Source organism: Idiomarina sp. (assembly GCF_048265525.1).
GTDB lineage: Bacteria > Pseudomonadota > Gammaproteobacteria > Enterobacterales > Alteromonadaceae > Idiomarina.
On sequence record NZ_JBLXBI010000005.1, the window covers coordinates 167,785 to 221,404 of the forward strand.

77 protein-coding genes (2 of these 77 running past the window's edge) are annotated in these 53,620 nt (G+C 45.2%); 13 read left to right on the forward strand and 64 right to left on the reverse strand.

The features are described 5' to 3' along the window. Both gspD and gspC read right to left on the reverse strand, forming a co-directional pair. Positions 1–1,305, reverse strand: partial view of a type II secretion system secretin GspD gene (gene gspD / locus ACN0TF_RS11365; RefSeq protein WP_417442020.1) — the 5' portion only. 834 nt of this gene lie to the left of the window's left edge; 1,305 of the gene's 2,139 nt are visible here — the first part of the coding sequence; it begins with the start codon at positions 1,303–1,305; the stop codon falls past the left edge of the window. 1 nt (position 1,306) lies between these two features. Beyond that, positions 1,307–2,182 carry a type II secretion system protein GspC gene (gene gspC, locus ACN0TF_RS11370; RefSeq protein WP_417442021.1) on the reverse strand — a complete coding sequence of 292 codons (876 nt, stop codon included), beginning with the start codon at positions 2,180–2,182 and terminating at the stop codon, positions 1,307–1,309. A gap of 150 nt (positions 2,183–2,332) precedes the next feature. Between gspC and hslR the strand changes: the two genes are divergently transcribed. Together hslR and hslO are read left to right on the forward strand one after the other, a co-directional pair. Continuing rightward, positions 2,333–2,734, forward strand: a complete 402-nt coding sequence (gene hslR, locus ACN0TF_RS11375; protein WP_417442022.1) for a ribosome-associated heat shock protein Hsp15 — start codon at positions 2,333–2,335, stop codon at positions 2,732–2,734. A gap of 30 nt (positions 2,735–2,764) precedes the next feature. Then, complete coding sequence (gene hslO / locus ACN0TF_RS11380; RefSeq protein WP_417442023.1) at positions 2,765–3,589, forward strand: Hsp33 family molecular chaperone HslO; 825 nt, start codon at positions 2,765–2,767, stop codon at positions 3,587–3,589. 47 nt (positions 3,590–3,636) lie between these two features. Here hslO and der read toward each other — a convergent pair whose 3' ends face one another. From der to ndk, 9 genes are all read right to left on the reverse strand, one after another. Then, the gene (der, locus tag ACN0TF_RS11385) at positions 3,637–5,076 is read right to left on the reverse strand and encodes a ribosome biogenesis GTPase Der (protein ID WP_034822384.1); all 1,440 of its coding nucleotides are present in this window, start codon (positions 5,074–5,076) and stop codon (positions 3,637–3,639) included. Positions 5,077–5,079: 3 nt separating this feature from the next. Then, entirely contained in the window at positions 5,080–6,321 is a 1,242-nt protein-coding gene (gene bamB, locus ACN0TF_RS11390; RefSeq protein ID WP_417442024.1) for an outer membrane protein assembly factor BamB, read from the reverse strand. Continuing rightward, positions 6,321–6,929, reverse strand: a complete 609-nt coding sequence (locus ACN0TF_RS11395) for a tetratricopeptide repeat protein (protein WP_417442025.1) — start codon at positions 6,927–6,929, stop codon at positions 6,321–6,323. Before ACN0TF_RS11395 ends, bamB begins: the two co-directional genes overlap by 1 nt. A gap of 4 nt (positions 6,930–6,933) precedes the next feature. Beyond that, entirely contained in the window at positions 6,934–8,211 is a 1,278-nt protein-coding gene (gene hisS, locus ACN0TF_RS11400) for a histidine--tRNA ligase (protein ID WP_417442026.1), read from the reverse strand. Positions 8,212–8,283: 72 nt separating this feature from the next. Beyond that, on the reverse strand, positions 8,284–9,402 hold the full coding sequence (gene ispG, locus ACN0TF_RS11405; protein ID WP_417442027.1) for a flavodoxin-dependent (E)-4-hydroxy-3-methylbut-2-enyl-diphosphate synthase: 1,119 nt from the start codon (positions 9,400–9,402) through the stop codon (positions 8,284–8,286). A 16-nt stretch (positions 9,403–9,418) separates the two neighbouring features. After that, a complete protein-coding gene (locus ACN0TF_RS11410) occupies positions 9,419–10,528 on the reverse strand; it encodes a RodZ domain-containing protein (RefSeq protein ID WP_417442028.1) in 1,110 nt (369 codons plus the stop codon). A gap of 20 nt (positions 10,529–10,548) precedes the next feature. After that, entirely contained in the window at positions 10,549–11,004 is a 456-nt protein-coding gene (locus ACN0TF_RS11415; protein ID WP_417442029.1) for a tetratricopeptide repeat protein, read from the reverse strand. Positions 11,005–11,037: 33 nt separating this feature from the next. Beyond that, a complete protein-coding gene (locus ACN0TF_RS11420; RefSeq protein WP_417442030.1) occupies positions 11,038–12,174 on the reverse strand; it encodes a bifunctional tRNA (adenosine(37)-C2)-methyltransferase TrmG/ribosomal RNA large subunit methyltransferase RlmN in 1,137 nt (378 codons plus the stop codon). 77 nt (positions 12,175–12,251) lie between these two features. Continuing rightward, positions 12,252–12,683: a nucleoside-diphosphate kinase gene (ndk, locus tag ACN0TF_RS11425; RefSeq protein ID WP_011235266.1), complete on the reverse strand. Its 432-nt coding sequence runs from the start codon at positions 12,681–12,683 to the stop codon at positions 12,252–12,254. Between the two features lie 166 nt (positions 12,684–12,849). Here ndk and msrA point away from each other — a divergent pair, with 166 nt between their 5' ends. Further along, on the forward strand, positions 12,850–13,395 hold the full coding sequence (msrA, locus tag ACN0TF_RS11430; protein WP_417442031.1) for a peptide-methionine (S)-S-oxide reductase MsrA: 546 nt from the start codon (positions 12,850–12,852) through the stop codon (positions 13,393–13,395). Here the strand turns inward: msrA and ACN0TF_RS11435 are convergent. From ACN0TF_RS11435 to trmJ, 3 genes are all read right to left on the reverse strand, one after another. Next, complete coding sequence (locus ACN0TF_RS11435; protein WP_417442032.1) at positions 13,392–14,549, reverse strand: IscS subfamily cysteine desulfurase; 1,158 nt, start codon at positions 14,547–14,549, stop codon at positions 13,392–13,394. The two genes, msrA and ACN0TF_RS11435, sit on opposite strands and share 4 nt — an antisense overlap. Positions 14,550–14,579: 30 nt before the next feature. Beyond that, entirely contained in the window at positions 14,580–15,059 is a 480-nt protein-coding gene (gene iscR, locus ACN0TF_RS11440; RefSeq protein ID WP_417442033.1) for a Fe-S cluster assembly transcriptional regulator IscR, read from the reverse strand. 66 nt (positions 15,060–15,125) lie between these two features. Further along, positions 15,126–15,848: a tRNA (cytosine(32)/uridine(32)-2'-O)-methyltransferase TrmJ gene (gene trmJ, locus ACN0TF_RS11445; RefSeq protein WP_011235270.1), complete on the reverse strand. Its 723-nt coding sequence runs from the start codon at positions 15,846–15,848 to the stop codon at positions 15,126–15,128. Positions 15,849–15,956: 108 nt separating this feature from the next. Between trmJ and suhB the strand changes: the two genes are divergently transcribed. Further along, the gene (gene suhB, locus ACN0TF_RS11450) at positions 15,957–16,733 is read left to right on the forward strand and encodes an inositol-1-monophosphatase (protein ID WP_011235271.1); all 777 of its coding nucleotides are present in this window, start codon (positions 15,957–15,959) and stop codon (positions 16,731–16,733) included. Between the two features lie 73 nt (positions 16,734–16,806). On the opposite strand, the gene ACN0TF_RS11455 is transcribed toward suhB, so the two are convergent. The 4 genes from ACN0TF_RS11455 to ACN0TF_RS11470 all read right to left on the reverse strand — a co-directional run bounded on the left by ACN0TF_RS11455 (position 16,807) and on the right by ACN0TF_RS11470 (position 18,672). Continuing rightward, the gene (locus ACN0TF_RS11455) at positions 16,807–16,977 is read right to left on the reverse strand and encodes a DUF3545 family protein (protein WP_011235272.1); all 171 of its coding nucleotides are present in this window, start codon (positions 16,975–16,977) and stop codon (positions 16,807–16,809) included. A gap of 169 nt (positions 16,978–17,146) precedes the next feature. Beyond that, on the reverse strand, positions 17,147–17,584 hold the full coding sequence (locus ACN0TF_RS11460) for a hypothetical protein (protein WP_417442034.1): 438 nt from the start codon (positions 17,582–17,584) through the stop codon (positions 17,147–17,149). Positions 17,585–17,587: 3 nt separating this feature from the next. Further along, positions 17,588–18,295, reverse strand: coding sequence for a nuclease-related domain-containing protein (locus ACN0TF_RS11465; protein WP_417442035.1), 708 nt, complete (start codon positions 18,293–18,295; stop codon positions 17,588–17,590). A 77-nt stretch (positions 18,296–18,372) separates the two neighbouring features. Further along, positions 18,373–18,672 (reverse strand): Rho termination factor N-terminal domain-containing protein, encoded by a 300-nt coding sequence (locus ACN0TF_RS11470; protein ID WP_417442036.1) that lies wholly within the window; start codon positions 18,670–18,672, stop codon positions 18,373–18,375. Positions 18,673–18,892: 220 nt separating this feature from the next. On the opposite strand from ACN0TF_RS11470, the gene ACN0TF_RS11475 reads away from it, so the two are divergent. Both ACN0TF_RS11475 and ACN0TF_RS11480 read left to right on the forward strand, forming a co-directional pair. Then, a complete protein-coding gene (locus ACN0TF_RS11475) occupies positions 18,893–20,245 on the forward strand; it encodes a serine hydrolase domain-containing protein (RefSeq protein WP_417442037.1) in 1,353 nt (450 codons plus the stop codon). A gap of 59 nt (positions 20,246–20,304) precedes the next feature. After that, complete coding sequence (locus ACN0TF_RS11480; protein ID WP_417442038.1) at positions 20,305–20,556, forward strand: TIGR03643 family protein; 252 nt, start codon at positions 20,305–20,307, stop codon at positions 20,554–20,556. Between the two features lie 11 nt (positions 20,557–20,567). Here ACN0TF_RS11480 and ACN0TF_RS11485 read toward each other — a convergent pair whose 3' ends face one another. The 3 genes from ACN0TF_RS11485 to ACN0TF_RS11495 are packed head-to-tail and all read right to left on the reverse strand — an operon-like array spanning position 20,568 to position 22,505. Beyond that, positions 20,568–21,092, reverse strand: a complete 525-nt coding sequence (locus tag ACN0TF_RS11485) for a cytochrome b (protein WP_417442039.1) — start codon at positions 21,090–21,092, stop codon at positions 20,568–20,570. Beyond that, on the reverse strand, positions 21,085–22,065 hold the full coding sequence (locus ACN0TF_RS11490) for a catalase family peroxidase (protein ID WP_417442040.1): 981 nt from the start codon (positions 22,063–22,065) through the stop codon (positions 21,085–21,087). Before ACN0TF_RS11490 ends, ACN0TF_RS11485 begins: the two co-directional genes overlap by 8 nt. A 41-nt stretch (positions 22,066–22,106) precedes the next feature. Continuing rightward, the gene (locus tag ACN0TF_RS11495; RefSeq protein ID WP_273025348.1) at positions 22,107–22,505 is read right to left on the reverse strand and encodes a thiol-disulfide oxidoreductase DCC family protein; all 399 of its coding nucleotides are present in this window, start codon (positions 22,503–22,505) and stop codon (positions 22,107–22,109) included. Between the two features lie 194 nt (positions 22,506–22,699). On the opposite strand from ACN0TF_RS11495, the gene ACN0TF_RS11500 reads away from it, so the two are divergent. Continuing rightward, positions 22,700–23,575 carry a DNA ligase gene (locus ACN0TF_RS11500; protein WP_417442041.1) on the forward strand — a complete coding sequence of 292 codons (876 nt, stop codon included), beginning with the start codon at positions 22,700–22,702 and terminating at the stop codon, positions 23,573–23,575. A 131-nt stretch (positions 23,576–23,706) separates the two neighbouring features. Beyond that, a complete protein-coding gene (locus ACN0TF_RS11505; protein ID WP_153849639.1) occupies positions 23,707–23,994 on the forward strand; it encodes a HigA family addiction module antitoxin in 288 nt (95 codons plus the stop codon). Positions 23,995–24,018: 24 nt separating this feature from the next. Here ACN0TF_RS11505 and ACN0TF_RS11510 read toward each other — a convergent pair whose 3' ends face one another. Continuing rightward, the gene (locus ACN0TF_RS11510) at positions 24,019–24,594 is read right to left on the reverse strand and encodes a hypothetical protein (protein ID WP_417442042.1); all 576 of its coding nucleotides are present in this window, start codon (positions 24,592–24,594) and stop codon (positions 24,019–24,021) included. A 179-nt stretch (positions 24,595–24,773) separates the two neighbouring features. On the opposite strand from ACN0TF_RS11510, the gene ACN0TF_RS11515 reads away from it, so the two are divergent. Further along, positions 24,774–26,084 carry a methyl-accepting chemotaxis protein gene (locus tag ACN0TF_RS11515; RefSeq protein ID WP_417442043.1) on the forward strand — a complete coding sequence of 437 codons (1,311 nt, stop codon included), beginning with the start codon at positions 24,774–24,776 and terminating at the stop codon, positions 26,082–26,084. 29 nt (positions 26,085–26,113) lie between these two features. On the opposite strand, the gene ACN0TF_RS11520 is transcribed toward ACN0TF_RS11515, so the two are convergent. The 40 genes from ACN0TF_RS11520 to ACN0TF_RS11715 all read right to left on the reverse strand — a co-directional run bounded on the left by ACN0TF_RS11520 (position 26,114) and on the right by ACN0TF_RS11715 (position 49,376). After that, entirely contained in the window at positions 26,114–26,986 is an 873-nt protein-coding gene (locus ACN0TF_RS11520) for a diguanylate cyclase (RefSeq protein ID WP_417442044.1), read from the reverse strand. Positions 26,987–27,096: 110 nt separating this feature from the next. Beyond that, positions 27,097–27,303 (reverse strand): ParD-like family protein, encoded by a 207-nt coding sequence (locus tag ACN0TF_RS11525; RefSeq protein ID WP_417442045.1) that lies wholly within the window; start codon positions 27,301–27,303, stop codon positions 27,097–27,099. Between the two features lie 113 nt (positions 27,304–27,416). Beyond that, positions 27,417–28,283 (reverse strand): PhzF family phenazine biosynthesis protein, encoded by an 867-nt coding sequence (locus ACN0TF_RS11530; protein WP_417442046.1) that lies wholly within the window; start codon positions 28,281–28,283, stop codon positions 27,417–27,419. Then, entirely contained in the window at positions 28,280–29,107 is an 828-nt protein-coding gene (locus ACN0TF_RS11535; RefSeq protein ID WP_417442047.1) for a hypothetical protein, read from the reverse strand. Before ACN0TF_RS11535 ends, ACN0TF_RS11530 begins: the two co-directional genes overlap by 4 nt. 141 nt (positions 29,108–29,248) lie before the next feature. Then, entirely contained in the window at positions 29,249–29,560 is a 312-nt protein-coding gene (locus ACN0TF_RS11540; protein ID WP_417442048.1) for a cupin, read from the reverse strand. A gap of 80 nt (positions 29,561–29,640) precedes the next feature. Beyond that, positions 29,641–30,186, reverse strand: coding sequence for a GNAT family N-acetyltransferase (locus tag ACN0TF_RS11545; RefSeq protein WP_417442049.1), 546 nt, complete (start codon positions 30,184–30,186; stop codon positions 29,641–29,643). A gap of 381 nt (positions 30,187–30,567) precedes the next feature. Beyond that, positions 30,568–30,906 (reverse strand): thioredoxin family protein, encoded by a 339-nt coding sequence (locus ACN0TF_RS11550; RefSeq protein ID WP_417442050.1) that lies wholly within the window; start codon positions 30,904–30,906, stop codon positions 30,568–30,570. A 104-nt stretch (positions 30,907–31,010) separates the two neighbouring features. Further along, complete coding sequence (locus tag ACN0TF_RS11555) at positions 31,011–31,310, reverse strand: hypothetical protein (RefSeq protein WP_417442051.1); 300 nt, start codon at positions 31,308–31,310, stop codon at positions 31,011–31,013. Between the two features lie 57 nt (positions 31,311–31,367). Next, positions 31,368–31,886: a DUF4269 domain-containing protein gene (locus ACN0TF_RS11560; RefSeq protein ID WP_417442052.1), complete on the reverse strand. Its 519-nt coding sequence runs from the start codon at positions 31,884–31,886 to the stop codon at positions 31,368–31,370. After that, positions 31,883–32,272 (reverse strand): hypothetical protein, encoded by a 390-nt coding sequence (locus ACN0TF_RS11565; RefSeq protein WP_417442053.1) that lies wholly within the window; start codon positions 32,270–32,272, stop codon positions 31,883–31,885. The genes ACN0TF_RS11560 and ACN0TF_RS11565 overlap by 4 nt, the downstream gene beginning before the upstream one ends. A 235-nt stretch (positions 32,273–32,507) precedes the next feature. Further along, complete coding sequence (locus tag ACN0TF_RS11570; RefSeq protein ID WP_417442054.1) at positions 32,508–32,942, reverse strand: DUF1851 domain-containing protein; 435 nt, start codon at positions 32,940–32,942, stop codon at positions 32,508–32,510. A gap of 66 nt (positions 32,943–33,008) precedes the next feature. After that, positions 33,009–33,464 carry a GNAT family N-acetyltransferase gene (locus tag ACN0TF_RS11575; protein ID WP_417442055.1) on the reverse strand — a complete coding sequence of 152 codons (456 nt, stop codon included), beginning with the start codon at positions 33,462–33,464 and terminating at the stop codon, positions 33,009–33,011. A gap of 112 nt (positions 33,465–33,576) precedes the next feature. Continuing rightward, positions 33,577–33,801: a hypothetical protein gene (locus ACN0TF_RS11580; protein WP_417442056.1), complete on the reverse strand. Its 225-nt coding sequence runs from the start codon at positions 33,799–33,801 to the stop codon at positions 33,577–33,579. A 428-nt stretch (positions 33,802–34,229) separates the two neighbouring features. Further along, positions 34,230–34,586, reverse strand: a complete 357-nt coding sequence (locus ACN0TF_RS11585) for a hypothetical protein (protein WP_417442057.1) — start codon at positions 34,584–34,586, stop codon at positions 34,230–34,232. Positions 34,587–34,601: 15 nt separating this feature from the next. Then, positions 34,602–34,970: a hypothetical protein gene (locus ACN0TF_RS11590; RefSeq protein ID WP_417442058.1), complete on the reverse strand. Its 369-nt coding sequence runs from the start codon at positions 34,968–34,970 to the stop codon at positions 34,602–34,604. 110 nt (positions 34,971–35,080) lie between these two features. Beyond that, complete coding sequence (locus ACN0TF_RS11595) at positions 35,081–35,413, reverse strand: hypothetical protein (protein ID WP_417442059.1); 333 nt, start codon at positions 35,411–35,413, stop codon at positions 35,081–35,083. A 65-nt stretch (positions 35,414–35,478) separates the two neighbouring features. Further along, positions 35,479–36,030 (reverse strand): DUF3916 domain-containing protein, encoded by a 552-nt coding sequence (locus ACN0TF_RS11600; protein WP_417442060.1) that lies wholly within the window; start codon positions 36,028–36,030, stop codon positions 35,479–35,481. 40 nt (positions 36,031–36,070) lie between these two features. Continuing rightward, positions 36,071–36,694, reverse strand: a complete 624-nt coding sequence (locus ACN0TF_RS11605) for a hypothetical protein (protein WP_417442061.1) — start codon at positions 36,692–36,694, stop codon at positions 36,071–36,073. Positions 36,695–36,861: 167 nt separating this feature from the next. Further along, entirely contained in the window at positions 36,862–37,653 is a 792-nt protein-coding gene (locus tag ACN0TF_RS11610) for a hypothetical protein (protein ID WP_417442062.1), read from the reverse strand. A 79-nt stretch (positions 37,654–37,732) separates the two neighbouring features. Then, positions 37,733–38,221: a DUF695 domain-containing protein gene (locus tag ACN0TF_RS11615; RefSeq protein WP_417442063.1), complete on the reverse strand. Its 489-nt coding sequence runs from the start codon at positions 38,219–38,221 to the stop codon at positions 37,733–37,735. Between the two features lie 73 nt (positions 38,222–38,294). Then, the gene (locus ACN0TF_RS11620; RefSeq protein WP_417442064.1) at positions 38,295–38,720 is read right to left on the reverse strand and encodes a hypothetical protein; all 426 of its coding nucleotides are present in this window, start codon (positions 38,718–38,720) and stop codon (positions 38,295–38,297) included. Between the two features lie 93 nt (positions 38,721–38,813). Further along, on the reverse strand, positions 38,814–39,536 hold the full coding sequence (locus ACN0TF_RS11625) for a DUF4261 domain-containing protein (protein WP_417442065.1): 723 nt from the start codon (positions 39,534–39,536) through the stop codon (positions 38,814–38,816). 46 nt (positions 39,537–39,582) lie between these two features. Next, positions 39,583–40,044, reverse strand: a complete 462-nt coding sequence (locus ACN0TF_RS11630; protein WP_417442066.1) for a hypothetical protein — start codon at positions 40,042–40,044, stop codon at positions 39,583–39,585. 582 nt (positions 40,045–40,626) lie between these two features. Continuing rightward, a complete protein-coding gene (locus tag ACN0TF_RS11635) occupies positions 40,627–41,001 on the reverse strand; it encodes a hypothetical protein (RefSeq protein WP_417442067.1) in 375 nt (124 codons plus the stop codon). A gap of 86 nt (positions 41,002–41,087) precedes the next feature. Beyond that, on the reverse strand, positions 41,088–41,516 hold the full coding sequence (locus ACN0TF_RS11640; protein WP_417442068.1) for a hypothetical protein: 429 nt from the start codon (positions 41,514–41,516) through the stop codon (positions 41,088–41,090). 65 nt (positions 41,517–41,581) lie between these two features. After that, positions 41,582–41,998 (reverse strand): hypothetical protein, encoded by a 417-nt coding sequence (locus tag ACN0TF_RS11645; protein WP_417442069.1) that lies wholly within the window; start codon positions 41,996–41,998, stop codon positions 41,582–41,584. Positions 41,999–42,121: 123 nt separating this feature from the next. Next, positions 42,122–42,637 (reverse strand): hypothetical protein, encoded by a 516-nt coding sequence (locus ACN0TF_RS11650; protein ID WP_417442070.1) that lies wholly within the window; start codon positions 42,635–42,637, stop codon positions 42,122–42,124. A 120-nt stretch (positions 42,638–42,757) separates the two neighbouring features. Then, the gene (locus tag ACN0TF_RS11655; protein ID WP_417442071.1) at positions 42,758–43,153 is read right to left on the reverse strand and encodes a hypothetical protein; all 396 of its coding nucleotides are present in this window, start codon (positions 43,151–43,153) and stop codon (positions 42,758–42,760) included. A 118-nt stretch (positions 43,154–43,271) separates the two neighbouring features. Then, entirely contained in the window at positions 43,272–43,667 is a 396-nt protein-coding gene (locus ACN0TF_RS11660; protein WP_417442072.1) for a hypothetical protein, read from the reverse strand. A gap of 99 nt (positions 43,668–43,766) precedes the next feature. Then, a complete protein-coding gene (locus ACN0TF_RS11665) occupies positions 43,767–44,294 on the reverse strand; it encodes a hypothetical protein (protein WP_417442073.1) in 528 nt (175 codons plus the stop codon). Positions 44,295–44,362: 68 nt separating this feature from the next. Next, positions 44,363–44,587, reverse strand: a complete 225-nt coding sequence (locus ACN0TF_RS11670) for a hypothetical protein (RefSeq protein WP_417442074.1) — start codon at positions 44,585–44,587, stop codon at positions 44,363–44,365. 108 nt (positions 44,588–44,695) lie between these two features. Continuing rightward, positions 44,696–44,986, reverse strand: coding sequence for a hypothetical protein (locus tag ACN0TF_RS11675; protein ID WP_417442075.1), 291 nt, complete (start codon positions 44,984–44,986; stop codon positions 44,696–44,698). A gap of 62 nt (positions 44,987–45,048) precedes the next feature. Beyond that, the gene (locus tag ACN0TF_RS11680) at positions 45,049–45,381 is read right to left on the reverse strand and encodes a hypothetical protein (protein ID WP_417442076.1); all 333 of its coding nucleotides are present in this window, start codon (positions 45,379–45,381) and stop codon (positions 45,049–45,051) included. Positions 45,382–45,473: 92 nt separating this feature from the next. Beyond that, positions 45,474–46,262: a suppressor of fused domain protein gene (locus tag ACN0TF_RS11685; RefSeq protein WP_417442077.1), complete on the reverse strand. Its 789-nt coding sequence runs from the start codon at positions 46,260–46,262 to the stop codon at positions 45,474–45,476. 96 nt (positions 46,263–46,358) lie between these two features. Continuing rightward, a complete protein-coding gene (locus tag ACN0TF_RS11690; protein WP_417442078.1) occupies positions 46,359–46,748 on the reverse strand; it encodes a hypothetical protein in 390 nt (129 codons plus the stop codon). A gap of 119 nt (positions 46,749–46,867) precedes the next feature. Next, positions 46,868–47,170, reverse strand: coding sequence for a DUF2314 domain-containing protein (locus ACN0TF_RS11695; protein WP_417442079.1), 303 nt, complete (start codon positions 47,168–47,170; stop codon positions 46,868–46,870). A gap of 68 nt (positions 47,171–47,238) precedes the next feature. After that, positions 47,239–47,634 (reverse strand): DUF2750 domain-containing protein, encoded by a 396-nt coding sequence (locus ACN0TF_RS11700; RefSeq protein WP_417442080.1) that lies wholly within the window; start codon positions 47,632–47,634, stop codon positions 47,239–47,241. A gap of 73 nt (positions 47,635–47,707) precedes the next feature. Continuing rightward, positions 47,708–48,130, reverse strand: coding sequence for an ankyrin repeat domain-containing protein (locus tag ACN0TF_RS11705; protein WP_417442081.1), 423 nt, complete (start codon positions 48,128–48,130; stop codon positions 47,708–47,710). A 72-nt stretch (positions 48,131–48,202) separates the two neighbouring features. Then, entirely contained in the window at positions 48,203–48,616 is a 414-nt protein-coding gene (locus ACN0TF_RS11710) for a VOC family protein (RefSeq protein WP_417442104.1), read from the reverse strand. Positions 48,617–49,040: 424 nt separating this feature from the next. Further along, entirely contained in the window at positions 49,041–49,376 is a 336-nt protein-coding gene (locus ACN0TF_RS11715) for a hypothetical protein (RefSeq protein WP_417442082.1), read from the reverse strand. Positions 49,377–49,700: 324 nt separating this feature from the next. Here ACN0TF_RS11715 and ACN0TF_RS11720 point away from each other — a divergent pair, with 324 nt between their 5' ends. Further along, complete coding sequence (locus ACN0TF_RS11720) at positions 49,701–50,048, forward strand: VOC family protein (RefSeq protein WP_417442083.1); 348 nt, start codon at positions 49,701–49,703, stop codon at positions 50,046–50,048. On the opposite strand, the gene ACN0TF_RS11725 is transcribed toward ACN0TF_RS11720, so the two are convergent. After that, positions 50,014–51,594 (reverse strand): ATP-binding cassette domain-containing protein, encoded by a 1,581-nt coding sequence (locus tag ACN0TF_RS11725; RefSeq protein ID WP_417442084.1) that lies wholly within the window; start codon positions 51,592–51,594, stop codon positions 50,014–50,016. The genes ACN0TF_RS11720 and ACN0TF_RS11725 overlap by 35 nt on opposite strands. 325 nt (positions 51,595–51,919) lie before the next feature. On the opposite strand from ACN0TF_RS11725, the gene ACN0TF_RS11730 reads away from it, so the two are divergent. From ACN0TF_RS11730 to ACN0TF_RS11740, 3 genes are read left to right on the forward strand one after another with little or no spacing between them, the layout of a single operon-like run. Continuing rightward, the gene (locus tag ACN0TF_RS11730) at positions 51,920–52,135 is read left to right on the forward strand and encodes a DUF4177 domain-containing protein (protein ID WP_317497353.1); all 216 of its coding nucleotides are present in this window, start codon (positions 51,920–51,922) and stop codon (positions 52,133–52,135) included. 8 nt (positions 52,136–52,143) lie between these two features. Next, positions 52,144–52,383, forward strand: coding sequence for a membrane protein insertion efficiency factor YidD (gene yidD / locus ACN0TF_RS11735; protein WP_417442085.1), 240 nt, complete (start codon positions 52,144–52,146; stop codon positions 52,381–52,383). A 10-nt stretch (positions 52,384–52,393) separates the two neighbouring features. After that, positions 52,394–52,777, forward strand: coding sequence for a TM2 domain-containing protein (locus ACN0TF_RS11740; RefSeq protein WP_417442086.1), 384 nt, complete (start codon positions 52,394–52,396; stop codon positions 52,775–52,777). Positions 52,778–52,784: 7 nt separating this feature from the next. On the opposite strand, the gene ACN0TF_RS11745 is transcribed toward ACN0TF_RS11740, so the two are convergent. Further along, positions 52,785–53,620, reverse strand: the 3' portion of a protein-coding gene (locus tag ACN0TF_RS11745; RefSeq protein WP_417442087.1) for a type II toxin-antitoxin system HipA family toxin. The gene runs 490 nt beyond the window's last position; only the last 836 of its 1,326 coding nucleotides appear in the window; the start codon falls outside the window, past its right edge; the stop codon is at positions 52,785–52,787.

The window sequence follows — 53,620 nt, forward strand, 5'->3', positions numbered from 1 at the left end:
CAATGAAACATCTCCAGGTTCATCCGGTTCTGTCGTGGTCACTTCAACCCCGCCATCGGTTACCCGGGTTGTCGTTGTGCCTTCTCTTTCACGTGCCTGATAAGCACCGGCGGCTAAACTCCCAATGGGTACCTGGTTACCGTTATTATATTGAACCATACCGCCGTCTTCGCTGATCCACTGCACTCCGAAGTCGACGTTATCGCCTTCCATAATCTCGACAATAATGGCCTCAACCTGAACCTGGGCACGACGAATGTCTAAGTCCCGAATCACTTTTTCAAGCGACGCCAGCATATCTTTTTGAGCGGTAATAACCACTGAGTTAGTCGGTTCATGCGGGCTGATACTGACCGTTTCATCGCCTCCGGTACGGCGTCGTTGGTTATTGTTGCCAGTGCTTGATTGCTGCTCAACTTCAGCCTGAATGGAACGACTAACATCTTTCAACACGTCCACAACTTCAGGCGCTTTTGCATACTTAAGATAGAAAACCCGGGTATTACCTTCGGTTTTTAAGTCCTGATCCAACTGCTTAATAAGTTTAACGACGCGGGCTCTGGCGCGTGGCTCACCGCTGACAATAACGCTATTACTGCGTTCATCCGCAACAATTCTAGGAATCAATAATGCCGGTACGCCTTCATTATTTTTTTCATATAAAGATTGAGCAATACGAACAATTTCGCTTGCAGATGCATATTCAAGGCTGATCATGTCAACGTCCTGATCGCCTGCCTGATCAACTCGTTCAATAATCTCTACCAGCCGTTGCACAGTTTCTGAACGGCCCGTCATCATAATCACATTAGATGGGTCATAGCTGACCACCATACCGCCGCCACTTTGATCGTTTAACTGACGCAATAACGGCGCAAGCTCACGTACCGATACGTTTTCTACCGGCACAACCCGGGTCACCATAGTATCGCCTGAACCTCTGGTATCTCTGTCGAGCACGGGTAATGAAGATGTTTTTGCGTCTTTATCGCGTATCACCTTAAGCACGCCCGATTCCATCTCAACAACGGCAAACCCGTAAACCTCAAGAACATTCAGGAAAAACTGATAGTACTGTTCTTCATTCATCACATCGTAGCTGCGCACATCAATTTTTCCCCGAACATTCGGGTCAATAATGATGGTTTTACCCAAATTCCGACCGACAACCTGAATGAACTCGTTAATATCAGTATTTTTAAAACTGGCGGCATACTCTTCGCTGCTTAATGGCGAACTCATCAGTGTTAATGCTAAACCAAGAGCTCCCAACCATGCTTTTAAGCCACTCTTTGCCACTGTCATATCAATTATCCTGTTTTACCGGTAGCTCAAACGACAGTTCCATCCTTTCACCGTCGCGCTCAATTTCTATGCTGACCTGTTCTTGTTCCGACAGTTCCTGACTAGCAAGCATTGCCTGCTCCATGTCGGTCAGATCAAAGCCATTAATGGCCACTGCCAAGTCACCGTTCTGGAATCCAGCATCCCGAAATAACTGTGGGTTTTTGCCTGGGTTCAGTTTGTATCCTTTTAACTCGCCATTCGCTTGTACTGGCGAAATATTCACGTAATCGAGTAACGACGATGGGTTATCAGCAACTTGTGCCAGTTGCTGTTCGACAGTTGCCTCATCATCAACGGGGTTGGTATCATCACTATCGACAGGTACCAGCGCACCGCCGTTATCTGAGTCACCTACAATTAGCGACAGTGCAGGCCTATCCTCACCAATGTCTTCCATTTTCAGTGTTTCTAACCGGCCGTTATTATCAAGAATAACGCGATCGGCATGAATCTCTTCGACAGTTACCGATGAACTGCCCAGGCTCTCACCAATAATGTAGGTTTGTTGCTTGCTACCTTGCTGAATAATAGCCGCAGAACGTTCCGGGTTGGAGCTGGCAGAAACGCCTATCAGGCGAACATTTAACGATGTTTTGGGCGCGTTTTGAACGTTTTCAGAACGGTTCCGCCGCTCTGCTGTTCCAAAAAGATTAAGCTCAGTTAAGGTTTCTAAATTCATGGTACTGGTTGCAGCAGAGTCCACCGTCACTTTAGGTAGGACCGCACTGTCGTCGGGCTCCGCCGGATTAATCAGTGACCAGGTAAACCGAGCCAGCAATACCGCAACCAAAAACCATGCGAAAGCCGTTAGCGCTTGCATTAAGCGGCGCCACATTTGAGTATCTTTAAATATTTGTTGGAGTCGGGCAGTCACTTTATTCTTATTCTTGTTACACTGACAAAAGGCGATTCATGCATTCTAGCGCAGGCGACATGAGTCAACAATCGGTTAACACAAAGTTTATAACGAATTCGTTGCGGTTTTATGACAAAAACTCGAAAAGAAAGTCCCATTCGTCTGGATAAATGGCTGTGGGCTGCAAGATTCTACAAAACCAGAGCACTTGCCCGACAAATGATTCAGTCAGGCAAAGTACATTATGATGGGCAGCGTAGCAAGCCTTCTAAGGTTGTTCAGCTTGGTGCTTTTATCACTTTGCGTCAGGGCTTCGATACAAAAGAAGTTGAGGTCATGGAGTTAAGTGAACAACGCCGCGGTGCCAGTGAGGCACAATTACTCTATAGAGAAACTTCTGAGAGCATAGAAAAGCGCGAAAAAAATGCGGAAGCAAGAAAGCTTAATGCGTTGTATAATCCGCACCCGGATGGACGGCCAGATAAGAAACAGCGCCGTCAACTTATCAGAATGAAAGATAGCGGTGAATAAACCGCTTGTTGTCGATAAACAGGAGTGCCCATGGAATACCCAACTGATCAATTGTCACGCTACACCTTTGACGAGCACGATGTGCGAGGTGAGCTCGTTCAGTTGACCAGCAGCTACCAAACCTTGATCCGTGGTCACGACTACCCAGCGCCGGTTCAGGAGTTGCTTGGGCAAATGATGGCGGCTGTATCGCTGTTAACTGCTACTTTAAAATTTGAAGGTCATATTGCGGTGCAACTTCAGGGCGATGGACCACTTAACTTTATTGCGGTAAATGGCAATCATAATCAGGAGCTTCGGGGCATAGCCCGGTTAAGAGCCGAAATTGACAGCACTGATTTGCAGGCAATGATAGGCAAAGGTCAGTTAATTATAACGCTGACTCCAGACACGGGTGAGCGTTACCAGGGCGTTGTCAGTGCCAGTGCTGGTTCAATTGCAGCCATGCTGGAAGACTATTTTGAACAGTCAGAACAGCTACGCACCCGGGTTTGGCTGCACGCCGACGGAGAACATGCAGCCGGAATGCTGTTACAGCGCCTGCCAGCAACCGGCATGGACTTGACCGGGTTCGAGCATCTGGCCACTTTAACCGACACCATTACTGCCAAAGAAATTTTCACACTACCGGCAGAGCAACTGTTGCATCGTCTTTATCACGAGGAACACGTTCGCCTTTACCCGTCACAAGCGGTCAGTTTTGTTTGTGGCTGCTCTCGCGAGCGCACTCTGGAGGCACTGGCTTCAGTAAGCCCGGAAGAAATTCAGGAAATTTTAGCCGAGGAAGGCGAAATTATGATGACCTGTGATTATTGCCTGACCGAGTACCGTTTTACCCCTTCAGACTTTAATTAACAGATACAAAAAAGCCTGCATAATCAGCAGGCTTTTCTCGTTTAAAACTACTTTTTCTTCTTCAGGAACTTCATCAAGCGTCTGCGCTTTCGCTGCTGTGACAAAGTCAGCTGGTTTTTCTTACCTTCATACGGGTTAACCGGTTCACGGAATTCTACTTTTATTGGCGTACCCATAACGCCCAGAGACTTCCGGAAGTAGTTAATTAAATAGCGCTGATAAGCCCCCGGTAAATCTTTTACCTGGTTGCCGTGAATAATAATACGAGGTGGATTATAGCCACCTGCGTGGGCATATTTAAGTTTCACCCGGCGACCACTAACCAGTGGCGGCTGATGTTCTTCCTGCGCCATTTCCATAATTTTAGTCAGCTTGGAGGTACTAATTCGCTGGGTTGCGCTGGCATAAGCCTCTTCAACCGACTCAAATAAATGACCAACACCCGTACCATGCAGTGCGGAGATAAAATGCAAGCGGGCGAAGTCGACGAAACCTAAGCGACGATCCAGCTCGCGCTTTATTTCTTCTTTGTGGTCGTTTTGCAAACCATCCCACTTGTTCACTGCAATAACAATTGAACGACCGGCATTTAATGCAAAGCCAATTAAATTGAGATCCTGATCACTGATGGTTTCGCGTGCATCAACCACAATAAGAACAACGTTTGCGTCCTCAATTGCCTGCAGGGTTTTAACCACCGAGAACTTTTCGATAGCCTCTCCAATACGTCCACGACGACGGACTCCTGCTGTATCAATCAGAACATATTCGCGCTCGTTCCGTTGCATAGGAATATACACGGAGTCGCGGGTGGTGCCCGGCATGTCATAAACGACAACCCGTTCTTCACCCAGTATACGATTGATTAAGGTTGACTTACCGACGTTTGGACGACCGACAATAGCCAGTTTTAGTGGCAGTTTGTCGTAGTCAATTTCATCATGCTCCAGCTCTTCAGACTCAACGTCCTTGGGCACGATAACATCGGGATATTCTTCCGCTATTGGCTTAAAGCAAATTTCGAGTAACTGCTCTACCCCACGACCGTGAGCCGCTGCAATACCGTAAAGCTCACCTAAAGATAACGAATAGAAGTCTGCCATTGCCGAATGGGCATCAATACCGTCAATTTTGTTACAGACCAGGTAAACTTTCTTATTCTGCTTACGCAAATGATCCGCAATGGCCTGATCGCCAACGGTAACACCGTCACGCGCGTCCACCATGAAAAGAACGACATCGGCCTCGTCAACAGCAAGCAGTGACTGCTTTGCCATTTCTTCGTCAATGCCTTCTTCATCACCATGAATACCGCCGGTATCAATAACAATAAATTGATAACCGTCGTAATTTGCCTGACCGTATTTACGATCCCGGGTTAACCCGGGAAAGTCCGCTACCAGTGCGTCGCGAGTCCGCGTTAAACGATTAAAAAGCGTGGATTTCCCCACATTTGGGCGCCCAACCAGCGCGACAACAGGTAACATCTCTTATTCATTTCCTGATTGAGTATCGAGCGCGATGATATCACCGTCTCGAGTTTGTACATACATAATGTTGTTATCAACGACTGGAGCAACATAGACTCCATCGCCGCCAACTTCGTAACGGCCAACAATGTTGCCGGTTTCACTGTCCAGCCAATGCAAGTAGCCTTCAAAGTCACCAACGACAATATTACCGCGATGCCATGCCGGCGCGCTCAACTTACGCCCAAACAGCTCGGTATTACTCCAGCGCTCAATACCACCGCTCTGGTCAAGTGAGTAAACGTGGCTTTTAACATCGGTTAAGAAAATTCGGCCGTTTGTCACCAGCATATTTTCAAACGCTTTGTAATCACGTTTCCAGCGTACTTCACCGCTCATGAGTTCAAGCGCTACCAGTTCGCCGTTAAAAGCGACCATGTATAACGTTGTTCCCTGAGTAGCCGGTTTTGCATCAACGTCGGCTAAACGCTCTAGTTCAGTACTTCCGCTGGGCTTACCAATAGGCTGAGTCCAGGCTTGTTGTCCGCTGTCAGCAATTAACACCATACCTGAGCCGTTGCTGTCGCCAACCACAATACCACCACTGATAATTGCCGGAGCCGATGCACCACGCACAGTCAGCATGGGCGTCTGATATTCATATTCCCATTGCTCTTCACCGGTTTCAGCGTCCAGGCTAATGACTTTTCCGCCACCGGTATGAACAACGACACGACCTTCGCCGACAGCAGGGTCTGACATGACTTCGTTGTTCACTTCGGTATGCCAGACAACATCACCAGTTTCAGCATCCAGAGCAACAACATCACCATTTTCGGTGCCCAGAAAAACACGGTCGTAGCGAGCAACTAAGCCGCCAGATATACGAGCTGGAAAAGGACTTGCAAATAAGCCGCTGAACCAGCCTTCGTCGGTTGCTTCATCAAATGTAATGCGCTGACGTAGGTCAATTCGCCAGACGCGGTCGCCTGAGGTCTTGTCAAAAGCACTGACAAGGCCATTGCGGTCAGCAGCAAAGACCTTGTCGTATGCAACAACTGGGTTTAATCGGGAGAAGTGCTCACCAATACCGCTTCCGACAGAAGCATCCCATAAGACTTTTGGTTGTACTTGCTCAGAAATAGGCTGAAGCACCGCAAATTTAGGCTCTTCATCGTCGTCACCAAAAATAGAGCAACCACTAACAAGAACTGCAGCAGTCAATAACAAACTGCCTTTGGTAAAGCGTTTAATCAATTGCATTATGACTTAACCAGGCTGTTGAGTTTCATTTGCAGTGCCGGAGTCAATGACTCACCAGCCTGCAATGCGCGTTCGTATGCGGCACGAGCTTCTTCAGTATTACCCTGCTCGGCCAGAATATCGCCTTCAAGCTCCGCGGCAAAACCCGCATAGGCTTCAGGCAGAGGTTTCTTAACTAAGCTTAAAGCAGCATCAAGCTGTTCCTGAGCAATTAATACCCGGGCTAACCGGATACTGGCTAAAGCCGACATATTTTCGTCTTGAGCGCTGTCGACAACCGACTGCAACGCAGTAACCGCTGTTGCTAAGTCAGTGCGTTCGACCGCATGTTGAGCCAACTGCAACGCTACCAACTGTGCATAAACATTTTCAGGGTTTTCACTAACAAACTCTTGTGCTTCCAGTACCGCGTTTTCGCTACCTTCAGAGAGCTCAGCCGTTAACTGCTGATAGTTTGACGAAGCACGCTCCTGAGTTTCCAGCGTATGCTGGTCATAGTAACGCCAGCCATAAAACAAACCAAAGCCAATGACCACACCGGCAACAATGCCTTTACCATGCTCTTTCCAGAACTCTTTTAAACGTTCTACTTGCTGTTCTTCATCCACCTGACTACCCTCTCGTCATTGGTTGCAGATACTCAATAAGTGCCTGCCAGCCCAGAGTTTGTTGTTCTTCAGCAGTGCGTAACGGTTTTACGGTTACCTGCTGCTGAGCGATTTCATCTGCACCGATAATGAGTGCCACTTGTGCACCCGACTTATCTGCTTTTTTCATTTGTTTTTTCATAGAACCGCCACCACAGTGGCTTACCAGTCGCAGTTCCGGTAATTCATTTCTCAGCTGTTCGGCAATTCGCGGGGCATTTAGTTCCGCTTCTTCGCCTAACGGCATTAAGTAGGCATCAACCACTCGTCTTGGGGTCAGCTTGCCTTGTTCCTGTAACAATAGCACCAAGCGTTCCATACCCATTGCAAAACCGACTGCAGGCGTAGCCTTACCGCCTAATTGTTCAACCAGACCGTCATAACGACCACCGGCACAAACAGTACCCTGAGCTCCCAATGCTGTGGTAACCCATTCAAACACGGTACGGTTGTAATAATCCAGACCACGAACCAAACGTTCGTTTAAGGTATATGAAATACCAGCCGCTTCCAGGCGAGCGGTTAATTGCTCAAAATGCTCTTTTGACTCAGCGTCCCAGTATTCGGATAGACTTGGCGCGCCTTCCAGAACCTTCTGAGTATTTTCGTCTTTACTGTCCAGAATACGCAACGGATTGCTTTCAAGCCGGCGTTTACTGTCTTCATCCAACTCGTTTACATAGTCAGACAAGTAAGCTTTTAATGCCTCGCGGTAATTCGCCCGCGCTTCATTAGAACCCAGAGAGTTCAGTTGCAGCTCTACCTGATCGGCAAGACCAAACTCACGCCATAATCTGGCCGAAAGCAGAATGACTTCCGCATCAGCATCGGCGCTTTCTAAACCAAAGGTTTCAATACCAAATTGATGGAACTGACGATAACGTCCCTTTTGCGGACGTTCGTAACGGAACATAGGCCCCATGTACCACAATCGCTGAATTTGGTTGTACAACAAACCGTGCTGATTACCCGCGCGCACGCAGCTCGCTGTCCCTTCAGGACGCAAGGTCACGCTTTCGCCATTGCGGTCATCAAAGGTATACATTTCTTTTTCGACAATATCGGTAACTTCACCAATAGAGCGTTTAAACAGTTGTGTGCTTTCCAGCACTGGCATACGGATTTCGCTATACCCGTAGCTTGCAGCAACGCGTCGTATTACTGCTTCAACCTGTTGCCAGGCCGGACTCTGCTCTGGCAACAAATCATTCATGCCACGAATTGCTTGGATTGTATTCGCCACGGAACCTTCTCGTCTGGTTATCGATACAGAAAATAAGCGGGTATTATAGGGACTTTGTCGATGCGGGTAAAATCAACCGTTAATTTCTTTTACGTCAATTTTATTAGCTTCAATGAACTTAACCTGTTCGCGAATTTGAGCTTCCAGCTCATCCACTAAATTTTGGTTATCCAGCCGGAGTTTTTGACGTGCTCCGCCGATGTACAAACCACTTTTGTTTTTTGCGCCAGCAAGACCTACATGCGATACCAGAGCCTCGCCCGGACCATTAACCACACAGCCTATAATTGAAACATCCATTGGAATAGTAATATCTTCCAGACGCTCCTCTAAGGCATTAACGGTGTTAATAACATCGAATTCTTGTCTGGAACAACTAGGGCAGGCAATAAAATTGATGCCCCGTGCACGAATACGCAGTGACTTTAATATATCAAAACCAACTTTAATTTCTTCAACAGGGTCGGCAGCGAGCGAAACCCTTAGCGTGTCACCAATACCCTCGGCCAGCAAAATGCCTAAACCAACTGACGACTTCACCGCACCGCTGCGTTTTCCACCAGCTTCTGTAATACCTAAGTGCAGTGGCTGGTCAATTTCTTTCGCCAATAAACGATAGGATTCAACCGCTAGAAAAACGTCTGACGCTTTAACACTGACTTTAAAATCGTAGAAGTCCAGCTTGTAGAGAATATTGACATGGCGCATTGCAGACTCGACTAACGCCTCGGCTGTCGGTTCCCCGTATTTTTCTTGCAGATCTTTTTCTAACGAACCGCCATTTACCCCAATACGAATTGGAATGTTACGCTCACGTGCTGCATCTACTACAGCTTTTATTCTGTCTTCGTGGCCGATATTACCTGGGTTGATACGTAAGCAGTCAGCACCATATTCGGCAACTTTAAGCGCAATGCGGTAATCAAAATGAATGTCAGTAACCAAGGGTACAGGACTGCGTTGCTTTATTTGCTTAAAAGCTTCGGCTGCGTCCATTGTTGGTACAGACACACGAACAATATCGGCACCAGCCTGAGCCAAGGCTTCTATTTGCGCTACGGTCGCATCAACATCGGTTGTTTCGGTATTTGTCATGGACTGCACAGCAATCGGTGCGCCATCGCCAATAGGCACATTACCTACATACAAGCGGCGTGAAGGACGGCGTTTAATTGGATTTTCGTGCATCATAACCTTAAATTGACCTCTACTGCTCTTCTGACGGTACGGTGAAGCGCGCAACACGACCAGCACGGAACTGGTCCATATTAAAGGCATCACCGTTAAAGCTGACATTAACAGCTTCAGGTTTACACAGTGTTACTGAAAAAGGCGCTTCGCCAGGGACTGGCATACGGTAGCCTGCAGCTTTTACACCAACAGCCTGAGTTTCACCGGAAGCATCATCAATTTTAACCCAGCATTCTTCATTAAACTCTAACACCAGACTGGCTGAAACAGTTTCCGATTGCGGCGACGGCTCAGCAGGCTCGGACTCAGTCGGAGTTTCAACTTCATTGTCTGTCTGCTCGGCAGTTTCAGTTGGCAACTCCTGTGTATCATTTACATCATTAGCTACTGACTCAGTGTTAGCGGCCTGCGATTCGTCGTTATTCTCACTGGTATTCCCGCTGTTATTTTCGTCATTTTCACTAACGGGTTCTTGCACCGATTCGATCGCAACATTCGTATCATCGGTTTCAACTTCCGACTCTAATATGGCTTCATCTTCATTCGGCTCAATTTGTGGCTCTGTCGGCCGATTCGAAATTTCAATATCACCGACGTTATCAGCTTCATCATCAGTATTTACCGGGGAAACTTCTGAACTTTCCTGTGTGCCGGTTTCACCTTCACTAAAACCAAGATCCGGCTCTTGCCACCACCAAATAACCAAAGCAACGACAATAATGATAACTACATAAGTAATTAACATTAAGCGGTTGTCACTTTCCTCATGCTTTTTACGTCTTGAGAAGCTCTGCATCTGGCTGCTTTCAACTTCTTTATAGCCTCTGGCTTTATAAGCCTCAAACAGCTCGGTATCGTCTAAATCAAGCAGTTTGGCGTAGGAGCGTAAATAGCCTTTAATAAAGGTTGCCGTAGAGAAAGTTGAATAATCATCGGCTTCCAGCAATTCAATAATCTGCTTTCGCAAACGCAACTGGTCTGCAACCTCGCGTTGCTCTAAACCTTTAGCTTCACGGGCTTCTCTCAGAATTTCACCAGGACCTTTACTCAGCTTTTGCTCTGTTTCTTGTGCCGCTTCCGATTCTGGCTTTTTATTATCTTGTGTTGATTCGTTTTCAGCAGTCATGATTGTAAGGGGTTTCCCTGTTATGGTTGAGCTGCGTCGTGACTTACCCGTGCCAGACACTCGGCTCTATTGGCCTCAGATCTGGCATAATGTGGATACGCTGGATCCAATGTCACTTTATCAAAATACCTGAGTGCTTTTTTCCAGTCACCAGCCACACACAGTGCAACCGCATAGTTATTGTACAATGCACCGCTCATAGGTTGCCATGATAATGTCTGTTGGTAAAGTGACAAAGCTGAATCAACGTCATTTGTCGCTAAATACCATTGCCCTAAGGCAAGATTGGCATCCAGAGACCGGGGATTGTTCGTCAATGCGGTTTGCAAATGCGGATACGCAAGCTTCAATTTCCCTTGCGCCAAATAAGCAAGTCCAAGCTGCAACCGTACATCATTACCCACAGATACCGACTGTTCAGGGTTAGCGGTACAACCATATAGCGCTGCGGCTATCAATAATAAAGCGGTTCGCATTATCACACTCCTTGTGCCTGCGACTCTGTAAATTTACGTGGTCTTTACAGCTATTGCCTCTCCACCACGCTGTTTCTGCTGACGTTTCAGTATACGTTTTGTACGATCGATGACATCGCCCACTAACTGTCCGCAAGCTGCATCGATATCATCCCCACGAGTTTTCCGTACCATTACCGTCAAACCGTACTCCATAAGCACTTTGGCAAAACGGTCAATTCGCGAATTACTAGAACGCCCGTAGTCCGAGCCCGGGAAAGGGTTAAATGGAATAAGATTAATTTTACTCGGGGTATCTTTTAAGGTTTTTGCCAGCGCATGTGCCTGATCGGTTGAATCGTTCACATGGTCCAGCATGACATACTCTACCGTTACTTTACGCTGAGCTTTTGACTGCTCAACATAACGACGGCTGGATGCCAGAAATTCTTCAATATTGTACTTCTTATTAATAGGTACAATTTCGTTGCGCAGCTCATCGTCCGGCGCGTGCAAAGAAATAGCCAACATCACATCAATGCGTTCACGCAATTTTTCCAACGCAGGAACAACACCTGAAGTACTTAAAGTAACGCGGCGTTTGGATAAACCGAAACCCAGGTCATCCAACATTAATTCCATTGCCGGAACAACATTGTTTAAGTTAAGCAAAGGTTCACCCATGCCCATCATGACAACGTTCGTTACGGGTTTAATTCCGGTTTTTCCATAAGCCCCTAACAGCTGGTTCACCCGCCATACCTGGCCGATGATTTCCGCCACACTGAGGTTACGGTTAAAGCCCTGAGCCCCGGTTGAGCAGAAAGTACACTCTAATGCACAACCAACCTGAGAAGACACGCACAAAGTAGTGCGATCACCCTCGGGTATCCATACTGTTTCCACGTCCTGACCGTCAAACAAGGTCATAGCGAACTTAATAGTGCCGTCCGATGACTGCTGTTGTTCACGAACTTCAGGCGCGCGTATTTCAGCGACTTGCTTGAGCTTTTCACGCAATGCTTTATTAAGATTGGTCATCTCATCAAAGTCATCGACACAAAAGTGATACAGCCACTTCATTACTTGTTCAGCACGAAATGGTTTCTCACCCATCTCACGAAAGAACTCTTTGATTCCCTCACGATTCAGGTCGAGTAAGTTCACTTTTTTATCTATTGCGTTGGTCATAAAGCTCCGGTTTTCTGATGTGCCTCGACGTTTTTGTAGCCTGATGCAATAGCATCAGGCTACATTCAAATACAGTCTTAGCGAGTGCGCTGACAAACTTCTTCGTCGCTGAAGAAGTAAGAGATTTCACGTGCAGCAGATTCAGTTGCATCTGAACCATGTACCGCATTTTCGTCTATAGTTTCAGCATAGTCGGCACGAATAGTTCCTGCCAGTGCTTCTGCAGGATTCGTAGCACCCATGATGTCGCGGTTTTTACGTACAGCGTCTTCACCTTCAAGAACCTGAACAACGATAGGGCCTGAAGTCATGAATTCAACCAAAGCACCAAAGAAAGGACGTTCTTTGTGTTCTGCGTAGAAACCTTCTGCCTGTTCTTTGCTTAGGTGCATCATTTTAGCACCAACAATGCGAAGACCAGCAGATTCAAAACGGTTGTAGATAGCGCCGATTAAGTTTTTTGCAACTGCATCAGGCTTGATAATTGATAGAGTGCGCTCTAAAGCCATGGTTATAAACTCCAATAAAATTAAGGGATAAATCAGTCGCGCGGATTATACGTGAGATCGGCGCAGAAATCGAATACCCAGTGATTGTTTTTTCATTCATTCTCAGCTAGGATGAGAGAACTTATATAGCCATATAGACGTCTATTTGACGATAAGGAGTTCTGACATGGCGAACAATGAATATGAACAAGCCACCCTTGGCGGAGGTTGCTTCTGGTGTGTTGAGTCAGCCTTCCTTCAGGTAAAAGGCATTCAGTCGGTTAAATCGGGCTACACTGGCGGGCATACCATCAATCCAACTTACGAGCAGGTTTGCAGTGGCGAAACAGGACATGCCGAAGTTGCGCAACTCCAATACGACCCAGAGCAGATCTCTTACCGTCAAATCTTAGAAATCTTTTTCACTCTGCACGATCCAACTCAGGTGAATCGTCAGGGCAACGATGTGGGTACGCAATATCGCACATCAATTTTCTATCATAACGACGCGCAAAAACGCGAAGCGGAAGATATTATTGCCGAACTTGAAGCCGATGCCGCATTTGCAGCGCCTATAGTGACGGAAGTAACCCCGCTGGGAACCTTCTACCCGGCCGAGGATTACCACGAAAATTATTACGCCAGAAATCCGGAAAACCCGTATTGTCAGGCGGTAATTTCACCGAAGCTGGCTAAATTCCGCAAAACCTTTGCGGGCCTGCTTAAGGACTAAGCAGCGCCTCGCAAAGTCCCCACCGTGCGGTGGATAAGTTCTATCGCACGGTCAATGTCTTCTTCGGAAGTGTAACGACCAATGCTAAAGCGCAGTGAACTCATTGCCAGTTCATGCCCAACCCCTAAAGCACTAAGGACATACGAGGGTTCAACGCTGGCAGAGGTGCAGGCCGAGCCCGAAGAAAGCGCAAGATCTTTTAACGCCATTAGCAGCAATTCGCCATCAACCCCGGCAAAACTGATGTTAGTAATATGCGGTACGCGTTGCTGTTCAGAACCATTCAGCGTCACGCCTTCCAGCTGATTCACACCAGTCCATAAACGCTGACGCAGGTTTTCCACTCGCGCAGGCTCCAGTTCCAGCTCGTTAAGGGCAAGTTCCGCCGCAACACCCATACCGACAATTTGGTGTGTTGGTAAAGTACCTGAGCGCATGCCGCGTTCATGACCTCCGCCATGCATCTGCGCAAGCAGCCGAACTCGCGGAGTGCGGCGTACATACAATGCCCCAATACCTTTAGGTCCATACATTTTGTGAGCAGAAAGCGACAATAAATCGACCGGTAATTCCGCCATATCCATTAACACTTTGCCGCACGCCTGAGCGGCGTCAACATGAAATATCGTGCCGTTTTCGCGACATAAATGGCCGATGGTAGTTATATCCTGAAGCACGCCAATTTCGTTATTAACCAGCATTACGCTCACTAACACCGTATCTTCGCGCAAGGCTGAGCGGAACAAATCCATATCCAGCAAGCCGTCTGTTCCGACATCCAGATACGTCACTTCAAAGCCTTCTTTTTCCAGCTGAGCGCAGGTATCTAAAACCGCTTTGTGCTCGGTTTTAAGCGTAATAACGTGTTTGCCTTTATCTGAGTAATACTGGGCTGCGCCTTTTATGGCAAGGTTATCTGATTCAGTAGCACCTGAGGTAAAAACAATTTCGCGTGCGTCGGCGTTAATAAGATCAGCAACCTGATTTCGGGCAATATCTACAGCTTCTTCTGCCTGCCAGCCATACTTATGCGAACGCGATGCCGGGTTACCAAACAAGCCATCCTGCGTTAAACAACCCATCATTTTTTCTGCTACAACAGGATCGACTGGCGTGGTTGCAGCATAATCAAAATACAGGGGTAACTTAGACACTTGCTTGCTCCTGACAACTTAAAGGCAATATTATAGATGAGAGTTTAACTTAATCTCTTCTTCACTGTGGTTATGCAACGAATTTTGTCTATTCAGAACATCACCCACGTCCTGTTTCTTCATCAACTCAGCCAGCGTAATACCGTCCAGAAAGTCAGATATTCTGTCGCTTAACCCTTCCCACAGAGAGTGGGTCAGACAACGTTCGCCGCCCTGACAGTTAGCTTTACCCTGACAACGCGTTGCATCAATTGACTCGTCCACAGCATGAATGACGGCACCAACAGAAATATCATTTGCTGCACAGCCCAGACGATAACCACCACCCGGACCTCGCACACTGTCCACCAACCCGTGCTTACGTAAGCGCGAAAACAACTGCTCTAAATACGACAGAGATATTCCCTGACGCTCAGAAATATCCGCTAACGGCACGGGACCATTTGCCGTAAAAAGCGCAACGTCCAGCATAGCTGTTACTGCGTATCGACCTTTTGACGTCAGGCGCATGGTGTTTTCCTCTGCTGCTTAATTCATCGTTAATGTATTGAGATTCTACATTCCCGACTATTTTAGTCAAGTATTGCCTGTTGATTTGTCCACAGAGGCTAAGATGCCACGTAAGATATTAATTTCATTCTCTTCCGGGCGGGCTCGGTTAAATAAACGACGCAGTTTTGTCATAACTTGTCCGGGGTGCTGAGGAACAATGAACCCAGTCTGACCCAGAGTCTTTTCAAGATGCTCATAAAACCGTTCTAAATCTTCGGCGCGCGGGTACTCCGGTAAATTTTCCGGAGCGCGTTGTTTCGATTCCAGCCACTGCATGCGTAGCTCATAACTTACAGTCTGCACCGCCATAGCCAGGTTCAGCGAGCTGTAATCAGGGTTAGTTGGTATGTGTAAATGAAACTGACTTTGCTGTAGCTCTTCGTTGGTTAATCCACTGTTTTCACGGCCAAATACCAGAGCAACCTGATGCTGACTGGTCTCCTCCAATACTTTTGCCGCACACTCTCGCGGGCCTAACAGCGGCCAATCCAATGTTCTGTTACGAGCGCTGGTGGCAATAACCAGACCACAGTCGGCAATCGCCTCCTGCAGAGTATCCACAATAGTCGCCGACGCCAGAATATCGGTTGCGCCAGCGGCCAACGCCGATGCGTGACTATCAGGCTCCTGCACAGGGTCGACTAAGGTTAGTTTAGACAACCCCATAGTCTTCATGGCACGGGCGACAGAGCCTATGTTTCCGGTATGAGACGTATTCACCAGAACAATACGAATGTTATCAAGCATGGCGTTTCCCTTGAGTTTTTCTCGGCTTATGGAAAAGTTTGGCATGATACCGTAACACTGGTATGATCCGCGACCGAAAATTGTTCTTTTACAGCACAGGTAATTGGTATGCATCCGATGTTAAATATTGCGGTGCGCGCAGCGCGTGCGGCCGGCAAAATTTTAGTTAAAAATTTCGACCAGGGCAGTCCTGTTGAAGCCGAATCAAAAGGTTTGAACGACTGGGTTACTGATATGGATAAAGCCGCAGAACAGGCTATTATCAACACAATCAAAAAGTCTTACCCTGATCACGGCATCATCGCAGAAGAAAGCGGTACTCAGGCTGGAAAAGAAAACGACTTCCAGTGGGTTATTGATCCGCTAGACGGCACGACCAATTACATGCGCGGTATCCCCCACTTTTGTATCTCTATAGCGTTACTTCACAAAGGTTCTGTTCAACAGGCCGTTGTTTACGATCCTATGCGCGAAGAATTATTCACCGCTACCCGCGGTGCCGGTGCGCAGCTAAATGGCCGCCGCTTACGTATTTCACCTAAAGTGGAATTAAAAGGCGCCATTTTAGCAACGGGTTTCCCGTTCAAAATGAAAAACCGTTTACCGGAATACCTGGAAATGTTCAGCAAGTTGTTTGAGCACTGTGCCGACGTTCGTCGTGCAGGCGCAGCAGCACTGGACTTAGCTTACGTTGCAGCAGCACGCCACGACGCCTTCTGGGAAATGGGTCTTAAGCCGTGGGATATGTTGGCTGGCGAGTTATTGGTTCGCGAAGCCGGTGGCATAGTCAGTGACTTTCAGGGTGGCCACAACTACATTCAGTCAGGCAACATAGCAGCAGGTGCGCCAAAAGCATTAAAACAAATGCTGGCACAAATTCGCTAAGCTCTTTCTAAAAACAAGAGCAGTAAGCCCAAAAGCAAAACGCCGTCTGAGGTCACCCAGACGGCGTTCTTTTTTATAGTTCGATTTCTTCTAAATCGAGTTCAAGCGAGTAATCCATATCAGAGAGTTCTTCCCGCAACCGGTACTTCTCTTTTAGCTGCTCTATTTCACGCCATTTACGTTTTGCCGCGCGACCCTTACCAGACTTGTCATTAACCTTTTGCAGTTCTTCTGAATGATCCATGTTATGACCCTCTGCTTTTTTGATACAACTTTTTTAATTATGGTATTTAGCGCTGCAGTTAATCTGTTTGTTAACAAAAAAACCACAACTCATAAGTACCACACACCAGGCCACATTAAAAGAACTTTGTTACGCTTTTGTTAACAATTGATGGCGAAGGTGTGAAGAATCAGGTGATCAACTCAACTTGCGGATAATGCGTTTTGAAAAATTCGCGGACTGAACCGAGCTGCTGAATGGGGAATAGATGGTCACTCGATACTTGATAATTAAAAGGGAACTGTAAAATAGCGTATTCCTCGTCGTACTCGCCCACCGCTACGCGTTTCAGCTTTTTATTGGGGACTTGTTCCAACCCAACACGTAACTTTTCACCATTAACATCCAACAAAGTCATGATATTTTTAACTTTGTTCTGCTCTCGATCTCTGGGGCTAATGAGCGACGCAGAGGCAACGATTACGGCTACGAACAAAACTGCAAATCCCTGGCCGATAAAGTGCAAGACCATAAAGTAACTAAGGTAAATGGTTAATAACCAGAGCCAACCAGGAATGCCTTTGGTTTTCCGGGCCAGTCTCGCCCTAACGGTTTGTTCTTTATACATCTTTCAGCTCGTCATTTGCTTAAGTTCTATTAATTGTTGAACGACTTTCTCAACATTTGACGGTGCCCGTTTGGGCTGATAATTCAAAATATACTCGACCAATCCTTTACGTTCAAGAACGGGAACGCTGGGAGGTGAAGACAGCTTAACCCGTGCGCTGCGGTGTGAAAAAAACACAACGCCGTCTATCCAGGTAGATGCGCGGTTTTTCTTCAAATGCTCTGACAATACATGTATTTGCTTTTTTAACTGCTTTATTGGATTGCGAACTTTCGCGGTATAACGACCACCTTTGCGACCTACTTTATGAGCCGTCCAGTTAGGTGCCTGTTCATCTCCCGTTACTTTAGAGTTGTTGTTCTTCACTTCGACTACAAACACGCCGTTAGGGCCCACAACAATTAAATCCAGCTCCGTGAAGCCGCGTTTTGCTCGCGAATTGGGTACATCAATCTGGTTAAACAAAACATAGTTACCGGGGAGTTTCTCTAAAAGCTGCAGTGTTTTTAATTCGCCTCTGGCGCCCGAACGCTTAGTGGATGCCGCTCCAATAATGCTGAAGAGGTAAATTAGTCCGACAATCCACCAGAGATTTGGTAATTTGTACATTAAAAAACCCGCAATAGGCGCGCCAATAATAGCGACCCATACGCGGGCTTTATTCACTTCTTGCGAAAGACGATTTTTGGTTATGTACTGCGTGTCGGCCATGACAATTTGACTGCTTTATTTCCCAAACTGGTGGCTATATTAAACCACCAAAACAGACATTCGTCAGCTTTAATCCCTTACTGCTTTTGCCTTATAGCCTCAATCAGTTCGTCTTTTGTCATTTGGCTGAGGTTATCAATATCAAGCTGTTGCGCTCTATTGTATAACTCATCTTTGGTGCGCTCTTCCAGCCGGGTATTGGGGTTACCTGTCCCCTGAGTAGTGGTGTTATCGGTAAGCCCCTCTTCGCGTCGCTGCTTATTCACAGTGCGACTGGCAATTTCCTCTGCTTCGTCTTCACTCTTTCCGTCATCCAGCTGAGACTGCTTAATATGCTGATACATACGCTCGTCTTTGTCGCGCCAAACGTCTGGCATGGCAGCCTCCTTAATCGTTAAAATGTCAGTGCGTTTTCTCAACTTATTCATTATTAAGTGTAGTAAAAAAAGAAATGAAATAAAGGTTCGTTGAACACCCCCTGGCTTTAAAGATCCACATCAATTGCTATGCAACACCTATTTAATGGCAGAGCTTATTAGGCTCGACTAAGATTAGGAGCAACCACAACAAAGTGGTTTCGGCTATTAAGGGATTCTCATGAAATGCTTAAGTCATAAAATACTCAGCTTATTTGCAGGTGCTGTGGTGCTAGTGAGTCTTTGTTCTCACAGCTACGCGCAAACAGCTTCCTACTCCGATGCAGAAGCTACTGACCCAGAAATGCTAGGCTGGATGCAAGGTTTCCCGCCATCGCCTGAGAAACTCATCATGCAGCCTGAATCAGACTTCTTTAGCTTTCCGAAGCTGCGTTGGACGGTATGTCATATTCGCGAACTCATGCCGACGAAACGCGTGAGAAAGGGCTCCGAACCTCCATTATCGTTAGAGTATGCTATTGATAAAAATATCGATTCAGTGACTTTCAACACCATGGGTACGGAACAAACCATGACCTGGAAGGACTCTCTTGGAGCAAATTATACCGACGGCATTCTTATACTTCATAAAGGCAAAATTGTTTATGAACACTATTCGGGGTGTCTGGACGAGGGGGGTAAACACGCCGCTATGTCGATGACTAAGTCCATGACCGGACTGCTGGCAGAGATACTTGTTGTAGAAGGTGCGCTTGACGATACCGTAAAAGTTTCATCAATAATTCCCGAGCTTAGCGATAGTGCTTTTGGTAGTGCAACGGTACGTCAGGTTATGGATATGACCACGGCACTAGATTATAGCGAGGATTACTCCGATCCAAACGCGGATATATGGATCTACTCAAAAGCTGCGAGTCCCTTGCCAAAACCCAAAGAATATAACGGCCCGAACGGCTATTTCGAATATCTACAAACCGTCAGACAAAAAGGCATTCACGGAGAAGCTTTTGGTTACAGAACCATTAACACTGACACTCTTGGCTGGATAATTTCGCGGGTAACGGGTAAAGATTTAACCCAACTATTATCTGAACGTATCTGGAGCAAAATTGGGGCTGAGCAGGGCGCCTACTTTACTGTTGATGCAAAAGGAACTCCCTTTGCAGGCGGGGGACTTAGCGCAGGCCTGCGTGATCTCGCACGTGTTGGTCAGTTGGTGTTGAACCGCGGAAGTCTCAACGATCAGCAGTTGTTTCCAGAAGAGGCTGTCGCCAACATACAAACTGGCGGCGATAAAGAGGTTTTCGCTAAAGCAGGTTACAACACGCTAGAAGGCGGAAGTTACACAAGTATGTGGTGGGTTTTACATAACGAACATGAAGCTTTTGCAGCACGAGGCGTTCATGGGCAGACCATTTATATTGATCCAACGGCAGATATGGTAATAGTGAGGTTTGCGTCTTTTCCTACCGCTGCAAATGCCAAGATTGATCCAACTTCGCTACCGGCCTATCAAGCGGTTGCTGAGTACTTAATGGGAAAAGGAGAATCCACAGAGACAGCGTCAGAATAGCAAAGATCTGATTCACAAAGGCTAACGTAATTGAGTGAAAGACATTAAGTAGCCTGTTTATGAACCTGACTGAATCTGAAGTATCACGCGTTATAGAAATGGCGTGGGAAGACCGCACGCCATTTGAAGCTATTGAAGAACAATTTGGCCTGCAGGAAAAGCAGGTTATTAAGTTTATGCGCTCGCAACTAAAGCCCGGCAGCTTTCGCTTGTGGCGGGAGCGTGTGTCGGGGCGCAATACCAAACATCGAAAACTACGCCCCGCAGGAGTGTCGCGCGGCTACTGCCCAACACAATATAAACAGCGTTAGGCAATAACGCACTAAAGCATACTTTTCAGAACCTTGTCCTTGCGAATAAAGTGATGATGTAAGGCCGCAGCAACGTGCAAAGCAACCAGTGCCATAAGTGCTATTGCCATCCAGCCGTGCAGTTCCCGGAATACAGCATAGTTCTCAATATCGACAGTAAGCGCCGCCGGTAAGCGGAACCAGCCAAATACGTCAATTGGCCGCCCGGCAAAGTACTGCATTAAGTACCCTGAAATTGGCATGGCGAACAACAGCAAATAAAGCAGCCAGTGAGAAGCCTTGGCGACAAATGTCTGCAAGCTTGATAAGTCTCCGGGTAATGCCGGAATTTGATGGAACAAACGATTCACTAAACGTGCAATAACCAGTACGGCCGCCACAACGCCAAATGCTTTGTGCACGGTTAGAATGCTTAACTGCCACGGCTCTAAAGAACGAACCATCAATAGACCAGCCGCCAGCATCGAAATAACCAAAGCCGCCATAGCCCAATGAAACAAGCGCATCGATAACGAAAACTGTTGTGTGTTACTCATTGCCCTGTTCCTCCAGCTCGCCCATTAACGCTTCTTTTGCTCTGCGACGATAAGACTCGGCATAAGCCGCGGAACGAGCCCGTAGTATGGGATCTCGGGTTGCCTCAATACCGGTTGGTAACACCAGAGGATCGTAATTTATACCGTGGCATTCACCCTGTAACTGCGGCGTTACCCCGGTAATAACAATTTGTCCCGCTGTAATCTTCTCACGGCTGTCCGGCCATGCTTTTGCTGGATTGTTCTCATCATCTTTCTCATTTGCCAAAGTAAAAACCCAGTCGAAAATGATATTTTCTTTCGCTACCCGGTTGGTAATTTCTTGGTGCAGAGCATCCACACCTTCTAAGTTGTCAGCAGAAACTGAAACCGTCGGCTGCATAGTCCAGCGTACGGCTTGCTCATCGCCTTCAGAGTTAATTAAGTAAAACGCGTTAATGCTGTTATAAGTCTCAGCAGCAAAACTTCCGCTGGGTTGGTATTGCGCTTTCCAGCTTAAAAAGTCACTGCTCTCAGGGTGTTCGGCAAAAAACTTTTGTATTGCTTTAGGACCGGCCTGAATCGCCTGAATTTGCTGGTAAAACGTATGCGGATCTTTAACCGCCATAACGGGCGGCGTATTCATTGCAATACGCCATTGCTCGGTCGAACTCATGGCAAAGCTCAGAGCTAAACTGCGTACCGGTGCTTTTAAGTCAGGCGCTGTTGGATTATTCCCGGCAACAGAAAAACGCCCGATAAAAGGCATGGATCCCGTTTCAAATAGTGCCGCTTTTGAATAGCTGGCTAACTGCCCGTTTGAACGAAACTCACCACTAACGCAAATGCCTTTTGCGTGAGCACGCCGAAAGCCTTCATGGGCGTTTTCCCCCTGCTGTAAATTCACAAACTCTTGTGCACTAACTTTGGGGGGATCATCGGCTGCCACGCTCACCATTGGCGCCAGCAATAACGCCAGATATTGTTTTTTCATATTGAAACTACTCTTGTTATCATTTTTTCGGTTAGAGTATATCAGTCAATCGAGCACTGCGAGCAGCGCTCTTTCCCTGTTAATAATTTAGAAATGCGGTTACGGTAGCGCGCGAAAAATAAGTACGCTTTATCGGCAAACCATCGAATGACAGGCCAGCGTAAAGGGGCAATCATCCAGCCTTTCCCCACCAGCGACCAGGCCGCATAGGTGACATCCAGACCATAAATCATTTCACCTGAACGGGTCTGCCCGTGTAAATACTGGTTAGCCTTAGCAACGTCTACTGCAGGATAGCGCTGATTAAAATCCGGCTCGTTAATGTTCTCAAACTGGATCTTTCTTTGTTCGTCCAACTTCCTTAAATGACGCATTTCTTTCACGCACAACGGGCATCCACCGTCGAAGAAGATAACAAGTTTTGAGCTTTGCTCTGACATTAGAACCACCGTTTTGCGAATTACACCTTCTTATACGTTGTTTTTGCGTATTTGACTCATAATGTAATGCGAAAATCGGTTTGCTTAGCCCACAATACGACATTGCCACGCAGCCAGACTTAATAAGCAGTGCTAGTCTTTTTATGACATATGGCGCAGACGCGCTGCAATTCGCTCCAAAATAAGAGGCAAGGATGCCAAAACTCTCTAAAATTCGTCTCGTTTACTTAGCGGCATTTTTTATCGCTGCCTTTTGTGCCTTGCCTGCTGCCGCATTGCAGGCTTCAACGCAAACTCAGCTAGCAAAAGTTTATGAACAGGACACAAGCAATCCCATCAGCGACTATTTGGTGAGTGAAAAGTACGACGGCATCCGGGCCATTTGGACAGGCTCACAGCTACTGACCCGGCAAGGCAACCTGATATCAGCTCCGGAATGGTTTACTGCACCGCTACCCGCCGTTTGGCTTGACGGTGAACTGTGGACAAAACGTCAGAACTTTGAAGCGCTAAGTTCTATTGTGCGCACCCAAACACCAAAGGATAACCGTTGGCGGAAAGTGAAGTATATGGTGTTTGATATGCCTGACGCGCAGCTGCCATTTGAGGAGCGATACAAAAACTATTCAAAATTAATTGGGCAAATAAACGCTGAGCATATTAAGCCGGTTAAGCAGCAACGGTTTCATTCCAACCATGAGTTAAGCGAACACCTGAAAGCTGTGGTTGAGCATGGCGCAGAAGGCCTAATGCTGCATTTGGCAACAGCGCTTCATCAGTCGGGCAGAAGTGACGCTTTATTAAAGTTAAAACCCTATTTCGATGAAGAGGCCGAGGTTATCGCGCATTTACCGGGAAAAGGTAAATACACCGACATGCTCGGTGCGCTGCGTGTGCGCAATCAGCAAGGCATTGAATTTTCTATTGGCACCGGCTTCACCGACGCCGAACGCGCCAATCCTCCGCCTGTCGGCAGTATTATTACCTACAAGTATCACGGCTACACCAGTAATGGCGTGCCACGCTTTGCCAGCTTTTTACGAATTCGGGAGGGTGTGGAGAGTGAATGAATTTCCAGGCAAGATGTTCATACGTAATATACAGAAACTAGAAATATTGACACCCGATACGTTACAGGGCACAGTTTTAGGATGGAGACGCCGAGATAGTAAATTATGAAGATTATCACTGAGGTATTCGTATGTTGATGCACAATCCCCCCCACCCTGGCGAAGTCGTACGAGAGCTTTGTCTCGAGCCTCTTGGCTTATCTGTAACCGCTGCAGCAGAAGCTTTGGGCGTAAGCCGGAAAACGTTAAGTGCGTTGCTGAATGGCAAGGCTGGTATTAGCCCTGAAATGGCTATCAGGCTCTCAATCGCATTTAATACTTCGGCGGAAAGCTGGCTAAACCAGCAGTCCCAATATGAACTTTGGCATGCCGAGCAACATCGTAAAGAACTCAAGGTTAAAAAGCTCGTTGCCGCATAGTAGAACTCGAAGTTAAGCTATTGCTTAAACTCCCATCATAACGTCCCAAAACGAGTATTGATATTTGTACTCCAGTGGAAGCGTATAAGACACCGTCTTTTCTTTTCCATTAACGATGAGCTTAAAACTGACTTTTTCCAGGAGCTTTTCAGGCATGCCCTTTTCGTAGTGCAGAACAACAGACTCCCGGCAACCCACCTTACCCGAGCATTTTGATACCGTTGACTCAACCTTTGACGGCATGATGCGTTCACCCGATTCAGAATAGTGCTCCAGAACCACCGACTCGGGTATAACCTCTACGCCGGACTCATCACTCAAATTGAAGCTTAAAAATGATTTTCTCCAGGTCGACTCCGGCGTTCCTTGATGACTATTGTAAACATCGTTCAAATGCGTAATCTCGACCAAATCGCTAAATCGACTGTCTGCGTTTACTTTATAAAGAGTGCTGTAAAACTCGTACTGGCTGCCATCATTGTCAGCATACTTATTTTTATAGGGAACAGGTGACCCATCCTGCTTTACGGCATAGTTGTAATGCCCGCAACCAGCGAGCAATAAAGAGGCCAGAGCTGTCAAAATTGTCAGTCGTTTCATAATAAGGTCTCGACACCGTGTAGCCGATTTTCAAATATTTTAAAGTACGCAGTCATCTGCGCAGTAGCAACATATTTTACAATAAAGGCAACTTGACCCATGCGTTTTTCTTGCCCGTAGTCTCAAGAGCTGGTTAGACCTGCCGATAAAGATGAATTATTATTGACTGGAATATCCAGATGTTTAATCGCCGCCTCAAAAATGAATTCGAAGATCAGCGTAAAGAATTAGCGATGCTCCGCCAACTGGCTAGCCAGATGGATCGGGGCATGCTGTCCATAACACTGAACTCCGACTTCTGCATATCTGCTGTAAACCAAAGCTTTGCTGATGTTCTAGGCTACCAGCGCGAACAGCTGTTAGGGCGACCCATGTCAGAGATTGTACCAGCTTACGTCCCGAAGCTAGCTTGTTTTCGAGACTTTAATCAGGCCGTTGCAAAGCTCGCACCAATAAGCGATGACTACCGCTACTTGCGCGCTGATGACTCCCTCGCCTGGCTTCGTATCAGTTGGCTTCCGATACAGAACGCTGACGGCAAACTATCCCATGTACAGGGATATGGCCGCGATGTAACCAAAACAATTGAAGGCAAAAAAGAGAGTGAAGCATTCATTGATGCGCTGATCCGCTCCACTGCGGTTATTCAGTTTAACCTTGATGGTACCGTAATTACCGCAAACGAACAGTTTCAAGAGGCCATGGGATACCGGCTCGAACAGATTGCAGGCAAGCACCACCGTATATTCTGTACACCGGAAGAGGTTGAGTCGCCCGAATACGCCGTCTTCTGGAAAAAACTAAACAACGGTGAGTACGTAGCGGACCGTTTCAAGCGAGTCGACAGCCGTGGTCAAGAAGTTTGGCTTGAAGCCACTTATAACCCGGTTTACGACGCCGAGGACAACTTATCTAAGGTTGTGAAATTTGCCAGCGTGGTCACCGACCAAGTGGAACGGGAAGCTCAGGTAAGAGAAGGTGCAAGCGTCGCCTACGACGTTTCACAACAAACTGATGTAAGCGCTCAAAAAGGCTCCGCTGTGGTTCAGAAGACGGTCGAAACCATGCAGCAGATAGCCAGACAAATGCAAGGGACGAGCGAAAGCATTGAAGCGCTGGGTAAACAGTCCCTGCAGATAAACGCCATAGTGCAAACCATCGGTGGCATCGCAGAGCAGACAAACCTGCTGGCACTAAACGCCGCTATTGAGGCCGCCAGAGCCGGTGAACAAGGGCGCGGGTTTGCCGTGGTTGCCGACGAGGTTCGGAATCTGGCTGCCCGCACCAGTAAAGCCACAGAAGAGATTGTAAGAGTAGTCGAGAAAAACCAAACTCTCTCTGATGAGGTGATGCGTCAAATGTCCAGTACCCGAGAGGAGGCAGAACAAGGCCTGGAATTAGCCAACCAGTCGGGAGCCGTCATTGTCGAGATTCGGGAAGGAGCTAAGCAGGTGGTCAACGCTGTAGAACGCTTTGCCAATGAATTATAGTAAGGCCTGATTAAGTCATGACAGCGATGTTAAACATCGAGCACCACACGATCTCGGCCGGCGCTCTTTGCTTCATACATCGCTTTATCAGCACAGTTTATTGACTCTTCAACGGCTTGAGATTCCCTGAGAACGGTGACACCAAAGGATGCCGTTACCTGAATATCACCAAATTCAAAATGCTGTTCTGAGATAGCCGAGCGCAGTCGCTCCATCATCTCACCGGCTTGCTCCATGGTTGTACTGGGCATACAGATAAGAAATTCCTCCCCGCCATATCTATAAATTCTGTCGTATGGTCGAAGACGAGACTTTACGCATTGTACGGTTGAGGCTAGCACCGTATCACCCGCAGCATGACCGTATGAATCGTTGATCCTCTTGAAATGATCAAGATCTAACATAGCCAGTGCGTAGGTTTGCTTTCCCCTAAGAACAAGAGAGTGCTGTTTTCGAAGATCAGTAAGCAAACCTGCTCGTGTTTGAGCTTCGGTCAGTGAATCTCTATTTTTAAGGGTTTCAGCAAACTCATGTCGTGCCGCCCAAATTTCTCGCCGCATTCTTTCTCGACCACTTTCAAAATTATCCCAGTCGTCAACAGGAATAACTAAACCATCCGAAATCCGCTGAAATAAATGTCGCGCACCACTATGTACTTTTTTATGTGCTTCAAAAAGTGATTTAAGCTGCTGACTTTCAATAAAAAAACTTTCAGAGTGATCTTCATACCATTTCCCGAAAGCGCATTTTAGATGTGCATCTGGCATCAAATCTGATTGATCGGGTGATACCCGAGAAACCAATACGCGCAGCAAATTTTTGTACCACTGATCATGGAGATAAATCGCATGGTCAAGTTCTGCAATACCAGCCTGCAATTGTTGATTAGTTAAAGATTCCAAATTTATGTCTCTTCGAAGTTTAACAGTGCCAGTGATAGTCAAAAACCATTGCAAGAAGACGGCCTGACTCCCGCATGACATTTAATTCGTCAGTACTTTTCAGAGTTACACTAGCCACCGACAGCCTTCCTTATGTCTACGTCGGCCAACTTCATTTGGTCACGCATGATATCCGAAAAAGACATGCTGGGGTTCGACTCGGCAAGCATACCTACTTTTATCCAATACTCGGCCTGAGCATTAATAGAGCGAACCATAACTGAACTCGCCTTGCGAATTTCCCCATGCAGTTCGTCATCAATTTTGACAATTCCCATAGCAGCCCCTGAATATATAGAGTGTATACGAATCGTATATTTTTAATGAAGAGTTTGCAATGAAGACAATATCTAATTTACCGCTAACGTTGCGAATCTGCTGTAATCTTTTGTTATAGGGAAACTTCCTTTAACCCAATCTCATCAGCAAAACCACCGACCATAACCTTGAGAATAACCTGTTCGTTCAACTCAACTGACGCTGTAATTCTTGAAACGCAGCCCATTGCCCGACCTTGCTCGAAAGTAAAGCAATTGGAATGCTCGCCAGGAAAGTGCTTGGTCAAATAGCATGCTAATGCTCCACTAGCACTTCCTGTTGCTGACTCTTCCGGAATACCAAACAAAGGTGCGAAATTCCGGCAACTCGCTGTCAGCTCACTGCCTTTCTCACACAACTCAAAAGCATGGATGCCAACAACATTATGTTTTTGACAGAAGTTACTGAGTAGGCGGTCATTCACTTGAATTTCATCTAAATACCCAAGTGGTACCGGAACAATAATATCAGGCAAACCTGTTGAAATAACCTCTATAGGAAGCTGAGTTGATTCGAGTACTGTCGAGTCAATTCCAATTAACTCAGATATATCTCCGGCGGCAAACACCCCGAGATATTCAGGCAACTTCTGCTCCATAACTATATGGCCATCGGACTCTACAGTTACAGCAAGCACTCCTGCTTTAGTCCTTTGAATATACTGGCCTTCGGTTACAATTCCTTTTCTATACATTGTTGAAAATGCAGCTAACGTTGCGTGACCACAAAAATCAACTTCGTCCGTTACCGTAAAAAAAGACAACTCAAAGTCGACTTCATCATCTTGAGACACAAACGCAGTTTCTGAATAACCAACGGCTTGTGCTATTTCTAATTTTTCTTCATTAGACAGGTTATCCGCCTGCAACACGACACCTGCCGGGTTTCCTCCCGTGCCGTCGGCAGTAAAGGAGTTAACCAAAAACGCTTCAACTCTCATTCTCGAAACATCCACCGCAGAGCATTTGCCGCCTGCTCGGGCGGGAGAGCCAGAATATTTTTATATATTTCCATTGTCATAATGCATACCTTACCTTTATCTACGTTTTTAGCAGTAGGGTTCTTTATCATCGAAATATCATCACCAAACTTGGTATATATACCGGCGAGAATTGGCCCTAAATAGGGCATGACATCGCTGTCAGAGGGAATCTTTTTCTTAGAGTCAGATGTCTTTATAATTTTATCGAGTGCCAATAAGTCTTTTTTTTGCGTTTCTTGAGAAAAGACTTTTCGACCATCAACTCCTCCTTCAACCTGAGGAAATAGGAATCTATAACAAAGCCCTAACCCTTGCCTTTGCAGTTCCTCCATCGATGAAACCATTACATTCATGTAAGCCAAAATAGCTTCATCTGATGCATGCGGAAGTCTGGACTCAACCAAACCAGCAATTTGTGTTCTTATTAGGTCTATGGTTTGCTGCTGGCTATAGTCATTCCTGGCCGCATCGGCTATAGAATCCTTAAGTTTTTGATATATCACGGGTTCATGCTTTTTAATACTGACAAACGCAGGAACCTCATCAAATACTGATTCAACATCTGATTTGGCTTTGTAGGCATTAACTTCAGGGAGAATAAATTGTTTCGACAGCGTATTCAGTGTAAAAAACAAAACAATAAACACTATCGTAAACCCTACCTTTTTCTCCTTCTTCTCCTTGTTCTCCTTGTTCTCCTTGTTCTTAACGAATATTAAACTTGCTATTAATGCTGCAATACAACCACTAGCAGCTGCTAATCCTACAGAATACCAATCCACAAAACTCTCCTATTATTCTTATTAGTCGCAAAAAAGAGCCTGCAGCTCATCAATATATTCTGTATGCACAGCCGTAATAAAATCGCCTAGCGGTTGATATATCATTTATCTCCCAGCACCGACGACGACTTAAACGCCTTGTTATACGCTGCCTTCACGTTCTACCACCAGAATTCGAGCCTGGCCTTTGGGGTGAGCAACATGCTCGGTACCAATGGAAGCAAAGAAAATGTCCCCGGCGTTTAGTATCGCAGATTTCACTTCGTTGTTTTCTTTGTACAACATTTCTACAGTGCCATCCATTACAGCGAAAACCTCTTCACCATCATTTACGTGCCACTTATAAGGTTGATCTGTCCAGTGCAACCGAGTCGTAACGCCGTTCATGTTGGCAATATCCTTCGCACCCCATGCCTTATCTGCTGTGAATTGCTGACTTCTAATGACTTCCAATTTATTATCCTCCTTACTGCTACTTTTAAAAACGCATCGGCGAAGTGGAGACGAAAATAAACGTCACCGTACAGGCTAAATTATAAGGAATGTTGCTCCCACTGCTCTCTGTTTATCTTATACAAAACATGCTCGCAAAGCGGGTGAGAAGGTTCTAAGTCCGGATGCTTAAAATTACAGGCATAGGACATTCCAGTTTTTTTCATGACGGCTTGAGAACGCATGTTTTGCGCTGTTGTAAAAGAGACCACCTCTTCTAAACCCAAGTGAGTAAAAGCATAGTGCAGTGACGCTTTAGCAGCTTCAGTCGCGTAACCCATGCCCCAATATGGTTTCGCCAGGCGCCAGCCAACTTCAACACATGGTGAGAACGGCATATTCTCTTTGGGGGTATGCAACCCGACGAATCCAATAAATTTACTCTGACCAGGGAGCTCTACAGCCCAGAAGCCCCAACCTCGATCAGCAATGAGAGACTGAATTCGTCTTCCCCCGCTGTAACTTTCTTCCTCCGTTAAAAGCTTCGGAAAAAACTCCATCACGTCCTTATCACTACACATATGCGAAAAGGGCAGGAGGTCTTCTTCATCCCATTGCCGAAGTATGAGTCTTTCCGTTCTAATCATAATTCATGTCATTTGACGCCGTGTTTGTTAGATGCTTATCTCTTTTACTATTGCCCACAAGGATAAGACTATGCTGGCAATAAAGCCCAGGGCCACGAGCCCTAATAAGGTATAGAACCCAAATCGAAAGGCGTTCACAATGCATTCGTAAGCTACAAACAGCGGTGGCTTTGCTTTTAATGGAAGGCTTTCTGTCCGAGAATTCGTGCTGAAATAGGCTGTGTAAATTGAATAAAATACACCCATCGCCATCCCAACATAGGTGACTGAGAAATATGCTTCAAGAAAATGTATCCAGCCCACTTTTTATCCTATATACATGTAATGCTTTAAACAGCGGCTCAGTTTCCAGCGTCCGATGCCTTCACTTGTTAACAGGTTCTAGTCGACTTTCGAAATGAAGTCGCGAACCTCGTCAGAACGTAATGGCCTCACTAGACGAGCTACTTCATTGCCATTGTGCAAGAGTATCAGAGTCGGCCAAAGCTTTACCTTGAACGCACGCCCCAGTGGTTTGCCCTTTCCGTCGTATATTTTGATATGACGCAGCTCTGAATGTTCAGTTACTGCTTCTTTTATCGCGGAACTTGCAGCCTGACAGTGTCCACACCAGGGCGCGCCAAACTCAAGTACAACGTCACCGGATAACTCGCCAGTTTGTTCAAAGGTAAACGCTTCTTCTGCGTAATCGGAGTTAGAGCCAATACCATCGGTTTTCATTCCACCTACTCCTGAATAGAATTTACAAGAATGCCCAATAAAGCTATCGCTGTGTTTGGCTTTGTTAAGTAATTACAGCTGCCTAGTAACAGGTACCTTAGTCTTTATTTAGCATTTTCGATGCGTCTTAACATAATACTTCCCATGAGCGTTGGGATCTTTGACTGCCGGGAAACCAGCATTTCCTCGTAGCCCCCAACCGCCTCCATGCCATGCACCGCCGACCAAAAAACACCCTCCCCATCATCTTCCTTATTACGCTCAAATACAGCGAATATGGCAGGGTAGAATTTCTGTGGATCATCCGACGCGAAAACTCGCTCAAGTAAGCCTTCAAAAGCCAGCCAATTACCATCTACTGGCTCAAAATTCTCTATTTTTTCTGTGAGTTCAGAAGTTTTCATATTCACTTAATCCCGGAGCAAGCGCGCCGCATTTTGGCGTCGGTTTGCCTACGACTGTTATATGCAATTTGCAACATGCGCTTTAAGCTCCTTTTCAGACCAGTGCTCCAGTTCAAGGACTGCAGCGTAGGGGTCTCCAGAAATTCCCATAACCCGACAAATGGCAGGCTCGGTTCTGAGACCGCTCTCTTTAAGCTGCCGTATCCTGTCGATGAACTCCTTGCCCCCGATTTTTACAAGGCGTTTCATTACCTGATAATGGCGAAATGCCGCCTGCAACTCCACTGGCGTTTTCGACGCATAGACTTCAATTAAAAATTGGTTACAGTGAAACTGACCTAAAACGTGATCTTTGTGTGGCCGCATACTGTAAGCTTCATAGCCGGAATATGCCGACTCAAATGCCTCAATAAAAGCTTCTTGTTCCTGGTACGTACAAACGATATCGATGTCGCTTTCCTTCGTATCCAGAGAAACAAATATCGTACTAACGACTTCCGGCGAATATGCGTTGAGTTTAATCAGAATTCCCGATTCTTCTATCGCTTTGTTGGCGCGGGCGATCTTGCTATTCATTCCAGCCTATTGTTATCTTTTTTTGATTTAAACACATAGAACCTAAATATTAGAGCCTGAAGCGTAGCTGCCACACCAAAAACAATACCCGTTTCTAAGCCACCAAATGTTGCTATAGCTAATACTATCAATGCGCCGGGCAACAAATAGTATAGGTATTTCGGCTCTGACCACTTACATATTGCCCAATGAAACGGGAGACCGATAGTAAGCCAACCAACAACAGATACAGCTAGGTAAACTGAAGCAACCCACCCAAATAATGCCAGGAAATCTTGTATTGGATACATAAAAACTGGAATACCAATTTCATAAAAAGAGTAGCCCACTCCGAGAAGTAGAACCCACCCAATACTGCGGAATATTGCCCCATCCCAATTACCCATTAACGCTGACTCCTTATTGTGAGCTTTAGCTTGCATCCCATACCCAATACTTTTGATTGCCTAAGCTAAATAAATATACAGAGCAAGGCATTGGCTTATCAGTTAGATAAGCCAACTTTTCGGGATATTTGAAGTATTCGAATGTCATGTTGTCCTTACTCGTAACGCCGCCCATCAGTTGCCTATTCGGAGCGTAGCGGAGAATGGGTCGGATGCTTGGGCTTGTTATGTAAGCTCAATCCACCCTTAGTTGAATCTCTGCACCATCTGGAAGGTCATCGATTTGCTTTGCAACGTCGCCTGAAAATCGAACAAGCTCAACCAGCGGAGCGATCTTGATGTTTGAAATGGCATATTCCCCCCCAAGCACACCGGGGATGACCAAGCTATATTTCGTGCCTTCGGAAAGCTCACCTAAACTTGCTCTTGCCTGCTCGACAAGTGTTTCCATACACCAATCTTCCAAAAACTCCTGCTCAGAAGACAGACGAACCAACTCGTCTCGGGTGTTAGCTAGAACCTCACAGTAAGCATCTTCAGGGCACAAACGCCAGTATTTGCCCTCAACATCTTCGATCATAAGGTTGCCAAAGTCGTTCTCTCCTACGATTTCAACAGGGTTGATACCAACCCAACCCCACGATTCTCTAATTTCCTGAATGATGCTCATGATTTCCTCTACTGCCCCAGCGAGCTTGCGAGCGAGTTAATGCGCTTATTATACGAATTTTCCAACTTACACACCGCGGGTCATAAATTGGCTATTAGCATTTAACTTGTAATCGCTAAACGGCCCACAGTCCATGAAGCCAAACTTTTTATAGAGTTTACGAGCTGGTGCAAAATAGCTTTGAGTTCCTGTTTCTAAGCTAACTGACGTATAGCCCTGTTGCTTAGCAAAATTGAGCAGGTGTAACAATAATTTTGAAGCGACACCTTTACCTCTAAATGAGTGGGCAGTACGCATTGATTTAATTTCTGCGTCTTCGGATGAGAGACTTTTAATTGCAATGCAACCTGCCAATGTTTCATTTTCCCACGCGCTGAAAAAAGTGACCCTAGGGCCCTTAAGCGCATTAATGTCTAATGCATGAACGCACTCGGGAGGCGAGGTGGCATACATATCTGATAAATGTTCTTCCATAAGTGAAATGACTTCACCATCGCTCAAGTCATCATTTTTTATTTCCATATTTTAAACATCCTGGAAATTCGTATAACGCCGCTCAGCACGCGCGGCTGCCTAATGGAGGCGCAGCCGCAATGTAGTATGCGTCGCCGTGACTGGCATTGTTATGTTTTGGCTACTCTTCATCTCGCAGTCTTTTTCTTGCTGCTGAAATAATTTCGGTCCAATCATCTGAAAATGGCTCAGACAGAAGCTTCTCAAAGGTACAAGTTAGATTCCAAAGAGCCCTTTCTTCGGCCTGATCTTGAATGCTGAACACATCGCTAGAAGAGAACCTGGAAAGGAGCTCAAACAAGACCAAGGCTTCATCTTTCGTCAGCTTGATGCTTACTTCTTCCATGCACCCTCAGCAGTATAACGCCCCAATAAAGGGCGAACGTTAGCGAGTCCAGCCCACGTTTTTTGAGGGCTATTTTTCATTGCTTTGTTATGTGTTTTAAGCATGGACTAACCTCTATTAACCTTACCAGTACCATTACAACGATTACAGGGCACGAGCCCCCACGATTCGGATTTTTCGATGTCTCCACAGTGACTACAATCAAAAGGTCTGCCTTTACCTTTGCATGTAGGACATTTGACTTCCCCTTTACCACTGCAAGAAGGACAGTCTTTCATAGGTATATCTTTGTTACTTCCAATACTCATAGTTAAGAGATAATTCACCAATTACACATAATGCCCCGCTAACGCCCAAAGCAGCGGCGCGCGTTAGCGAGTGCGGTGGAGGCCACACTTTTTGTGGCCGGAACAAATTTGAGCGGCTTGTTAAATGTTTGCGCAAACCTTGGCATAAATAACCTTTTGCTTTTGCTCTGATTCTGGTTCCGATTCTACTTTTTCGAAACGCTCGAAAAGCCCAAACCAATACAGCCGCTCGTTCATTGTCATGCCAGCGATACCCTCGATCGCCTCTTTCTTAAATGCGGACCACATTCGGTACAGGTGACTATGCGTTTCTTTGTTTTCAATCCAAGAATTCCCGAAAAACCTCTCGATAGTATCGGCTAGCTCTAGGACATTAGTATCGTCATCCTTCCAGGAGACCAGATGCTTAATTAAACGCGAAACCACATCGTCTTCTGAGAATTTTTCTATTTCCTTGATATATTCGTCGTAGTTCATTCGTGCACTTAACGCTCAAGAAGGGGCGCGCGTATTTCGCGCGTCCTTCTTGCTTGACTTGTTACGTTCTCCGCCCTGAAGTAAATTCACACCGAAAATGAATATTACTAGAGCAGGAAACGCCAAAATAATGCCGAAAAATTGCTGGTAGTCCCGGTCAGAAACAAATGCGCCATATGGTTCCGCTGCCCACAAAAATGCCAAACAACACAATGCCCAACCTGAGCAAGCAATTGTGAATGAGGCTAGCTTTCTGAGACTTATCAGGCTTCCGGGAAGCTTTGGTTCTGATCTTTCGCCTGCCAAAGCCACGTATCCGATACCGCTGAAGGCACCAAAAGCGCTAATAATTCCTGTTATTCCGTTAATTAACTCCCAGCCCATAATTCTCTCTCAAATTAAACGTAACGCCCACATAATGGGCAAAAATACATAGCGCTATAATCGGCGAGCGGCGCTGTACTTTTGTCCCAGCGAGAGTGTTAATGCGCTTGTTAGGTCTTTTGGTTTGTAAGTGAATGAGACACCATGTTCACACCAATAGCGGCAAACACAAATGGTGCTAAATATTTTATATAAACAGCTAATAGCCCGACAGTCACCCATAATCCAGAGAGTTCAGATAAACCTGCATTGTATTCATCTGTAGACTGACTTAAGAACTGAGCTGTGCCCACAGCCAACGTGGAATATAAGATTAAAACGGTACCTTGTATCAGATAGTCCCTATTTGTAGGTGATTCAGCCTTGTAGAGGTTAAATACCCTTTTAAAACCATAAAAAATAACCCCGCAGAGTCCAATGAACCAACAAATAATTGAAAACAAAATTTAAACTCCTGATGAAGAATAAGAGACCTAACGTCTCAATAACCGGCGCAGTTTTACTACATTCAGCGCCGAAGGCGCGAAGTTGATTGACTTGTTATAGTTTTTTCGTAGATAGTGTAACGTTCTTCACTCCAAACAATCTCCTCCCCATTTTCATCCTCATCATTCCATGTAGCGATATAGCCAGCCTCAGTGAAGTTATTGGGTATAGAAACACCATTTTGACTCAAGATTGATTTTCCATTTGGTTCAGTGGGTATAAAGCTATCTAAATATTCTTTATCAAAGAACACTGTTACTTCGCTAGACCAAAGATTTGGGTGGCATAATAAAACCGCCACCCCAGACTTACCATTTTCACTTTCAGGTTTAGCTTTTATAAGGTTTTCAGCAACTTGTAAAAGCTGCCTTATTGCTTCTTGTTTCCACTCCAGCTTTGATTTAGGTCCTTCAATTAATCTATCTAAGGTCCAAATTTTAAAATTTTGATAAAGATCACCTGTCCTCTCAGGGTAAAAACCTTCAAACCCTTTAGCCCATCTCTTTAACGAGCGTATATGTCTTTTAGGATTTCGGACTTTTTCGTTAGGCCTATTGAAGCTTAATCTTCTCATGTTCTACTTTGCCCTGTTAAGCGCTTGTTATGTGTAAAATTTAAAACATGCCTCTTGTAGGAGTTGAGCTACGGGTTATATTTTTTTTTAAGTCTTTCTTTGGTGCTCGCGGTTTAAAGTAGTGGAGAGGAATGAGAGTCCCTTTCTTTTTTGATCTCGAAACAGCTAATACACTTTGGTTAGCGAATCCTCCGCTTGAGGAGCCTTCATCACCTTCCGAGTCACCGTTTACTTTAAGTGATGTTATTTTCTTAGTGTATTCTTTTAGTTGCTCTAAACTGATTCCTTTTTCGAGAATCACGTTAATATCAGATGATATATAGCCATCTAATTCAAAGTATTTACTTATTTCAAGTTCAAGGTATTTATTATCTTTAGCTTCTTTTCCCCCTATTAAAAAGTGCGCATGAGAAGCATCATTCTTTTTCATTTCTTCAGCAGCTAATAAATAGCCAGCTTTACCATTTTCATACTTTGAATATTCCGCCGACAGGTCTGTAAGGCTCTTTTTGAACTCGATGATAAAGAACTCTGAGTCATTGCAAACAACAGTATCCCCAATAGACTCGACGTTGCCATCTAAAGGCATAAAAAGATTGAAAATCTTTTCCTTTGCAGCTTTAAGCACAAATGTATATTCAACTGTTTTTTCCCACCACTTCATATTAGTTCCTTAAACTATACCGTAATGTATTGAAGCCAAAGCCGACTCTGATGAGCACATAACGCCCCTATTCTGGCGCCACAGTAGTTGCCGTGACTTTTGCGAAAGCAAAAGACATGACGACATACTTTGGTCGCTCAGGAACGGTTTGTTATAAAGCGGTCTGATCATTTTATAATGTCCAGAAAACAGAAATTTGGGATGAAGTTTTCTTGGTCGCCCAAAAACTCACTGCTATTAATATCGAGGCCGCCTCTCCAATAGTGCACTGTGCCTGATTCAATTACTGCCACTCCGCAGCACTTGAAAGTTGAACCCACAAAGTATCCATACTGTATTGGGCCACCTACCGAATCGTTTTTTTGGTCTTGTATTATTGTATCAAGCGTGTCCAACAGTGCAATTTTTGAAAGAGTCTTTGTTTTCAGAGCTGCTTCAGCTTGACTTTTTCCAGAGCCGATGACTTCCAACGCTCCATTAGAAGTAAGTATCTCTTTGTAGCTGTGACAATTTGAGGCATCTGTTTCCAGGATATAGGATCGGATCCGGTCTTCATGCGGACACATCCCCGAAAACATAATGCAGGCCGTACCGTTTCTACCAATTGAGGTTGCACAGACTGCTTTCGAAATACTTCTGTATGCAGAGAAAATGAACTTAGCAAGACCGTCCATGCTGAAGTTTGTATAGCCGGGTACATGTTGCAGATTCTCTAGAAGCTCTACAAGTGATTCCTTCAAAGTTAACGAGTTTACAGCACTTCCTGCGAAGCACATTCCTATCTCCAGAGTATGAAATAGTTGCTTCTCCCCTTTCTCATCGCTTGGAGAGTATATCTTTACCGGTAAAGTCAAAACTTTTATGCCGACATCAGCATACGAGTTTTCCGCAGTTTTTAGGCGAGAATCAGAGAAATAGTGAACAGTATCTTCATTTCGCCAAGCAATACATAAAGTCATAGCGACCTCGTAGCTTTATAACGCCAAAAGCAGCGGCAGCGAAGCGGTCCAGCCCGTAGTGCGATGCTGCCTTTTCTTGTTATGTTTTTATTTGATTGAAGTACCATTTAGCTTGTTCCCACTCCATATCTTGAGCCATGTGATAATCGAATTGCCTAGGGTAGCGACGATGCTCTAGTATGTATTTTAAATGCGCATCTGCTATTTCGGGGTCATAGACGCGCCACACCATTCTGCGTATGCCATTCCAAGTCTCACGGATAAGAAATAGTGCATTCCCACCAGCTTTGATCTCCTCATCTAGTCGGTCACAGAAAGGGTCTACGATGTCACGCTCTTCCTGAGAGGGCATACCTTTATCAATAAGCTCTTCGTAATCAATAATAACGGATAAGTGCCAACTAAATATCTTCTTTGGCTCGAAGTCCTTTAATGCAGAGTTAAGAACCCCAATACAAGGTAAGTCATCTTCTTTCCACTCGAGAATACCGAACTCTTCTTCGGGGATGACAACACGAACCTCACTTTCTTTTTGTTCTTCTTTTTTCCCAAATAGTTTCTTTAGCACGAAATTCTCCCTGAAACATAAAGCCTTACTAATGAGCGCAAGCCAAGCGTTTCCCGTCCTTCTGAGTAACTTCCTAGCTGCCCTTAAATACCATACTTAAATTATCTTGGCTTGATAATTGAGGTGGAGTCTCATTACTACGGACTTTGTAAAACCTTACTTTAGGTTGATCAAATCTGTTCGCCACAACATAAAAACTATAAGTAGGAAATTGAGATAGCAGTTTATTCCCCCACAACTCGACTAATTCTTTAGCTATTTCCCAAGCTTTCAGGAAGTCTGAACTTTCTGAGTTGTACCATGGTTCTTCTTCAAGTTCAGCATTGTTATCAAAGTAGTCAAGAACGGCTGTAACTGACAGAAATAACTCATTGTCTTCAGGTTCTCGGGAAGCAAGAGAATTTGAGTTAGTGTTTAGGTTATTCAACTCCCACTCCGGAATTACGAGACCATTTATATCAATAAAGTTTGGATTATAGAGAATGTTTAAATCTTCCATGAATTTCCTAAGGCTGCTAACGCCGAGCTTTGCAGCTAGTTTGGAGCGCAGCGGAAAACCAGTCCGACAACATGCGCCTGTTAATTTTCGTTTCTAGCACGCTTGAAGTTTCCACATGCCAAAAGGGTTATTGAACAACGAGCTTTCTCCGTAATAAATCGGAGGATGCGCTTTAATTCGGTATGCGGGTGAATCTGAATCGACTGAAAAGGTTTGCCCTTCCTTTATTACAGGAGATTCAGATAATAAATAATGCGTAAACACCCTTAGCAGTTCACTTGGATTTTCAGATTCGCTGCTATTGACGATAGCATCAGGTAATCCAAAATTATGCATACCACAGGAATAAGTACTCTCTGAAGTTATGTATACGACGTATGACGAGTGACTTTTAAACAAATAATTGTATTTGCATTGCTCTTTCCAATCTTTTGGAGGGTGAGATAAACCAGAACTTTCAACTTTAACCCCGTAGCCGCCAGCGTCAAGTAATGCGTTAGCAGCATTCATTATTGAGTGTGCGGACTCTATAGACCCACCTTTAGCAATTAGATAGCAAACTGACTTATGAGAGGAGATAAGTTCCATTTCTGCTGTATTTTTCCAGTGAGGCCCGGAGGCTTCAAAAGCCGATAGCATTCTTTCATCTACACCACAAAAATCCAGCTCATAAGACTGTTTCGTTTCTAAGTTCATCAAGACCATGCCAGAAAAAATATAGCCTCCGCTATCTTTTACTATACTTTGAACAAGCTCGCTACGATCAGCCCATGGACCAGGTATACATAAAACGATTTCCATTTCTTTCTCTGACATTCACATATCTCAATTTAGAAAACTAACGGCTTATGGGGGCCGCTTGTTAAAAGTTTTTTCTTCGAGTACTACGCTGAAACCAAGCACGACTGAACGGCATACACCTTGTACCAGCAGATTCTGTATATTTAATGCCACTATCTGTGACAATTTCGCACTCACAAGTACAAGGCTCACCGTACATGCCTAACTTGTGTAGTTTTGCAGCATACTCAACATCAAAGTTTGCGTGAACAACTGCTGAGCTAACCCAATAAAGAGGAATTGATCTTGAGTTGAGCATCTTTAGAAACTTGCTTCGCCACATAATGACCAAAGGCTCGAATGCTTCTGATGGTGGGCAAATATTAGATTGAATTAAATCAATACTTACTTTTGCACCACTGTTGTTCTCGGCCAAGTCATACAGCTTTGCTAGCTCCCAATAACCATCAAAATCATTGTTCCTACTAACAAACGAGCTTACTACTCCCTGAGCGATATTTTTCAATTCCTTACGACGAGGCATATTTATACTTATAACGCCGGGCTTTGCGGCGGTTTGGGAGGAGTGAAGCGACGGAAAAACCGTCCGTCAGCAGTCCATTGTTATGCCTAACCACGCGACCAGACTCTCTCAGGCGGTTGGCCCAATTGCCATTCAATATAATCATCAGGCGGTCGATCTATATCTATTATGTGCTCAGCAGAGAACGCTATTTCTGCACCGAAACACAGATATACGTCATCCTGCCCTTTCTCGATACACGAAGGTTGAGAATCGAGAATCCCTATATACATATCGCCAATAATTTCTGAAACAATTACAAAAATGCGCTCGCCTAGAACAATAATTTTTCCTTCTTCAACACATTCGATATCGAATATAAGCTTGGCTGCATCCCGCGCCTAAGTGATTTCCGTTCTTCCAGACTAGGAATCCAGAAAGTGTCAGGATCTTTTTCATGACACTCCTCACCATTTCGTAACTCCCAATAGTCCTTATCAAAACTTGCTAATCGCACACGCTCTCCCTTGGGCATAACGCCCGCCATAAACGTTCGAGTGAAACGAGATCCGGCGACCGTAGGGAGCGAATTTAATGGCTCTGTTATGTGTGGATTTCAAAGAGAAGCTCTCCTCCCTTAATACTCAGGTTTCCGAAATCACCTGAAACTTCGAACCCGTCTTCCAGTAAGAAAAGCAAGTCAATATTGCCAAAGTCTGTCTCTCCAGCCGCATCGGTGGACTTTGCCACACTTGCCATGGGTAACAACCCTACGCATTCACTAATATTCTCGAACGCCAGCGTAGCTCTGCGATAGCAAGTGTATTCGTTGGGCTTCGGTGTCATGTAATGCTCAGAAGATGGCCAAATGCTTGCTTCAATATCGAAAATGACATCCCGACCTTCGTGACGCCATCCCAAAACGAATGAATCATTGAGGTCAATGCCCTGGAACAATTTAAGCTCAGTCCACTCCATACTTACCTACACATAACGCCCTGGGTAAGCCGCCGGTGCGGAGCGCAGCGTAGTACCGGTCAGCTTCACCCACTGGTTATACGGATTCACCAGAATTTCCACCATGGTTTTGATTTGGCGGCTGCACCTCGGCTCGATTGCCCAGGAAACAAAATTTCCCCTTGTTCTGCGCTGACATCGAAAAAGCCTACGTTGTGCTTTATGGCCAGTTCACGCATTTTGGGGTTGGCTTCTTCTGCTACAGACCAAGCGAAAGCTGAATAGATAACCTCCTTACCTATGCAGTGATCTGTAACTTTCTCATCATCGGGGTCATCAGACGCCAATGGGCCATTCATAGGAGGAAAGAACTCAATCATTTCTTCGAACCATGCTTTCAGAGCTGGGCTCGTAACGGAATGGTCTTGATAGCTGTGATCTTCAGACCATTCTGTTTGCGCCTGATACCACTCCATGAATTTGGCTCGCTCCGTTGGGGCTGCCGATGGCTCAAAAACCATAAGATCGAAACTCACTGATTACTCCTTTCCGTATAACGCTTGGCTAATGCGCGCGTTTCCGTGTCGCATTGAGACCCTTGTTATGTTTCTGTATTGCGCTCGTTTGCATCTTTAGCCATTTTTTCCATGTAAGCCATCATTTCTTTGTAACCGCGAAACAATTCTTTGGGCATAATGTTTTCGAACTCTGTATCTGAGAGGCCATGGTAATACTCAAAGTATTCTAGGAAAGATACATTGATCGCGTTTAACAGCTCATTTTTACTGCGGCAAAATAGTGAGTTAACCCAATTGAAGCAACTTTTGGCTTCATCAATTTTTCTTTCTGTACAGAGCCTCTCTGCAACACTTTGAAAGCCCCCCATATCAATGTGGAGTAAACCTTCATTATATTCTACATCTTCTTTAAGCTCGGGATATCGAATAAGAAGCTGCTCATAGAACTCATCAATAAGTTCTTTATCACTCGCTACCTCATCCCACTCAGGGTAATTCACTGATCTCTCCTAGAAACATATCGCCCGCATAAAGGGCAATATCACGTAGGCTAAAATGAGAGCGAAGCGACTGAGCCTACGTGATGTTGTCCCAGCGAGCCTGCGAGCGATTTAATGCGTTTGTTAGGGCTTGGAACCAGCAACTGCCATTGCGCATAAAATCCTTTTTTTCTTAGTCTCTTCTGCCTCACAACTCTGAAGCTCTTTATAAGCTTCAAAAAATCTTTCAGGAACCGCCACACCTTTAAGCTCTCTTAAACAAACTTCAGCAATGTAGGATGAAAATATTTCACTCTCTAAAGTTTCATAATCATATACCTTATTGAGTATTTCGTGCATTGCTAACCCCATCATCTTTTGAACATCCCTAATTTTAGGATAGCTGTTTAACTGCTCTCTAGTCGGCAAAGGTGCAAGCATAGATTCCTTTGATAGCCCTTCTTCTTTGTTCACAATTGCGGAACGTGCCATGCTAGCAAGTGAAAAACAGACCTTAACTTTGTCAGGCTCTAAACCTGACAAAGAATTATCACCTTCGCCAATTTGTTTTTTATTGTAAGGTTCCGAACTAACCTTATCTCCTGTACCAGAGCACGAAATAAGTGTAAAAATAGCTAATATGAGAATTAGAGATTTCAAGTCTACACCTCTTCTTATTATGGGGCTCTAACGCCCGAGCACAGCGGCAGGCAAAGCTGGTATGTAATTGCGCCAGCAATTTAAGTAGCAGGTTTGACAGTCCGTTTCTGCTTGTTAGGCTTATTTTATGCTGCACAGTACCGTATCTCCTGTTTCATGCGCGAAATACTCGGCAATTAGATAGTGAGGATCGTGATCTTCATGGTATTGAATGCCGGAAGCCTTGTGCTCTAATTTAAACCTGTACTTAAGATATACATTATTGCTTTTAGGTCTTGGCCATACCCCAACACCTTCTATTTCGTTACCCTTTTCAAGCTCTTTATCAATGATTTCTTTTATACGTGGATGAAGATCCAATGGCAACTTTTTTGATAATGGCTTTGATTCTTTCGGTGTGTTCTTATTTGGCCACATAGGATAGATTTTACGAATGCAAGGCACACATAACCCGCCAGTCTTTTTCTTCGTTTCTGGCAGCACTAGCTTTCCGCATTCATTACACGGTTCTTTCATATTGAGAGCCTAACCCCGCTATAAAAGGCGCGCCTTAGCGCGTCCAGTGAAGGCCGTCTTTTGGCCGGAACGATTTTTGATAGCCTTGTTATCCTGTGACCTATACATAGTATTTATACTATTGCTGAAACCAGCGTCCTGAGCGTATAACGGATTGATCTCTTCCGCATGTAATGCGTACAGCATTTGAAATAGCCCCATTAGCTCGCCCATGATCTTTTTCTGTTAGAAACGACTCTACTACTTCTTTAGGTGAATGAAGTATGAGATCCAAATATTTGCGCTGCTCTAATTCATCGAGCCACGTTTCTTTTAATTGAAAAGGATGGTGAAGTGCGGCTTGAAGAAAAGCTGCTCTTTCTTCGTCCTTCTCAATCACTGAATAGTCCTTCTCCAACAATGGGATCGTAACGCTAAATTCCGCATGTCCACTCGCTACACTAATTTCGAGTGAAAATCCTTCCTCATTAGATTGGAGTATCATTCTTAGGTTATGAAATACTTTCTTTGTCACTCCGTTTACTCTCAAGCTAGATTCGTAGTCGGTCCTAAAAAGGGATAACGCCCGGCTCACCGGAAAATGGGAGCGCAGCGACTATTTTTTCCGGTGCAGCTACTTGTTAGCAGATATTGCATCGTGTGAATTTGAAATATTACTATCATACAGCTCATTAAACTCTGTTATTGAGTTACAGTTTTTCCACAAGCTTACGATGTACTCGAACTCATCTTGAAATGGTTTCTCAAAGGCTTGAACATCAGTAGCATATTCACAATTTCTGGAGAGCATAACTAGCCAATAAGGGTGATCTAGTTTGTAGTAGAGTTTCCAAAGCCTTTTTTCTAATTCAAAGATATCTATTTCTGAGCTGTAAAATAGGTCATGAAGAAAAACAACGTATTTACCTGCCCAATATTCATCACCTCTTTTTCCTGGTGCAATAAAAGTCTCTAGAATTTCTGTAGTTAATTGCTTTATTTCACCTTCTTCGTTAGAACTTGCCAGCAATATAATGCTCTCATTGCCTTGTTCTTCATTAATCATCAGCCGCTGGACGGCCCAATCGACACAGTCATGCCATTCTCCGAGAGAGAACTTGGCTTTTATGTATGTATCATGTAACTCATCGATCTTATTCATAAGACTTCTAACGCTTATACCTCGCGCGAGTGTAACGAGTCGCTGTGCCTATGATTGTTATAATGCGGCTAAATTTCATCTCTAAGCCGGTTTCGTGCATTTTCAATTATGTTTCCCCAGTCACTAGAAAATGGTTCGGTCAATGCTTTTTCAAATACACAAGTAAGATTCCATAAGGCTTTTTCTTCTGCTTGGTCTTGAATACTCAATTTATCATCATTAGAAAACCTTGATAAGAAATCAAATAGAACTAAGGCTTCATCTTTCGTTAACTTAATTCCTACTTTATCCATAAATCACTCTAGCTTTATAACTTCGCGCACAACGGCGGTTTGAACGCAGTGAGAACCGTCCCGCGCCTTCAGGCGCGAATTGCTGCGCCTTATTATACGGGGACTACATTACCCTATGATTTCCTGCTTTGCCTGAACAATGAGATTCGCCACTTTTAGGTCCGACGCTTTATCTGGGCCAAGACCAATATTTTGCTCCACTGAACTTGTCAGTGAGCTGGCGATACGAATCGCATCATTACCTTCAAGGGCCAACCTAAAGATATGAGGTACATAGCCATCATATTCATCATCCCACCCATTATCCCCATCGTTCACTCCGATTGGATCCCACTTCTCCCAAAGAATCTCTGCGATAGCTGAGTACAAAGCTTCTTGTTCAGTAGATAGTTTACTCATGTGTGATTACGTATAACGCCCCAAGCAAGCGCCCGTTTTTGGCGTCGCCTTTCCTTTGCTTATTACATGTTGATGATTTCTGGATCATGCCATACATCTTCATAATCATCAGCGATTAAAAATCTATACCCTGTGGGTAATGCCAAATACTGCTCTATTTCAGGTAAGTATTCATTTATATGGCTCACGTGTAGCGGTTTAAAAAAATCAGTTTGTTGGATCATTTCTTCACCGCACCAAATATACCAGCCACATGTTCCATTTTCTGCTTTATGACGCACACCATTTATTGGCAGTTTACCTAGCGTATCTATAGCAAGGCCAAGCTTTTCTGCTTCAGAGCAAGGTATAAAATCCGCTTTAAATTTTCCGCATATGTCCTTTTGACTAGCCACGATATTCCTTAAGACATGTAACGCCCGGCTCACGCGCCTGTTTGTAGCCGCGGAGCGGCGGAGAATCGGTCGCCGTGCAGCCGATTGTTAGCTTATTTAAACACTGATACACGATTACGATCACTAACTTGGCCATTACCGGATTCGAGTAGCTTAGCAAGCAATTCTTCACGTCCATTTTCCAAAGACCATTGCATTTCATCATCAGTAATTACTGTTGCAATCAATAATTCCATTTTCCCATTTGGCAAAATGAAACCTGTTGGTAGTGGGTGTTGTGCTTTAGCTATAAGAACATTGACGGATTCAGTTTCTCCGACCTGAATATCTTGGACAGTGAGACCTTGGTGTTTTTCTACCCTGTCAAGAATACCGGCATCGTTTAAAATCTCGGCATTCGCAGACCATTGCATAAACCATAAAGGCCAATCAGCGTTCTCCTTTGCTATAAGAAGCATTTCATATCCATAACCAGCCGAATCTTCAGCGCTCTTTGCCTGCTCCTTATTTTGCAGGGTGCTCGAATATCTACTCGCTCTCCCCTGACCATCGGTTTCAATTTTGTAATCTGCCATCATAGTGCTTGCTGGCATATCGGGATTAGTCATTCCAAACGTAGTATATGCCCACAAACCTTTACCTATTTTGTCTGCTTGCAAGACAAACAGACCTCCTCCTGGCCATACTCCTGTCATATTCCCCATTTTCAGAATATCGTCAGGGAACTGCCCTATATTCTTTTCATAGTATGTGGTTCTCGAATCGTAGACCTGCTGCCAAAAAGTCTCTTCATCTACTTGCGAGGCTGGGTCAGATGCATAGGCGGTGCTTGCTGCTACCCATGGCAACACACTTAGAATCTTTCTTAATTTTTCGTTCATGCTCGATCTCATGGTTTGAGCTAGCGCCTGCAGCACGCGCGGCTTTGTAGTGGCCGCGAAGCCGCAACGAAGAAGCCGTCACTTTGCCTGCGATTGTTATGCATTGATATGTCCAAGGCCTGACTTTATGCCTTTACATACCAAGTCAAAAACTTCGTCATAGAACAGCACCTGGTAGTGCTTGCAATCCGAAAGGTGCGCTTGATTTAGTGAAGCCAGCCACCTGGAATCCATAACCTCAAATATCGCTGCTCTACTATCTCCAGTAGCCAGAATGCTACCGTGAACCTCTTCAGAGGCCATGCTATACGCCTCAACTCCTTCTAACACTAAGTGCTTCAATTTGTCGGGGACATATTTATCGTCAGGATTGAAGTACTCGAAGCCGACGAGGACAGCTCCCCTTAGTTTCCACACGACTCTTTGAAGCTCAGGGCCTCTTCCGTCATGGTAAAAATCACTCTCAAGAATAGCCTTAGTGTTCATACTCGCTCTTATGCATAACGCTCAGCTTTGGGGCGGCCTTTGTGTAGCGAAACAGAGAAAAAGGCCGTCCGGTGGAGGCCCGTCGGGCCGGAACGAACTGCAATGACTTGTTAAGGATGTCAGTCGTCAGCATAGATATCGATGATGTGCTTTGGAGCAAATTTTAGCTCTAAACCTGCCTGGATTTGATCTGTACAGTATGGATCATTATCCAATATGCCGACGTAGCCCTCTATCGTTGCCTTTTTAACAACCACCCACATTCTTTCGACGTTGACCTCACCATCCTCTTCTATGCGGAATACAAGCTTTACGATGTCTCCAGAGGAAAGAGACTGTCTAGCATCCAATGACGGAATCCAAAAGGTATCCGGGGCTTCTGCGTGGAGTTGTTCTCCGCTCTCTAGTTCAAACTCGACCATAGTATCCTTAACGCCAAGCTAAACGGTGCAGCTTTGCTGCGTCCTTGCTTGAGCGCCTTGTTATGTTTTTACTCGTACTTTGCCATTTCATTCAGCAGCTCTTCTTTGAGATCGTGTGGCTCGATACACCAGAATGTCCATTCGCTATTTGGGAATAGGGCAACTTTTACATTATCTTGCTCAAAGAGCGGAAGCCAATGATCTAGCAATTCTTCAAGGCTGATTTCGACAGCCTTGTGCCCTGGAAAATTCTCATCAGTAATTTTCTGAGCATACTCAAAATGAGGCCAGAGCGGAAAATATTCAAAATCTTCAGGAGCCAACGGAACTAGCCAACCTTCGTCACTTTTGACGCCCCACATTTGTTGCCAGTCGGCCACTTTACCAATGAAGTGATCGAAGCGTTTAGAACTATCCAATGCTAAAACAGCTTCAAACTGTTTTTCATTCATCCTGTATGGCATTGACCCTCCCTAAAAAAATAACGCCCAAATATGCGGTGTCCGGCGCGTGAAACGCGCGTACATAATTTGCTTGTTAAGCATGACTGTGCTCCAAAAATACAGCTTCAAGCCCCCCTTTAATTGTATTGGCCATATCGAGAGGGCTGCGCCCATGTTCATTTTTATGGCTTGCTTTTGCTCCAGCCTTCAATAAGGCAACCACACAGGAGAAGTCACCTCTAGCATTGATGGTAGCTGTCCATAACGGTCCATTCCCATGCAAATCGACCAAATTTGGGTCAGCACCGTTTGCGAGCGCCACTTCTATTGCATTGACGTTCGAATCCTGCGCATAAAAGTGTAAAGGGCACCAGCCATTGTCATCTTGAGGATTTATGTCAAAGCCACTCCCAATTAGCTTTTGAACAACCTCGGAATCACCGGCATAGTGCATGTCAGTTCTACCGTATTCATCCACCCCCGGCCGAGGATTCTTCCTAGGGATTTTTCCGACCATCCACACTCCCTTTATGTGCTTAACGCCCACTTAAGGGGCTGACAACGCTTTGAGCCGTTTGTTATGTGCGTGCTACTTGGTTCCACTGTTTAGCTGTAGTAAATCCCATTTGTTGCCATACAGATCTTCGAATACCACTACAGTTCCGTACTCTTCAACTCGAGGCTCTTCATTAAACACGACACCATTTACCTTCATTAACTCATAGTCTCGCCAAAAATCATTAGTTTGTAAGAACAAGAAGACACGACCACCTGTTTGATTTCCTACAGCTAGGGATTGTTCAGGAGTACTCGCTTGAGCTAAAAGCAAGTTCGTTCCGTTGGAATTAGGAGGAGAAACTTGAACCCAGCGTTTACCGCCACCTAAGTCAGTATCTTCAACCAGTGTGAATTGAAGTTTTTTAGTGTAGAACTCGATAGCATCATCGTAATTTTCAACGACTAGAGCGATACACCCGATTTGCTGTTGAACAGATTTAGACATGCTGGTTTCATCAATGAACTCGTATTGTGATGATGGCAGTTCTTGACGCAGTAGTTCTAGCCCTTTTTTCGCTGCTTGATTGAACCGTTGCCGTTCTTCCTCTGACCAGTAATTGTCAGAGTCTGCTGGAGAACTCCAATCAAACGAAGTGTCAAACCAAGAGATCAAGTACTGTATCCAACGATTGGTGTTTTCAGAAAGAGGCAATTCCCAATGTTCAATGGGATAGCCAAATTTCTCTCGGGCATCTTCATTCTTTGCCCAAAGACACACACCACTGCCAAGGTCAAAAAAATATCGAATCTCGTAGGTCATTGAACCGTGCCTATAGACGGATAACGCCGCGCTTTGCGGCTGCTTTGGAGCGCTAGCGGAAAAGCAGTCCGCCAACAGCGCCTTGTTACAAGGCTTTGGATGCCTCCAGCTATTTCAGCCACGACGGCACCTCTACAACAGGCTCTGGCGGAAGAGCGATGCTCAGCTCTGGCTTCCTTGGAATCTTTACTTCCTGGCCGTAGCGCAGGCCATATAGACGATCTGTTGTTTCCGCCCATTGTTCGAATAACCGAACTTTCTCGCCGTACTTGTCTGGAAACAGAAGGCAATAAAACTCAACATCTCCTGAAAGCTTCAATGTATCACCTTCGGACCAACCAATATCTTCGGCCAACTTCCTTTCGTGCAACCACGTGGCAAACAGTGAACTGACACTTTTCCATGTGTCTTCCGAGAACTTTTCTATGTACCTTGCCTGGGCCATGTGTTTGCCTTGTAACCTTTGAATATTGTGCATGCGCACTATGTAACTCACTCAATTTCTAATTCCCAGTCTTTAAGCTACTGATACAGAAAATATTTTCACCAAGTAACCTGCCGAAAAAATATAGGCAATTTAAGCATGCTCATTTCTACTCTAACGGGTGCACAATATCGAACTTTGAATTTCAATTATGTATCTGACATTAAACGAGTTAATTAGCCGATACAACAATAAATGAGCAATAATACTGATAAAAATGAGCGTTAGGTTAAACTAGAACTAGAGGTAGAATCGTTTCTCAAAAAGCCCTATGCGAGACACACCATGAACTCAACCAAAATTAATTACATAGAACTTCCGGCGCGGAGCCTTGAAGCAACCAAGCGATTCTTTCAACAAGCTTTTGGCTGGGAGTTTGTAGACTATGGTCCGGAATACGCGGCTATTCAAAACGCCGGAATTGACGGCGGCTTTTACCAATCAGATTTAGTTGCACAAACATCAACTGGAAGCGCATTGGTGGTTTTATACAGCAAAGATCTTGAGCAAAGCCTGAAAAGAGTTGAGGACGCCGGTGGTAAAATCCTCAAGCCTATATTTGATTTTCCCGGTGGTCGACGTTTTCAATTCACCTGCCCTAGCGGAAATGAGTATGCGGTATGGTCAGAGTAGTCAGTCCGCACCTTTTTACAAAGCTCTCATCATGGCTCACCAGAATAAGTGCGCCATCGTAATTGAGCAGAGCGTCGGAAAGCATGTCTTTGGAATCAATATCAAGATGGTTGTCGGGCTCATCAAGCAATAATAGCGGCTGTTGCGACTGATTACTCGCAATCAGCATCGCTAGCTTCATTTTCTCTCCCCCACTTAACCGGTTTACCAGTTGGTGAACTTTATATTTCCTAAGGCCTATACCCGCCAATAGCGTTCTGGCCTTAGTTTCATTCATTCCCCGACATAAATTCAGTATATTATCGAGTACCGAAAAGTGAGCTTGCAGCACATTAAAGTGCTGGTCTAAATAAAACACAGCAGTGTTAATACGAACCTCACCGGCTTTAAGTGCCAGGTCGCCGCAAAGCACTTTCAGTAGCGTCGACTTACCACTGCCATTTACTCCGACTAAATGCAGCTTGCTATTCCCCTTTACGGTTAAGTTAAAGGGCTTCATTGAGCCATAAGGAAGTTCCGCATTAATTAACGAAACCAGAGTCTGGTTACCCTTAGCTTCAGAGCTTAATTTTAACTTTTGTGCTTTTAACTGCTCCTGCCTTGACTCAAGTTGCCGCGACTTTTGTTGTAGTTGTTGCTGTCGATGCGCTTCATTTTTCGCTCTTCCCGAGGCTGAAGAAGAAGCACGGTTACTCATGGCATCCATTAAGATTTTTGCCTGACTTCCTTCTTTACGCAGCTTTTTGCCCGCTGCTGCTCGCTGCTCAGCTCGCTCTTTGTTCTTTTGCACCTGCTTTTCCAAATACTTCTGCTGTTGCCTAACACTGCTTAACTGGCGTGCCACCGAATCTGACTCTTTCCGCTTTTCTTCTGTGTAAAAATCGTAGCTTCCTCCGTACAGCGTCAAACCTAAACTACTCAGCTCCCAGATTTGCTCAACCTCCCGCAGCAATAAGCGGTCATGACTAATAAGCAAAATATGACCTGAAAAGCTCTGAATCTTCTCTATAAGCCATTGTTTACCATTGCTGTCCAAATGGTTAGAGGGTTCGTCCAGCACGAGTAAACCAGCACCGCTGTTAAACAGTTTCCACAACTGAAGCCTCGAAAGCTGACCGCCGCTTAACTGTTTACACACCAAGTTTATGGAATCAGGCAACTGTAACTGCTGTAAAAGGTAGGATAGTTCTGTCCTCAGTTCCCAGCGGTCACCAACACACTCAAACCATTTAGGGTCACAATCACCCTGTTCTATTTGCTCAATAGCATAAAGCGTGTCTTTCACATCCAGAAAATCTGCTACGGTTTGCTGCAATATATGTTCTTGGTTGATTTGCTGATACATGGCTACAGAAGTATTTAACTGCACGCTTCCATGCGTAGGTTCTAATTGCTTTGTAAGCAACAAGGCTAAAATAGATTTACCCACACCATTGCGCCCGACAAGCCCAACACGCTTTTGCGTCATTGACACAGAAAGGTTTCTGAACAGCATTTCGCCATTTTCAAATTGATAATGCAGATTAATTGCTTGTAAAACTGGCATGTATTGCCTCCTGAGAGCAGGGGCATTAAACGCAGTGAACCCGATAAACGGCTGGTGTTTTTACAAAACTGATATGAGACTTGAACAAGCCAATAGCACTACGCCTGCTAACCCTGCGGATCCAAATTAAAGAAATGAAGATGGATGACAGGTATTAGTTGTTCATTTTGGCGTAGACTCCTGCGGAGGTAATTAGATTAATTTAGAGTAATTGAAAATTAATCAATTTTCCACTATTCGGCTCTCGAATGAAATTGACGCTACATAGCTTTTTACGTAAGTTACTTACAACTAAACCGAAGTAATCAAAAACAAGGAAGAAAGCATGTCTAAGTTTACGGAATACAAAGTCATTCATATCGCGGAAGGTGGCTGTGGAACTCTGCTTCTGGGTTCAAGTGGCCTGCCGTTAAAGAAAATTGAATCCACTTTGAACCAGGAAGCGGCCGATGGCTGGCAAATGGTGTTTCAGGTACTTGAGCAAAAGCGCTTTTGGCTGTTCTGGACACGTGAAGCGGCAATTTTAACTCTGGGTCGATAAAACCGAGCATGATAAAGCGGTTCATTTTAGCTTCAATTCGTTGGTATCAGCGTCGTGGCGGTTCGCGCCACTTCTTTAATACCGAATGCAATTTTGAGCCGTCTTGTTCGCACTATACTTATCAGGCCATTAGCCAATACGGTACCTGGCGCGGTATAAAGCTTGGTTTAGCACGCATGAAGCGGTGTAATGACCCTGACTGCGTGCATAAAAAGCACGACCCGGTTCCTGAAAAAATCCTTAAATGAGGTACTCTATATGTCTTCTGAACAATTACGTGATGAAGAAGAAGCCCTGCGTAAACAAATACGCGAACTAACACCTGAGCAGCGAAAAGAATATTTCCGCCTTGAAGGTGAGCAGATAAAAGACCCGGACACTTACGCGGTTCTGAACTGGTTCATTATGGCGGGCCTGCATCATTTTTATTTAGGCAACACGCAACGCGGCCTTATCAACCTTTGTGTCATGCTGGTCGGCCTGGTTCTATTGCCCTTCTTTCCTATCGTCGGGGTTATCATTCTTGTCGGTATTGTCATTGTGGAATTGCCACAGTTGTTTAAGTCGCAACAAATTGTTCATGCTTACAACAATAACGTTATGCGCGAGCTCATTCATAAAGTTAAGTCCGATAACGCCTAGACGCATCTCAGGCAAAGTCTTTCAGCCTGAGATGACCCTCTATTGAGTCGGCAAGCGCTTTGGGCACCTCATGTTCAGTGGCTAACTCCCTCCACTGAGACACCGCGTTTATCACATCATCAATAATTGCATCAATTTCTTTGCGCTCTACCCGCGGAAGCTGAACGTCTGCCAGCGCGTAAAAATCGGCTCGGGTATGGCCGCTGCGCTTTCCATTTAAAGACATCCAGTGCTGCTCTACCCAGGGGTTTCCGGGTTTATAGCTAAAGGCCACGTCGTAAGCCGGGCTCAACCGCCATTGCTTGTCCTCCAGCATAAAACCAAAGTTCTTGGAGTGATCATCGTGGTTCGTTGCTACGTGGTTAAAGACCATACGGCGAAATAAGTCTATAGCGTCCGCCCGTGGCAACCTTAGCTGGCGGGCAACCTGGAACAGCTCTTCATAAGAAAATGCGCCAATGTCGTGATAGTTCACGTGCTTAATAGCGGTAAGCGTTTGAATGTGCTTTTTCTCATTGCCTATTCTGTCAAAGCGCTTGGTCACAAAATGGCGTCGGTTGCCTTCATCCAGCAGGTGGCATGGCATCATATGAATGCCCGCTTTCGTGGCCATTAAATAATACACATACTCCATAGCACCGTAACCTAACGGGTCACCAAAGGTTTGCTGAGACGGGTCGCGCTCCTTTACGCCGTCAAATTTCAGCAAGTAATGCTCAAACCCTTCGGGCACAAGTCCCTGCCCTGAACGAACTTGGCTGAAGTCCTTATTAAATGCCAGTACCGCTTTTGGCCTTGCCCCACCGGCGCTGGTACCAACCGCTAATAAAGCCTGCATCATTT

Coding starts and splice junctions, on each gene's coding strand:
- gspC (WP_417442021.1), bottom strand. CDS start 2,182: ATGTGGCGCCGCTTAATGCAAGCGCTAACGGCTTTCGCATGGTTTTTG.
- hslR (WP_417442022.1), top strand. CDS start 2,333: ATGACAAAAACTCGAAAAGAAAGTCCCATTCGTCTGGATAAATGGCTG.
- hslO (WP_417442023.1), top strand. CDS start 2,765: ATGGAATACCCAACTGATCAATTGTCACGCTACACCTTTGACGAGCAC.
- der (WP_034822384.1), bottom strand. CDS start 5,076: ATGTTACCTGTTGTCGCGCTGGTTGGGCGCCCAAATGTGGGGAAATCC.
- bamB (WP_417442024.1), bottom strand. CDS start 6,321: ATGCAATTGATTAAACGCTTTACCAAAGGCAGTTTGTTATTGACTGCT.
- ispG (WP_417442027.1), bottom strand. CDS start 9,402: ATGATGCACGAAAATCCAATTAAACGCCGTCCTTCACGCCGCTTGTAT.
- ACN0TF_RS11410 (WP_417442028.1), bottom strand. CDS start 10,528: ATGACTGCTGAAAACGAATCAACACAAGATAATAAAAAGCCAGAATCG.
- ACN0TF_RS11415 (WP_417442029.1), bottom strand. CDS start 11,004: ATGCGAACCGCTTTATTATTGATAGCCGCAGCGCTATATGGTTGTACC.
- ACN0TF_RS11420 (WP_417442030.1), bottom strand. CDS start 12,174: ATGACCAACGCAATAGATAAAAAAGTGAACTTACTCGACCTGAATCGT.
- ndk (WP_011235266.1), bottom strand. CDS start 12,683: ATGGCTTTAGAGCGCACTCTATCAATTATCAAGCCTGATGCAGTTGCA.
- msrA (WP_417442031.1), top strand. CDS start 12,850: ATGGCGAACAATGAATATGAACAAGCCACCCTTGGCGGAGGTTGCTTC.
- iscR (WP_417442033.1), bottom strand. CDS start 15,059: ATGCGCCTGACGTCAAAAGGTCGATACGCAGTAACAGCTATGCTGGAC.
- trmJ (WP_011235270.1), bottom strand. CDS start 15,848: ATGCTTGATAACATTCGTATTGTTCTGGTGAATACGTCTCATACCGGA.
- suhB (WP_011235271.1), top strand. CDS start 15,957: ATGCATCCGATGTTAAATATTGCGGTGCGCGCAGCGCGTGCGGCCGGC.
- ACN0TF_RS11455 (WP_011235272.1), bottom strand. CDS start 16,977: ATGGATCATTCAGAAGAACTGCAAAAGGTTAATGACAAGTCTGGTAAG.
- ACN0TF_RS11460 (WP_417442034.1), bottom strand. CDS start 17,584: ATGTATAAAGAACAAACCGTTAGGGCGAGACTGGCCCGGAAAACCAAA.
- ACN0TF_RS11465 (WP_417442035.1), bottom strand. CDS start 18,295: ATGGCCGACACGCAGTACATAACCAAAAATCGTCTTTCGCAAGAAGTG.
- ACN0TF_RS11470 (WP_417442036.1), bottom strand. CDS start 18,672: ATGCCAGACGTTTGGCGCGACAAAGACGAGCGTATGTATCAGCATATT.
- ACN0TF_RS11475 (WP_417442037.1), top strand. CDS start 18,893: ATGAAATGCTTAAGTCATAAAATACTCAGCTTATTTGCAGGTGCTGTG.
- ACN0TF_RS11480 (WP_417442038.1), top strand. CDS start 20,305: ATGAACCTGACTGAATCTGAAGTATCACGCGTTATAGAAATGGCGTGG.
- ACN0TF_RS11485 (WP_417442039.1), bottom strand. CDS start 21,092: ATGAGTAACACACAACAGTTTTCGTTATCGATGCGCTTGTTTCATTGG.
- ACN0TF_RS11490 (WP_417442040.1), bottom strand. CDS start 22,065: ATGAAAAAACAATATCTGGCGTTATTGCTGGCGCCAATGGTGAGCGTG.
- ACN0TF_RS11495 (WP_273025348.1), bottom strand. CDS start 22,505: ATGTCAGAGCAAAGCTCAAAACTTGTTATCTTCTTCGACGGTGGATGC.
- ACN0TF_RS11500 (WP_417442041.1), top strand. CDS start 22,700: ATGCCAAAACTCTCTAAAATTCGTCTCGTTTACTTAGCGGCATTTTTT.
- ACN0TF_RS11505 (WP_153849639.1), top strand. CDS start 23,707: ATGTTGATGCACAATCCCCCCCACCCTGGCGAAGTCGTACGAGAGCTT.
- ACN0TF_RS11510 (WP_417442042.1), bottom strand. CDS start 24,594: ATGAAACGACTGACAATTTTGACAGCTCTGGCCTCTTTATTGCTCGCT.
- ACN0TF_RS11515 (WP_417442043.1), top strand. CDS start 24,774: ATGTTTAATCGCCGCCTCAAAAATGAATTCGAAGATCAGCGTAAAGAA.
- ACN0TF_RS11525 (WP_417442045.1), bottom strand. CDS start 27,303: ATGGGAATTGTCAAAATTGATGACGAACTGCATGGGGAAATTCGCAAG.
- ACN0TF_RS11530 (WP_417442046.1), bottom strand. CDS start 28,283: ATGAGAGTTGAAGCGTTTTTGGTTAACTCCTTTACTGCCGACGGCACG.
- ACN0TF_RS11545 (WP_417442049.1), bottom strand. CDS start 30,186: ATGATTAGAACGGAAAGACTCATACTTCGGCAATGGGATGAAGAAGAC.
- ACN0TF_RS11550 (WP_417442050.1), bottom strand. CDS start 30,906: ATGAAAACCGATGGTATTGGCTCTAACTCCGATTACGCAGAAGAAGCG.
- ACN0TF_RS11555 (WP_417442051.1), bottom strand. CDS start 31,310: ATGAAAACTTCTGAACTCACAGAAAAAATAGAGAATTTTGAGCCAGTA.
- ACN0TF_RS11560 (WP_417442052.1), bottom strand. CDS start 31,886: ATGAATAGCAAGATCGCCCGCGCCAACAAAGCGATAGAAGAATCGGGA.
- ACN0TF_RS11565 (WP_417442053.1), bottom strand. CDS start 32,272: ATGGGTAATTGGGATGGGGCAATATTCCGCAGTATTGGGTGGGTTCTA.
- ACN0TF_RS11570 (WP_417442054.1), bottom strand. CDS start 32,942: ATGAGCATCATTCAGGAAATTAGAGAATCGTGGGGTTGGGTTGGTATC.
- ACN0TF_RS11575 (WP_417442055.1), bottom strand. CDS start 33,464: ATGGAAATAAAAAATGATGACTTGAGCGATGGTGAAGTCATTTCACTT.
- ACN0TF_RS11580 (WP_417442056.1), bottom strand. CDS start 33,801: ATGGAAGAAGTAAGCATCAAGCTGACGAAAGATGAAGCCTTGGTCTTG.
- ACN0TF_RS11585 (WP_417442057.1), bottom strand. CDS start 34,586: ATGAACTACGACGAATATATCAAGGAAATAGAAAAATTCTCAGAAGAC.
- ACN0TF_RS11590 (WP_417442058.1), bottom strand. CDS start 34,970: ATGGGCTGGGAGTTAATTAACGGAATAACAGGAATTATTAGCGCTTTT.
- ACN0TF_RS11600 (WP_417442060.1), bottom strand. CDS start 36,030: ATGAGAAGATTAAGCTTCAATAGGCCTAACGAAAAAGTCCGAAATCCT.
- ACN0TF_RS11605 (WP_417442061.1), bottom strand. CDS start 36,694: ATGAAGTGGTGGGAAAAAACAGTTGAATATACATTTGTGCTTAAAGCT.
- ACN0TF_RS11610 (WP_417442062.1), bottom strand. CDS start 37,653: ATGACTTTATGTATTGCTTGGCGAAATGAAGATACTGTTCACTATTTC.
- ACN0TF_RS11620 (WP_417442064.1), bottom strand. CDS start 38,720: ATGGAAGATTTAAACATTCTCTATAATCCAAACTTTATTGATATAAAT.
- ACN0TF_RS11625 (WP_417442065.1), bottom strand. CDS start 39,536: ATGTCAGAGAAAGAAATGGAAATCGTTTTATGTATACCTGGTCCATGG.
- ACN0TF_RS11630 (WP_417442066.1), bottom strand. CDS start 40,044: ATGCCTCGTCGTAAGGAATTGAAAAATATCGCTCAGGGAGTAGTAAGC.
- ACN0TF_RS11635 (WP_417442067.1), bottom strand. CDS start 41,001: ATGGAGTGGACTGAGCTTAAATTGTTCCAGGGCATTGACCTCAATGAT.
- ACN0TF_RS11655 (WP_417442071.1), bottom strand. CDS start 43,153: ATGAAAGAACCGTGTAATGAATGCGGAAAGCTAGTGCTGCCAGAAACG.
- ACN0TF_RS11665 (WP_417442073.1), bottom strand. CDS start 44,294: ATGAATAAGATCGATGAGTTACATGATACATACATAAAAGCCAAGTTC.
- ACN0TF_RS11670 (WP_417442074.1), bottom strand. CDS start 44,587: ATGGATAAAGTAGGAATTAAGTTAACGAAAGATGAAGCCTTAGTTCTA.
- ACN0TF_RS11675 (WP_417442075.1), bottom strand. CDS start 44,986: ATGAGTAAACTATCTACTGAACAAGAAGCTTTGTACTCAGCTATCGCA.
- ACN0TF_RS11685 (WP_417442077.1), bottom strand. CDS start 46,262: ATGAACGAAAAATTAAGAAAGATTCTAAGTGTGTTGCCATGGGTAGCA.
- ACN0TF_RS11690 (WP_417442078.1), bottom strand. CDS start 46,748: ATGAACACTAAGGCTATTCTTGAGAGTGATTTTTACCATGACGGAAGA.
- ACN0TF_RS11695 (WP_417442079.1), bottom strand. CDS start 47,170: ATGGTCGAGTTTGAACTAGAGAGCGGAGAACAACTCCACGCAGAAGCC.
- ACN0TF_RS11700 (WP_417442080.1), bottom strand. CDS start 47,634: ATGCCATACAGGATGAATGAAAAACAGTTTGAAGCTGTTTTAGCATTG.
- ACN0TF_RS11705 (WP_417442081.1), bottom strand. CDS start 48,130: ATGGTCGGAAAAATCCCTAGGAAGAATCCTCGGCCGGGGGTGGATGAA.
- ACN0TF_RS11710 (WP_417442104.1), bottom strand. CDS start 48,616: ATGTCTAAATCTGTTCAACAGCAAATCGGGTGTATCGCTCTAGTCGTT.
- ACN0TF_RS11715 (WP_417442082.1), bottom strand. CDS start 49,376: ATGGCCCAGGCAAGGTACATAGAAAAGTTCTCGGAAGACACATGGAAA.
- ACN0TF_RS11720 (WP_417442083.1), top strand. CDS start 49,701: ATGAACTCAACCAAAATTAATTACATAGAACTTCCGGCGCGGAGCCTT.
- ACN0TF_RS11725 (WP_417442084.1), bottom strand. CDS start 51,594: ATGCCAGTTTTACAAGCAATTAATCTGCATTATCAATTTGAAAATGGC.
- ACN0TF_RS11730 (WP_317497353.1), top strand. CDS start 51,920: ATGTCTAAGTTTACGGAATACAAAGTCATTCATATCGCGGAAGGTGGC.
- yidD (WP_417442085.1), top strand. CDS start 52,144: ATGATAAAGCGGTTCATTTTAGCTTCAATTCGTTGGTATCAGCGTCGT.
- ACN0TF_RS11740 (WP_417442086.1), top strand. CDS start 52,394: ATGTCTTCTGAACAATTACGTGATGAAGAAGAAGCCCTGCGTAAACAA.